This window comes from Arthrobacter sp. P1_C12_2 (assembly GCF_056406415.1).
The window spans coordinates 115344-155866 of record NZ_JBFUAF010000012.1 but is presented as its reverse complement, the minus strand read 5'-3'; the positions used below and the strand labels follow the sequence as shown (position 1 = coordinate 155866).

At 68.2% G+C, this 40523-nt stretch carries 37 protein-coding genes and 1 riboswitch (1 of these 38 only partly in view); of the genes, 13 read left to right on the top strand and 24 right to left on the bottom strand.

Features of this window, described 5'->3' with window-relative positions; all coding sequences use genetic code 11:
* From AC1DZQ_RS14335 to fabF, 6 genes are all read left to right on the top strand, one after another.
* Positions 1-1367: transketolase-like TK C-terminal-containing protein (locus AC1DZQ_RS14335; protein WP_476964153.1), on the top strand; the 1367-nt coding region annotated here is incomplete at its 5' end.
* 216 nt (positions 1368-1583) lie between these two features.
* Positions 1584-2828 carry a PucR family transcriptional regulator gene (locus AC1DZQ_RS14330; protein ID WP_476964152.1) on the top strand — a complete coding sequence of 415 codons (1245 nt, stop codon included), beginning with the start codon at positions 1584-1586 and terminating at the stop codon, positions 2826-2828.
* Positions 2829-2915: 87 nt separating this feature from the next.
* The gene (locus AC1DZQ_RS14325) at positions 2916-3845 is read left to right on the top strand and encodes an ACP S-malonyltransferase (protein ID WP_476964151.1); all 930 of its coding nucleotides are present in this window, start codon (positions 2916-2918) and stop codon (positions 3843-3845) included.
* Positions 3842-4903: a beta-ketoacyl-ACP synthase III gene (locus AC1DZQ_RS14320; protein ID WP_476964150.1), complete on the top strand. Its 1062-nt coding sequence runs from the start codon at positions 3842-3844 to the stop codon at positions 4901-4903. The genes AC1DZQ_RS14325 and AC1DZQ_RS14320 overlap by 4 nt, the downstream gene beginning before the upstream one ends.
* Before the next feature lie 201 nt (positions 4904-5104).
* Entirely contained in the window at positions 5105-5350 is a 246-nt protein-coding gene (locus tag AC1DZQ_RS14315; RefSeq protein WP_079554778.1) for an acyl carrier protein, read from the top strand.
* A gap of 168 nt (positions 5351-5518) precedes the next feature.
* The gene (gene fabF / locus AC1DZQ_RS14310) at positions 5519-6754 is read left to right on the top strand and encodes a beta-ketoacyl-ACP synthase II (RefSeq protein ID WP_476964149.1); all 1236 of its coding nucleotides are present in this window, start codon (positions 5519-5521) and stop codon (positions 6752-6754) included.
* A gap of 121 nt (positions 6755-6875) precedes the next feature.
* On the opposite strand, the gene AC1DZQ_RS14305 is transcribed toward fabF, so the two are convergent.
* The 5 genes from AC1DZQ_RS14305 to AC1DZQ_RS14285 form a co-directional block, all read right to left on the bottom strand.
* On the bottom strand, positions 6876-7379 hold the full coding sequence (locus AC1DZQ_RS14305) for a DUF3145 domain-containing protein (RefSeq protein WP_026266435.1): 504 nt from the start codon (positions 7377-7379) through the stop codon (positions 6876-6878).
* Between the two features lie 381 nt (positions 7380-7760).
* Positions 7761-8660, bottom strand: coding sequence for a tyrosine recombinase XerC (locus AC1DZQ_RS14300; protein WP_476964159.1), 900 nt, complete (start codon positions 8658-8660; stop codon positions 7761-7763).
* 129 nt (positions 8661-8789) lie between these two features.
* Complete coding sequence (gene dprA / locus AC1DZQ_RS14295; RefSeq protein ID WP_476964148.1) at positions 8790-9977, bottom strand: DNA-processing protein DprA; 1188 nt, start codon at positions 9975-9977, stop codon at positions 8790-8792.
* Positions 9978-10024: 47 nt separating this feature from the next.
* The gene (locus tag AC1DZQ_RS14290) at positions 10025-11572 is read right to left on the bottom strand and encodes a YifB family Mg chelatase-like AAA ATPase (protein WP_476964147.1); all 1548 of its coding nucleotides are present in this window, start codon (positions 11570-11572) and stop codon (positions 10025-10027) included.
* On the bottom strand, positions 11573-11929 hold the full coding sequence (locus AC1DZQ_RS14285; RefSeq protein WP_476964146.1) for a YraN family protein: 357 nt from the start codon (positions 11927-11929) through the stop codon (positions 11573-11575).
* A 343-nt stretch (positions 11930-12272) separates the two neighbouring features.
* On the opposite strand from AC1DZQ_RS14285, the gene AC1DZQ_RS14280 reads away from it, so the two are divergent.
* Entirely contained in the window at positions 12273-12695 is a 423-nt protein-coding gene (locus AC1DZQ_RS14280) for an HAD domain-containing protein (RefSeq protein WP_476964145.1), read from the top strand.
* A gap of 234 nt (positions 12696-12929) precedes the next feature.
* Positions 12930-14030, top strand: a complete 1101-nt coding sequence (locus AC1DZQ_RS14275; RefSeq protein WP_476964144.1) for a transglycosylase domain-containing protein — start codon at positions 12930-12932, stop codon at positions 14028-14030.
* Between the two features lie 10 nt (positions 14031-14040).
* Here the strand turns inward: AC1DZQ_RS14275 and AC1DZQ_RS14270 are convergent, their stop codons facing one another.
* The 13 genes from AC1DZQ_RS14270 to AC1DZQ_RS14210 form a co-directional block, all read right to left on the bottom strand.
* Entirely contained in the window at positions 14041-14367 is a 327-nt protein-coding gene (locus tag AC1DZQ_RS14270; protein WP_018773443.1) for a DUF2469 domain-containing protein, read from the bottom strand.
* A 119-nt stretch (positions 14368-14486) separates the two neighbouring features.
* Positions 14487-15152, bottom strand: a complete 666-nt coding sequence (locus AC1DZQ_RS14265; protein WP_476964143.1) for a ribonuclease HII — start codon at positions 15150-15152, stop codon at positions 14487-14489.
* 10 nt (positions 15153-15162) lie between these two features.
* Positions 15163-15960, bottom strand: coding sequence for a signal peptidase I (gene lepB, locus AC1DZQ_RS14260; RefSeq protein ID WP_476964158.1), 798 nt, complete (start codon positions 15958-15960; stop codon positions 15163-15165).
* A 282-nt stretch (positions 15961-16242) separates the two neighbouring features.
* Positions 16243-16923 (bottom strand): signal peptidase I, encoded by a 681-nt coding sequence (lepB, locus tag AC1DZQ_RS14255; protein ID WP_476964142.1) that lies wholly within the window; start codon positions 16921-16923, stop codon positions 16243-16245.
* Between the two features lie 118 nt (positions 16924-17041).
* Positions 17042-17401, bottom strand: coding sequence for a 50S ribosomal protein L19 (gene rplS, locus AC1DZQ_RS14250; protein WP_018773447.1), 360 nt, complete (start codon positions 17399-17401; stop codon positions 17042-17044).
* Positions 17402-17636: 235 nt separating this feature from the next.
* The gene (gene trmD / locus AC1DZQ_RS14245; protein ID WP_476964141.1) at positions 17637-18467 is read right to left on the bottom strand and encodes a tRNA (guanosine(37)-N1)-methyltransferase TrmD; all 831 of its coding nucleotides are present in this window, start codon (positions 18465-18467) and stop codon (positions 17637-17639) included.
* Positions 18468-19040, bottom strand: a complete 573-nt coding sequence (gene rimM / locus AC1DZQ_RS14240; RefSeq protein WP_476964140.1) for a ribosome maturation factor RimM — start codon at positions 19038-19040, stop codon at positions 18468-18470.
* 122 nt (positions 19041-19162) lie between these two features.
* Positions 19163-19405 carry an RNA-binding protein gene (locus tag AC1DZQ_RS14235; RefSeq protein WP_018773450.1) on the bottom strand — a complete coding sequence of 81 codons (243 nt, stop codon included), beginning with the start codon at positions 19403-19405 and terminating at the stop codon, positions 19163-19165.
* Position 19406: 1 nt separating this feature from the next.
* Positions 19407-19832, bottom strand: a complete 426-nt coding sequence (rpsP, locus tag AC1DZQ_RS14230; protein ID WP_026266438.1) for a 30S ribosomal protein S16 — start codon at positions 19830-19832, stop codon at positions 19407-19409.
* A 228-nt stretch (positions 19833-20060) separates the two neighbouring features.
* A complete protein-coding gene (locus AC1DZQ_RS14225) occupies positions 20061-20498 on the bottom strand; it encodes a hypothetical protein (RefSeq protein WP_476964139.1) in 438 nt (145 codons plus the stop codon).
* 468 nt (positions 20499-20966) lie between these two features.
* Positions 20967-21842, bottom strand: coding sequence for a VOC family protein (locus tag AC1DZQ_RS14220; protein WP_476964138.1), 876 nt, complete (start codon positions 21840-21842; stop codon positions 20967-20969).
* Between the two features lie 81 nt (positions 21843-21923).
* Entirely contained in the window at positions 21924-23024 is a 1101-nt protein-coding gene (locus AC1DZQ_RS14215; protein ID WP_476964137.1) for an amidohydrolase family protein, read from the bottom strand.
* Positions 23025-23027: 3 nt separating this feature from the next.
* A complete protein-coding gene (locus tag AC1DZQ_RS14210) occupies positions 23028-23528 on the bottom strand; it encodes a GNAT family N-acetyltransferase (protein ID WP_476964136.1) in 501 nt (166 codons plus the stop codon).
* Between the two features lie 76 nt (positions 23529-23604).
* Positions 23605-23712: riboswitch (TPP riboswitch) on the top strand.
* On the opposite strand from AC1DZQ_RS14210, the gene thiC reads away from it, so the two are divergent.
* Positions 23708-25543: a phosphomethylpyrimidine synthase ThiC gene (gene thiC / locus AC1DZQ_RS14205; RefSeq protein ID WP_476964135.1), complete on the top strand. Its 1836-nt coding sequence runs from the start codon at positions 23708-23710 to the stop codon at positions 25541-25543. Its footprint overlaps the riboswitch before it by 5 nt.
* Here thiC and AC1DZQ_RS14200 read toward each other — a convergent pair.
* Together AC1DZQ_RS14200 and ffh are read right to left on the bottom strand one after the other, a co-directional pair.
* Positions 25540-26274, bottom strand: a complete 735-nt coding sequence (locus AC1DZQ_RS14200) for an alpha/beta hydrolase (RefSeq protein WP_476964134.1) — start codon at positions 26272-26274, stop codon at positions 25540-25542. The two genes, thiC and AC1DZQ_RS14200, sit on opposite strands and share 4 nt — an antisense overlap.
* A 71-nt stretch (positions 26275-26345) precedes the next feature.
* Complete coding sequence (ffh, locus tag AC1DZQ_RS14195) at positions 26346-27926, bottom strand: signal recognition particle protein (protein WP_476964133.1); 1581 nt, start codon at positions 27924-27926, stop codon at positions 26346-26348.
* A 152-nt stretch (positions 27927-28078) separates the two neighbouring features.
* Between ffh and AC1DZQ_RS14190 the strand changes: the two genes are divergently transcribed.
* A complete protein-coding gene (locus tag AC1DZQ_RS14190; RefSeq protein WP_476964132.1) occupies positions 28079-29479 on the top strand; it encodes a glucose-6-phosphate dehydrogenase in 1401 nt (466 codons plus the stop codon).
* A 139-nt stretch (positions 29480-29618) separates the two neighbouring features.
* Here AC1DZQ_RS14190 and AC1DZQ_RS14185 read toward each other — a convergent pair whose 3' ends face one another.
* A complete protein-coding gene (locus tag AC1DZQ_RS14185; protein WP_028276847.1) occupies positions 29619-29957 on the bottom strand; it encodes a P-II family nitrogen regulator in 339 nt (112 codons plus the stop codon).
* The gene (locus AC1DZQ_RS14180; RefSeq protein WP_476964131.1) at positions 29954-31327 is read right to left on the bottom strand and encodes an ammonium transporter; all 1374 of its coding nucleotides are present in this window, start codon (positions 31325-31327) and stop codon (positions 29954-29956) included. Before AC1DZQ_RS14180 ends, AC1DZQ_RS14185 begins: the two co-directional genes overlap by 4 nt.
* 249 nt (positions 31328-31576) lie before the next feature.
* Between AC1DZQ_RS14180 and AC1DZQ_RS14175 the strand changes: the two genes are divergently transcribed.
* Both AC1DZQ_RS14175 and AC1DZQ_RS14170 read left to right on the top strand, forming a co-directional pair.
* Positions 31577-32827, top strand: coding sequence for an MFS transporter (locus AC1DZQ_RS14175; RefSeq protein WP_476964130.1), 1251 nt, complete (start codon positions 31577-31579; stop codon positions 32825-32827).
* 149 nt (positions 32828-32976) lie between these two features.
* Positions 32977-34686, top strand: a complete 1710-nt coding sequence (locus AC1DZQ_RS14170; RefSeq protein ID WP_476964129.1) for a hypothetical protein — start codon at positions 32977-32979, stop codon at positions 34684-34686.
* Positions 34687-34784: 98 nt separating this feature from the next.
* Here the strand turns inward: AC1DZQ_RS14170 and ftsY are convergent, their stop codons facing one another.
* On the bottom strand, positions 34785-35996 hold the full coding sequence (gene ftsY / locus AC1DZQ_RS14165) for a signal recognition particle-docking protein FtsY (protein WP_476964128.1): 1212 nt from the start codon (positions 35994-35996) through the stop codon (positions 34785-34787).
* Positions 35997-36084: 88 nt separating this feature from the next.
* A complete protein-coding gene (gene smc / locus AC1DZQ_RS14160; RefSeq protein ID WP_476964127.1) occupies positions 36085-39705 on the bottom strand; it encodes a chromosome segregation protein SMC in 3621 nt (1206 codons plus the stop codon).
* 265 nt (positions 39706-39970) lie between these two features.
* On the opposite strand from smc, the gene AC1DZQ_RS14155 reads away from it, so the two are divergent.
* On the top strand, positions 39971-40523 hold the 5' portion of the coding sequence (locus AC1DZQ_RS14155; RefSeq protein ID WP_476964126.1) for a 3-oxoacyl-ACP synthase III. 470 nt of this gene lie beyond the right edge of the window; only the first 553 of its 1023 coding nucleotides appear in the window; its start codon is at positions 39971-39973; its stop codon lies off the right edge, out of view.

Here is a 40523-nt window from a genome sequence, read left to right as displayed (position 1 = left end):
CCCCCGAGATCCAGTACCTGATGGGCCGGCGCAAGGAACTCGGCGGCTTCGTCCCCGAGCGGCGCTCCAAGCACGTCGACGTCACCCTCCCGGATGAGAAGGCCTACGAAGTCGCCAACCGCGGCTCCGGCAAGCAGCATGCCGCCACCACCATGGCCTTTGTCCGCCTGCTCAAGGACCTCATGCGGGACAAGGAGTTCGGCAAGCGGATTGTGCCGATCATTCCGGATGAGGCCCGCACGTTCGGCATGGACGCGTTCTTCCCGACCGCGAAGATCTACAACCCGAACGGCCAGAACTACCTCTCCGTGGACCGCGAGCTCGTCCTGGCGTACAAGGAGTCCATCTCCGGGCAGATCGTGCACGCCGGCATCAACGAGGCAGGGTCCGTGGCAGCCTTCACCGCCGCCGGCACGTCCTACGCCACGCACGGCGAACCGCTCATCCCGGTCTACGTCTTCTACTCGATGTTCGGCTTCCAGCGCACCGGCGACTCCTTCTGGGCCGCCGCGGACCAGATGACCCGCGGGTTCATCATCGGCGCCACCGCAGGACGCACCACCCTGACCGGCGAAGGCCTGCAGCACGCCGACGGCCACTCCCCGATCCTCGCCGCCACGAACCCGGCCGTCGTCACCTACGACCCGGCATACGGCTACGAGATCGGCGTCATCATGCGCGACGGTCTGGAGCGGATGTACGGCCCCGGCCCGGCCGACAACGATCCGTCGCGGAACGTGATGTACTACATCACGGTCTACAACGAGCCGATCCTGCAGCCGGCGGCACCGGCGGAACTCGACGTCGAGGGCATCATCAAGGGCATCTACCTGCTCGCACCGGCCAAGATTGACGGCCCGCGCACGCAGATTCTCGCCTCCGGCGTGTCCGTGCCCTGGGCCCTCGAAGCGCAGCGGGTCCTCGCCGAGGACTGGGGCGTCTCCGCCGACGTCTGGTCCGTGACGTCCTGGAGCGAACTGCGCCGCGACGCCATGGCCGCCGAGGAAGAGGCCTTCCTCAACCCCGGCCAGCCCGCCCGCGTCCCGTTCGTGACCCAGCAGCTCGCCGGCGCCACCGGGCCGATCGTTGCGGTCACCGACTACATGAAGGCCGTGCCGGACCAGATCCGGCAGTTCCTCCCGAACGAGTTTGCCTCGCTCGGCGCGGACGGCTTCGGCTTCTCCGACACCCGCGCTGCCGCACGCCGCTTCTTCAAGAACGACATCCACTCGGTTGTGGTCCGTTCCCTGGAGATGCTGGCCCGCCGCGGCGAGGTCGACGCCCAGGCGCCGGCCCAGGCGATCGAGAAGTACCGTCTGCACAACGTCAACGCCGGCACCACCGGCAACGCGGGCGGCGACTCCTAAGCAAGCCAGCGTTCGACGGCGGCTCCCACCGAAAGGTGGGGGCCGCCGTCGGGCTTTTAACCCCTTCGTCTCCCTCACGTCTCCCGCCCGCCTCCCCTCCTGTCTCCCTCCGGGGGTCCCGCTTTAGACTGCTGCGTGCCGCTGTGATGCAGGACAACGGCAGTTGTAGCCTTCGCACAAATGGAGCTTGGACGGCGCGCCCCGTATGCTCAATGCATGGCAGAGCCGATCACCACTCCCGAAAAACGCAAGCCGAGCTCAAGGGCGATGACTCCGGAGAAGGCCGAGACCCTCAAGAAGCTCCGGTCCAGCGTGGGCCAGCTGTCGACGACGACGCTGCGCCAGTTGGAGAAGTCCCTGCCGTGGTACGGCCGGCTGAACTCGGATGAGCGTTCCGCCCTGGGCATGGTGGCCCAGAACGGCATCGCGGCCTTCGTCACCTGGTACGAGCGGCCGAGCTCGCCGTCGTGGATCCTCTCCGACGTCTTCGGCACCGCACCCACCGAACTGACCCGCTCCATCAGCCTCCAGAAGGCGCTCCAGCTGATCCGGATCGTCGTGGAAGTCGTGGAGGACCAGGTCCCGGTCATCGCCCCGGAAGCGGACCAGGGCGCCCTCCGGGAAGCCGTGCTGCGCTATTCACGGGAGGTCGCGTTCGCGGCCGCCGACGTCTACGCGCGAGCCGCGGAGTCCCGCGGCTCCTGGGATACCCGGCTGGAAGCCCTCATTGTCGATGCCATCCTCCGCGGCGAAAACACGGACGCGCTGCGGTCCAGGATCGCGGCCCTGGGCTGGAAAGCGCAGGAGCGCTTCACCGTCATGGTCGGGAATTCCCCGTCCGAACCAAGCGCCAGCTACGTCAGCGAGCTGCGGCGCACCGCGGGGCGCTTCGCCGAGGACGCCCTCGTGGGGATCCAGGGCGACCGCCTCATCCTCATCCTGGGCGGGGTCCACGACCGGGAGACCGCGTACCTGAAACTCAGCGAACTCTTTGCCCCCGGCCCGGTGGTCTACGGCCCGGAGGCAGGGTCCCTCCTGGAAGCCAGCGGCTCGGCCCAGTCAGCCTTTGCCGGCCTCACCGCGGCCCGCGCATGGCCCTCCGCGCCGCGCCCGGTAGCGGCCGATGACCTGCTCCCGGAGCGGGTGATCTCCGGCGACGACGCCGCCCGTCGCTCGCTGGTCAAGAACATCTACCGCCCTCTGCTGGCCGCTTCCAACGGGCTGGTGGAGACCCTCGGCACGTACTTGGAGCTGGGCCATTCGCTTGAGGCCACGGCCCGGGAACTCTTCGTCCATGCCAACACGGTGCGCTACCGGCTCAAGCGCGTCTGTGACGTCACCGGCTGGGATCCGCTGCTGCCGCGGGAGGCGTTCGTGCTCCAGACAGCCCTTGTCGTGGGCCGGCTTTCCACCCCGCCGAAGGCCCCCACGGAGCGGCAGCCTCCCCGCAACGGCTCCTGAACCGTTGTAGACTTCCTACAAACTGACCCAGTGAGCTTGGTGCATGAAAACACGAATGTTCACGCAGTAATTTGGAAAGCTGGTTACGTGCTTGCAATCGTTTGCCCTGGACAGGGCTCCCAGACCCCTGGTTTTCTGGCCCCTTGGCTGGAACTGCCACCCGTCGCAGGCCTTCTGGCCTCCCTCAGCGAAATAGCAGGCATCGACCTCACCGCCCACGGCACCACCTCCGATGAGGAGACCATCAAGGACACTGCGGTCGCGCAGCCCCTGATCGTCGCTGCTGGCCTGGTGACCGCAAGGTCGCTGTTCGACGTCGAACTCGGCACGCTTCCGGTTATCCTTGCCGGCCACTCCGTCGGCGAAATCACCGCGGCTTCCCTCGCCGGTGTGCTGACGGAAACCGAAGCCATGACGTTCGTCCGCGAACGCGCCAACAGCATGGCAGCCGCTGCTGCCGCCACCCCGACCGGCATGAGTGCCGTCGTGGGCGGCGACCCCGCCGAGGTCCTGGCAGCCATTGGCGCCGCCGGGGCCACGGCCGCCAACGTCAACGGGGCGGGCCAGACCGTCGCTGCCGGCACCCTGGAACAGCTCAAGGCCCTGGCGGAGAACCCGCCGGCCAAGGCCCGGGTCATCCCGCTGAAGGTCGCGGGCGCGTTCCACACCTCGCACATGGCCCCCGCGGGCGCGGCACTGCAGGCCCTGCGCCCGTCGCTGCACCCGAAGGATCCGCAGGTCCCGCTGCTGTCCAACTTCGACGGCGCGGAAGTCACCGACGGCGCCGCCGCGGTCGACAGCCTGATCGCCCAGGTCTCCCGTCCGGTCCGTTGGGACCTCTGCATGGAGACCATGGTGCAGCGCGGGGTGACCGGCGTGATCGAGCTGGCTCCCGCCGGAACACTGGCCGGCCTGGCAAAGCGCGGCATGCCCGGCGTCAAGACCGTCACCGTCAAGACCCCGGACGACCTTTCCGCGGCCCTGGCCCTATTTGCAGAACTGGAGGGCGGCGCATGAGCGTTCCCACTCTGAAGCAGGCGCCCGTGCAGCCAAACACCCGCATCATGGGTGTCGGCGCGTACCGGCCCAGCGTGATCGTGACCAACGAGGACGTGTGCCAGTGGATCGACTCGTCGGATGAGTGGATCCGCCAGCGCACCGGCATCATCACCCGGCACCGTGCGCCCGCCGATGTCAGCGTGATTGACATGGCCGAGGGCGCCGCCCGTGAGGCGCTGCAAAAGGCCGGCATCGAGGCCTCCCAGCTCGGCGCCGTGATCGTTTCCACGGTCACCCACCCGTACGCGACCCCGTCCGCTGCCGCGAGCCTCGCCGACCGCCTCGGCGCGACGCCGGCCCCGGCGTTCGACATTTCCGCGGCGTGCGCCGGCTACTGCTACGGCATCGCCCAAGGCGACGCCCTGGTGCGTTCCGGCGCGGCCGCCTACGTCCTGGTGGTCGGTGCCGAGAAGCTCTCCGACGTCATCGACAACACGGAACGGACCATCTCCTTCCTGCTCGGCGACGGCGCGGGCGCCGTCGTGATCGGCCCCTCCGACACCCCGGGCATCGGCCCTTCAGTGTGGGGTTCGGACGGCAGCAAGTGGGATGCCATCGGCATGACCCACTCCATGTTGGACATCCGCGAGCTCGCACTGACCGGCAAGCACGGCGCCGCTGTCAGCGACGAGGAAGCGGCAGTGACCRATGCGTCCCTGTGGCCGACCCTGCGTCAGGACGGCCAGACCGTCTTCCGCTGGGCCGTATGGGAAATGGCCAAGGTGGCCCAGCAGGCCCTGGACGCCGCCGGTATCCGTTCCGAGGACCTCGCCGCGTTCATTCCGCACCAGGCCAACATGCGCATCATCGACGAGATGGCCAAGAAGCTGCAGCTGCCCGAGTCCGTCAAGATCGCCCGCGACATCGCCGACGCCGGAAACACGTCGGCGGCCTCCATCCCCCTGGCCACCCACCGCCTGCTTGAGGAAAACCCCGAGCTCAGCGGCGGGCTGGCGCTGCAGATCGGCTTCGGAGCCGGTCTGGTCTTCGGCGCCCAGGTGATTGTGCTTCCTTAGGCAGCCACCGCTTTTCCGAACTGAATATGTTCCGCCCGTTTCACCTTTGCACCGCATGTCCTTCACTTTCAGGGCTCGCCCCGCATGCTGTGCTCACAAGCATTCCCGCACCAAGCCGAACCCTCGGTTTGAATCATTTCCGCCCCTGGCGGCCGGCATTTCACCGGCGGCCGTGGGCAACAACCAGAAAAGGAGCCATCAATGGCTAGCAACGAAGAAATCCTGGCCGGCCTGGCTGAAATCGTCAACGAAGAGACCGGCCTGGCCACCGAAGCTGTCGAAATGGACAAGTCCTTCACCGAGGACCTGGACATCGACTCCATCTCGATGATGACCATCGTGGTCAACGCCGAAGAGAAGTTCGGCGTCCGCATCCCGGACGAAGAGGTCAAGAACCTCAAGACCGTCGGCGACGCCGTCAGCTTCATCTCCAACGCCCAGGCCTAGTCTGGCTTCCGCCGGTATCGGCGGACCCCGGTGCCCGGTCCGGGCGCTCCAGCAGTGCCCGGACCGGACCACCATCAACTGCACGACCCGAAAGTTTTCCCCTCGCAGGCCCCGGCCATCCCGTTCGCGGCTCCGGATACGGCAGGCGCACCGACAGAGAGTGATCCCATGGCACGCAAAGTAGTCATTACCGGTCTGGGTGCCACCACACCCATCGGCGGCGATGTCCCCACGATGTGGAAGAACGCGCTCAAGGGCGTCTCCGGCGCGCACACGCTTGAGGACGACTGGGTGGCCAAGTACGAGCTGCCGGTCCACTTCGCCGCACGCGCCTCCACCCCGGCCCTGGATGTCCTGACCCGGGTCGAGGCCAAGCGCATGGACCCGTCCACCCAGTTCGCCGTGGTCGCGGCCCGCGAGGCGTGGGCCGACTCCGGCATCACCGAAATCGACCACGACCGCCTGGCGGTTGCCTTCGCGACCGGCATCGGCGGCGTCTGGACCCTTCTGGATGCCTGGGACACCCTGCGCGAAAAGGGTCCCCGCCGCGTCCTGCCCATGACCGTGCCCATGCTGATGCCCAACGGCCCGGCCGCGGCGGTCAGCCTGGACCTGGGTGCCCGCGCCGGCGCCCACACCCCCGTCTCCGCCTGCGCGTCCGGCACCGAGGCCGTGCACGTGGGCCTGGACCTTATCCGCGCCGGCAAGGCCGACGTCGTCGTCTGCGGCGGCGCCGAAGCCGCCATCCACCCGATGCCGATCGCCGCCTTCGCCTCCATGCAGGCACTCTCGCGCCGCAACGACGATCCCGAGCACGCCTCACGCCCCTACGATCGTGACCGTGACGGCTTCGTCATGGGCGAAGGCGCCGGTGCCCTGGTGCTCGAGGCCGAGGAGCACGCCCTGGCCCGCGGTGCCCGGATCTACGCCGAACTGGCCGGCACCTCCGTCACCGCCGACGCCTACCACATCACCGCCCCGGACCCCCAGGGTCTCGGCGCCACCCGCGCGCTGAAGGCTGCCATGTTTGACGGCCGCATCCAGCCCGAAGACGTGGTGCACGTCAACGCGCACGCCACCTCCACCCCGGTCGGCGACAAGCCCGAGTACGCGGCGCTCAAGGCCGCCCTGGGCAAGCACGTGGACACCGTCGCGGTCTCGGCCACCAAATCCCAGATGGGGCACCTGCTCGGCGCCTCCGGCGCCGTGGAAGCCGTACTGACCGTCATGGCCATCTACGACCGCAAGGCGCCGGTGACCATCAACCTCGAGAACCAGGATCCGGAAATCCCGCTCGACGTCGTCACGACGGCCCGTGACCTGCCCGCCGGCAGCATCGCCGCGCTGAGCAACTCCTTCGGCTTCGGCGGCCACAACGCCGTGATCGCGGTACGCAGCGTGTAGCTGTACCTGCCCGCAGCTTGCTGAGATAACAGATGGCGGCAATGTTCTTTATGAACATTGCCGCCATCTGCTTTTTGGCGCCTAGCTATGGAATTGCTGCGGTGTGGCGCCCGGTGAGGCCCTAGCCGACCTGGTGGAGCCAGCGCACGGGGGCGCCTTCGGCGGCGTGCCGGAAGGGCTCGAGTTCCTCGTCCCAGGCCTCGCCCAGGGCGAGCGAGAGTTCATGGTAGACGGCCGAGGGGTCGCCGGCGCCGGATTCGTAGGCGTAGCGGATGCGGTCCTCGGACACCATGATGTTGCCGTGGACGTCGGTAGTGGCGTGGAAGATCCCCAACTCCGGGGTGTGCGACCAGCGGCCGCCGTCGACTCCCTGGCTCGGTTCCTCGGTGACTTCGTAGCGCAGGTGCGCCCAGCCTCGCAGAGCGGACGCCAATTGAGCCCCCGTGCCCGGCGTACCGGTCCACGACAGCTCGGCCCGGAACATTCCGGGCGCGGCAGGCTGAGCGGTCCACTCCAGGTCCGTCCGCTTGTCCACGACAGACCCTATGGCCCACTCAACGTGGGGGCACAAGGCAGTCGGGGCTGAGTGAACGAACAACACACCTCGGGTCAGTGCAACAGACATTCCATCCTCCATAGCTGTAGGTACGTCTTCCCCAACGACCTGTGCCTGGATGTCTGTCTGTTGCGCGGATCCGAAATTATGCCGGCGGTCCCTGCCAGACTACTAATATACAACCGGGTTCGAAGCTGGGACGTGGTGCATTCCAGCTTCAAGTTCAACTTGAAACTTCCCGGGCGTGAGTTTTATTCTGCCCTACCCCTCCTAATTACGCCAGTACGATTCGGCGAGTCTTTTCCGCCGCGCCGCGCCCGGTTCCGCGGACCGCTCGGCGGACCCTGGTCCGCTTTGCGCCGGCCGGGTATGCGGGCGGAATCCCGGGCAGGAATCCGGGCCGAATTGTGGGCCTTGTCGGCCGGCCGGACGCGCGGTGCCCAGCGATCCTCAGGCCCGGGGATGCGCCTGCTGGTAGCTCTGCCGGAGTCTTTCGACGGAAACGTGGGTGTAGATCTGGGTGGTGGCAAGGCTGCTGTGTCCGAGGATTTCCTGCACGGCGCGCAGGTCCGCCCCGCCGTCGAGCAGGTGGGTCGCTGCGGAGTGCCGCAGCGCGTGCGGTCCGGTGGCGGCGGTGTCTCCCAGCCGCTCCAGCATCTCCTTGACCACACTGCGGACCTGGCGCTGGTCCACCCTTCCGCCGCGCGCGCCCAGGAAGAGCGCGGGGCCGCTGGTCCCCGTGGCGAGGGCCGGCCGGCCGCGGCGGAGCCAGTCGTCGACGGCGAGCGCGGCCGGCAGCCCGTAGGGCACCGTGCGTTCCTTGTTGCCCTTCCCGAGCACCCGGAGGGTCCTGCGGTCCGGGTCGAGGTCGTCCACGTCCATGCCGGCCAGCTCGCCAACCCGGACACCGGTGGCGTAGAGCAGCTCCACCATGGCGCGGTTGCGCAAGGCCAGCGGCTCCCCCTCGGCCGAGGCCGATTCGGCGTCGTCGACGAGCCGCCGGACCTGTTGCTGGCGCAGGACCCCGGGCAGGGACTTCTCCCGCTTTGGCGCCTTGAGCCGCAGGGCGGGGTCGGCTTCGATCAGCTCCTCGCGGACGGCCCAGGCGGTGAAGGCCCTGGCGGTAGCGGCGCGGCGGGCCAGGGTGGCGCGGGACTTCCCGGACTCGCTCTGGGCCCCGAGCCAGCGCCGCAGGGTCCCGAGCTCCAGCCCGGCAAGGCCCTGGACTCCCTCGGTCGCGGCGTGCGCCAGCAGGCTGTCGACGTCGGAGAGGTAGGCCCGCACGGTATGGGCGGACCGGCCCCGCTCCGCCTCCAGGTAGCGGCCGAAGCGTGCGGCGGCGAGCTGCATATCGCCGGACAGCGCGGCGGGCAGGGCAGCGGGGGGATCCTGTGTAGGCACCCTCCTACTGTGGCAGTATTCCCGGGGCATTCAAGGAGCCGGTCGGCGAGCCGCTCCTTCCCTGCGCAGCCCGCCATGTCAGTCCGCCTTCCCGGAGCGTTTCCAGCCTCCGTGCCGGGATTCGGCCAGGCCCAGCAGCCCCAGCCGGCCCAGGCCCGCGCGGACCGAGTCCGGGCTCAGCCCGGCCACCGTGGCCAGCTTCTCGACCGAGGTGGTGGTCCGCAGCGGCAGGGCATCGAGCAGGATCAGGTCCTCCAGGGTCAGGCCATCGTGGGCCTCAGCCCGGCCAGCCTTGTCCGGAGGCATCGCCTCGCCGCTCGGGGACGCGAGCTCGGCGATCTCCCCGGCATCCGTGACGCACACCGCGCCGCCTTCACGGAGAAGCCGGTGGCAGCCGGCGGAGTTGGCGCTGTGGATGGATCCGGGCACGGCGCCCACGGCCCTGCCCAGGCTTTCGGCGTGGTGGGCCGTGTTCAGGGCACCGGAGCGCCACCGGGCCTCGACGACGACTGTGACGGAGGCCAACGCCGCAATGAGGCGGTTGCGTTGCAGGAACCGGTAGCGGGTGGGCGCGGACCCGGGCGGGACCTCGGCCAGGACTGCGCCCTGGTTCGCCACCGCCCGGAGCAGGTCCTCATTGCCCGCGGGGTAGAAGCGGTCCACTCCCCCGGCCATGACGGCAACGGTGGGCAAGCCGCCCCCGCTGCCGGCCAGGGCCGCCCTGTGGGCGTGGGCGTCAATCCCGTAGGCGCCGCCGGAGACGATCGTAAAGCCACGCTGGGCCAGCGAGTACGCGAGGTCGCCCGTCACCGAAGCCCCGTAGCTGGTGCTGTCCCGGGAGCCCACCAGGGCTACGGACCGGGCCGCCGGGGGCAGCTCCTGTTCCACGCCGCGCCACCACAGGCACAGGGGCTCCTGCAGTCCGAGGTCCGCCAGTTGCCGCGGCCACAACTCATCCGCGGGAATGATGAGCCGTCCGCCGAGCCGCTGCATGGTGGCCAGGTCCCGCTCCGGTGCGAGGTCGGGCACACGCGGGGCCCAACGCTTCAGCGCCTCGGTGAGTCCGGACCAGCCGCTGCCGGAGCCGTTGTCCGCCAGGATTCCGGTGATCTCCTGCTCGAGCCCGGGACCAGGGGCGAGACCGCCGCTGGCAATCCGCAGGGCGTCCTGTGCGCCCGCTGCCTGGACCAGCGCCAGCGCCGCCGCGTCCTGCGGCTCGAACAGCCGGGACAGGGCTGCCCGGGTTGCTCGTTCGTCATCGATCATGGTGGTTCCTTTCGCGTGGCTACGGGTGCGGCTTCGTGGCGGCAGGCTCAGGGTGAGGCCGCGGCGGCCTGGCGGAGACCCAGCGCCTGCCCGACGTCGTCCCCGTCCGGCACGTCCCGCGCGGAGAGGTCCGCGAGGGTCCAGGCGAGGCGCAGCACGCGGTCGTAGCCGCGTGCGGTCAGCACACCGCGCTCCAGCGCGTAGTCCAGGATGCGGGTGGTGGGGGCATCGAGCCGCAGGACCCCGCGCAGCAGCCGCCCGGGGACCTGCGCGTTGGTTTCCATCCCGAACGGCAGCAGCCGGTCCAGCTGACGGCCCCGGGCCGCCCGGACCCGTGCCGCGATGCTGGCGGTGCCTTCCTCGGGTGCAGGCTGGCCGAAGCCGGCGAGCGAGACCCGCTCGACTTCGAGCTGGATATCAACCCGGTCCAGCAGGGGCCCGGACATCCGGGCCTGGTATCGGCGCCGCATGGTGGGCGTGCAGATGCAGTCCACCCCCTTGCCGGTTGCCTTGCCGCAGGGACAGGGGTTGGCCGCAAGGACCAGCTGAAACCGGGCGGGATAGGCCGCGGACCCGGCCGAGCGGTGGATGACCAGCTCACCGCTTTCCAGCGGCTGCCGAAGGGCGTCGAGGACGCCGCGGTCGTACTCCGGGGCCTCGTCCAAGAAGAGCACTCCGCGGTGCGCACGGGACGCTGCCCCGGGCCGCGGCAGCCCGGACCCGCCACCGATGATGGCCACCGCCGTCGCGGTGTGGTGCGGGTTCTCGTAGGGCGGGCGGCGCAGCAGCTGCACGGAGCCCGAGGGCAGCGAACACAGGGAGTGGATGGCGGTGACCTCCATGGCCTCGGTGTCGCCCAGGTCCGGCAGCAGCCCGGGCAGCCGCTCGGCGAGCATCGTCTTCCCGGCGCCCGGCGGTCCGGTCAGCAGCAGGTGGTGGGCCCCGGCGGCGGCCACTTCCAGGGCACGCCGCGCCGCGGCCTGGCCGGAGACATCGCACATGTCTGGTGCCAGGGCGGGACCGGTGCCGGGCTGGGGGTGGTCGGGGTCCCCGGGCCCGGGGTCGAAGTCGAGGGCCAGGTCCTGCGGGTCCGCGCCGCAGTCGAACGCGAGCCGGGCCAGTGTGGCGTAGCCCCGGACCTGTGCGCCGGGGACGAGCTCGGCCTCCGTCACGTTGGCCCGGGCCACGACGACCTCGGGGTAGCCGGCCCGCACCGCGGCCATCACGGCCGGAAGGATGCCCCGCACGGGCCGCAGCCGGCCGTCCAGGCCGAGTTCGGCGATGAAGACCGTGCTGCCCGTGGGCCGGATGTCGTTCGCCGCCAGCAGCACGGCCATGGCGATGGCGAGATCGAAGCCCGAGCCGCGTTTGGGCAGGGACGCAGGGATGAGGTTGGCCGTGATCTTGCGGCGGCTCAGCGGGATCCCCGAGTTCTGGGCCGCGGAGCGGATCCGTTCTTTGGCCTCGTTCAATGAGGCGTCCGGCAGGCCCAGGATCACGAACGCCGGCAGGGTCTGGCCGATGTCGGCCTCGACCTCCACGATGTAGCCGTTGAGGCCCACGAGGGCGACCGAATAGGTCCGGCCCAGCGCCATCTACCCCACCCCCTTGAGGTGCTCGACGGCGGGCTCGCCGATGCCGTCGTCGATCACGGCGATCACGTCCACGCGGCACAGCGGCATGTGCAGCCCCTGGACACGGCACCACGCCGCTGCCAGCCGGTGCAGCCGGGCCAGCTTGTCCGCGCCGACAGCCTCGAAGGGATGGCCGTACGCGAGGGATTTCCGGGTTTTCACCTCGGCGATGACCAGCGCGTCGCCGTCGAGGGCGACAATGTCGATCTCCCCCTCGGGGCAGCGCCAGTTCCGCTCCACGATCCGCATGCCGTGGGCCTTAAGGTAATCCGCCGCGAGGTCCTCCCCGCGCCGGCCGAGCACATCCTTAGCTCTCATGCCTCCAGCGTGGAGGGCCGCTAGGGACGAACACAGGGCCCACTTTGGCTATGTGGGAAACTTCGCCGAATCCCCTGCCTGCCGGAGGCCTGTGGTCCGGGCGGATCCCGGGCAGGCGCCGCCAGCGATCAAGGCCCTGGCGGGCAAGGCATCCAGCAGGGTCTGCGTATCTCATCATGAACGAGTTAGGCGCGACCGATCAGTTCGGCGCCGACGAGAGCCAGCACTAAATCCAGCAGTAGCTACAAGTGCACAAGCCTGATGAAAAGGGTATTCGCAGCGTGTTCAGCACTGCTGATCGCATAATCAAGGCAGGACGAGAAGAACCGCAGGAGGAACAGGAATGAAAGTACTTTTCCTGGATATCGATGGAGTCGTCAACCGCGTGGGTACGAGACAGCGCTATCGCGGCTTCATGGGCATCGATCCTTTCCTGGCGTCCAAGATCGGCAAGATCATCCTCGACACTGACGCAGCCGTTGTTCTTACGTCCACGTGGCGGCACTTCCAAGGCGGCCGTGAAGAAGTGGACCGACACGTTTACAAGACCTTTGACGTTACTCCGACAGCAGACACAGGTTTTCGTGGCGAGGAGGTGAAGATGTGGCTGGACCAGCATCCGGAAGTTACGCGGTATGCCATTGTCGACGATGACACTGACTTCTATGCCGATCAGCCTTTGTTCAAAACGAGCTGGCAAACGGGAATCACCGACGAGGTTGCGCAGCAGGTAACTGAATTTCTAAACAGAGGAGATGACCCTTGAATGAACATCTACCAACGTTGGGAAACCTCGCCGAAGCGTCTGCCGCAGGCCCGTGATCCGGGCGGATCCCGGGCAAGGCGCCGCCAGCAATACAAGCTGTGGCGGCATTGACGGGCTCTGTTGAGGCGATTGTCAGGCAACGAAACGTAGCCAGCGCCCGCATGGTCCGCTTAGGCTTTTCCCAACCCCCGCCACTCCGCGAGGGTGCCCGTATTCTTTCCGAAGGATCGGCGTATGGAACATCGCGCGGCCCAGCCATTGGCGGACGCCCGGTCGTGGGCAGAGACCCAGCCGCTGGGAACGCAGCAGCTTACGGAACCGGATCCGCCCGGCGGGCAGGACGGACACGCTGCCACCGGCTGGCCAGCGCCTTCACCTGCGCCAGCGCCCCAACGGGAACCCGAACCCGAACCCGAACCCGAACCCGAACCCGAACGTCAGCCTGCGGCTCCGGCGGAAAAACACAAGCCCCGGGTGCGGCGGCTGATCGCCAGGGTCCTCAAGCTCACCCTCGCCATGATGGTCATCACAGAGCTGGCCGCCGTCTCTTTCATCTGGTTGACTCCCCCGCGTACTGCCTACATGCTGCAGACCGGCGGCCCGATCGCCTACCAGTACGTGTCCCTGAACCACATCAGCCGCTACGTCATTGCCGCGGCCGTCGCCCACGAAGACCAACAGCTGGGAACGCGTGTTGGCGCGTTCCCAGTTGATGATTTCCGGGACAGGGCCGTCGCCTACCTGCAGGGCAAGGATGACCCGAGCGGTTCCACGGTCCCGCAGCAGCTCGTGAAGAACATCTTCCTGTGGCCTGAACCGAATGCCCTGAGAAAGGGCCTGGAGGCAGGCCTAGCGACCGAGTTCAGCCTCACCCTTACTCCGCAACGGATTATGGAGCTATATCTGAACTACGCGCAGTTCGGTCCAAAGCTGTACGGCATCTGTGCAGCGAGCTGGTACTACTTCGGCGAACCGCCCTGGAACATGTCCGAGTATCAGGCTGCGCAATTAATGGGGGTTCTGCCACTGCCCACACTCGTCACCCGGGCGGCGGAAGGTGGCATCTATCTGGGCCCGGGTGTCCACCCCAAGGTGTGGGACTACGTCAACGGTGCGGCCAACGTGTGGGTCCCCAAGCAGATCGAGGGGCTCGGCGGATGGAAGGCGGCCGTCGCAACCATCGGCATAGGCGACACAGCGTCCGAGCACGCAGCCGAGCGAGGAGCCACAAACCCGGATGGCTGCGCTTCTTATCCGGAGGGTGTGCTGGACCTGCTGCGGCAGCAGGGCATTGCGCTGGACGGCATCGGGAAACCTGCGCCACCCAGGGGCTAAGAAATCAGGCTCAGTTGCCCAGGTCCTCGACCTTGGGCAGAGCAAGTTCCTCGCTGCGTGGCAGTTCCTCGACGTTGACGTCCTTGAACGTGATGACGCGGACGCTCTTGACGAACCGGGCGGAGCGGTAGACGTCCCACACCCAGGCGTCCTGCAGGGTCAGGTCGAAGTAGACCTCGCCGTCGGCGCTGCGGGCCTGCAGGTCAACGTGGTTGGCAAGGTAGAAACGCCGTTCGGTCTCGACCACATAGCTGAACAGCCCGACGACGTCGCGGTATTCGCGGTAGAGCTGTAGCTCCATGTCGGTCTCATAGTTTTCAAGGTCCTCGGCACTCATGGTTCCATCTTGCACCATCCGGCGCCGGCCGCGCGCCACCGGAGGGCCGGCGCCGGTCGCGCGCCACAGGACGAGCCGGCCGCGCGCCACAGGGCGCCACCGGCGGGCCGCACCCTCAGCTAGAGCAGCTGCCAGCTGACCCGGTGGTACGGCGTGGTACCGGCGGTCCGCAGCGCCTCCTTGTGCGCCGCGGTGCCGTAGCCCTTGTTCTCGTCCCAGCCGTAGGCCGGGTATTGCGTGTGCAGCTCGCACATCATCGCATCGCGCTCGACCTTCGCGATGATGCTGGCCGCGGCGACGCTGAGGCACTGCATATCCGCCTTCACCAACGTGTGCACCGGGGCGTCGCAGCCGGGTTCGGCGGGAGCATCGTCAAACAATGAGGGCTGCAGATCGGGCGAGAGCCAGTTGTGGCTGCCGTCCAGCAGGACAACCTCGGGCGTGACGCCGGCGGCGAGCACCGCGAACCAGGCCCGGTTCCCGGCAAGCCGGAGGGCGCCGATGATTCCGAGTGCGTCAATCTCGTTCGCGGACGCATGCCCGACGGCGGAGGCGACGCTCCAGTCCCGGACCAGCGGCACCAGCCGCTCGCGGTCCGCGACCTTGAGCAGCTTGCTGTCCCGGACATCGGCCAGGAGCTTCTGCTGCTGCAGGTCCACGACGGCGATCCCCACGCTGACGGGGCCGGCGAGAGCACCGCGACCGACCTCGTCGATGCCCGCGAGGAGCCGGGCGCCGGAACCGCGGAAGCGGCGTTCGTAGTCCAGGGTGGGGGCGACTGACATGACGGGCAGCTTACTTTCCGGACGGGGCGGGCACGCCGCTGAAGACGCCCGGATAGTTGTCCAGGGCCGACATCCTGTTCAGCGGCCATGCGATGACGGCGGCCTTGCCTTCTATGTCGGACTCGTTGACGAAGCCGCCGTTGGTCTCCATATGGGCGCGGGAATCCGCGGAATGGTTGCGGTTGTCGCCCATGACCCAGACCTTGCCGGCGGGCACGACGACGTCGAAGTCGCGGACCTGGGGGATCTCTGCGGAATTGATGTACTTCTCATTCAGCGGCGCGCCGTTGACGGTGAGCTGACCGCCGGCATCGCAGCAGACCACGTGGTCGCCCGGGAGCCCGATGACGCGCTTGACCAGGTGCTGCTCCGAGTTATCCGGCAGCAAACCGACGAACGTCAGCCCGTCCTGCACCCAAGTGAACGGGCCCTTCGTCTTCTCGGCTGCGGGGGCGAGCCAGCTCTGGCTGTCCCGGAACACCACGACGTCCCCGCGCTGGAGCGCCATGGGCTCGGGCACCAGGAGGTTCACGAAGATGCGGTCGTTCACATCCAGGGTGTTGACCATGGATTCGGACGGGATGTAGAAGGCCCGAAACAGGAAGGTCTTGATCAGGAAGGACAGCACGATCGCCACGATGACTACCGTGGCAACCTCCTTCAGCCACAGGAAGAGCGGGCTGCGCCCTTCACGGGCCTTGGCCTTCCTGGCCCGGCGGGAGGACGGATCGGCGTGGGCGGGACCGGCGGGCCGCTCCCTGTCGCTCCGATCAGCGCCGGTCCGATCAGCGCGCCGCGCTCCGGCAATTTCGTCCGCCGAGACCGACGCCGACGCAACAGCCGGCGCCGCGGCACCCGCGACGTCCGGATCACCAGCAGGTCCATCCGCCGCAGTACCGGCACCGTCTCCTGCAACCGCACCCGCACCATGGCCAGCGCCCGCGCCGGGGGCGTGCTCGTCCGCAACCCGTGCCTGCGGCAGCCGGGTGGTGGGGTGCTCCGCCGGCTCGTCCCCGGGGATCGCCGAGGCGGTAACCCGGGGTCGGTCCTGGCCCTGCGGCTCAGGAGTGCGCGGTTCGGTCTCGGGCATCTACTGTCCGTTCGTCGTCGTCGTTGTCGCAGCCGGTTCGGGCCGCGCTACTGCTGCAAATCTATCAAGCGGCCAGATGATCTGTACCGGCCGGCCAATGACGCGTTCCAGCGGCACCATGCCGCCGCCGGGGGCGCCCAGGAGGTTCCGGGAATCGGCCGACATGGAGCGGTGGTCCCCCATGAGCCAAAGCCGTCCGGCGGGCACCTGAACGGCGAACTTCACATCGCTCGGCGTGTCCCCCGGATACACATACGGTTCCGCAACTTGCTGGCCGTTGACTGTGAGCCGGCCGCCGGCGTCGCAACAGACCACACGGTCGCCGGGCAGCCCGATGACGCGCTTGACATACGTGGTGTCGCTGCCCGCGAGGCCGAGCCAGCGTCCGGCTTCGGCGAGGGCATCCACCACGGGGCCGTTGCCGCTGTTGAGCGGGGCGAAGGAGCCGCGGCCGTCAAAGACGACGACGTCCCCCCGGTCCAGGGGCTCAGCCTGGAAGCCGGTCCGCGCCACCAGGATCCGGTCCCCGGTGTGAAGGAGCGGTTCCATGGAGGCGGACGGGATGAAGAAAATGTCCATCCACAGGGAACGGACCACGGCGCTGATGGCCACGGCGAGCACCAGGGCCAGCAACGCAAAACGCCAGCCCGGTTTCCTGGGCTGGCGTTTTGGCTGTTCCATGTTCCGTATCCCTTGGCGCTGTTGTGAACTAATGTGCGCTGTTGCGGATAGCTCCGGCGCCGCACTAGCTGACGCACCGGGTACGGTCCGTGGACCCGCGGTGGAAGTCTGGGAAGACTTACTTGGCGGTCTGGAAGTCGCGCTTTTCCTTGATCTTCGCGGCCTTACCACGCAGGTTACGCATGTAGTAAAGCTTGGCGCGGCGCACGTCACCCTTGGAGACGAGCTCGACCTTGTCGATGATCGGGGAATGCACCGGGAAGGTACGCTCTACGCCGACACCGAAGGAGACCTTGCGGACGGTGAAGGTTTCGCGGACGCCATCGCCCTGGCGGCCAAGGACGAAGCCCTGGAAGACCTGGACGCGGGAGTTCTTGCCTTCGATGATGTTCACGTGAACCTTGATGGTGTCACCCGCGCGGAACTCGGGAACATCGGTGCGCAGCGAGGCTGCATCTACGGAATCGAGGATATGCATTGATCCACTCCTGGTGAACGCCACAGGTCACTCACGTTGGGTTACGGCGGCCAAGCCCGGTGGCATGCGCCGCCCGGAAATTCCCGCCGAAAGTTTGTCAATCCGGCCCTGTCAGGAGTAGACGGGGCCGGGGTGCCGGGCTGTTGGTAGCGCTCCCCCTGTGGCAGGTTCGCAACCCAGCAGGCACAAGGACTAATTTTGCCACATTTTGTCCGGGTTAGCCCAATCCCGGTGGTTAGGCGTCGGGACGGCGCAGCAGCCGGCCGTCGACGACGTCGTAGCCCAGGTCAGCGAACGCCGTACGGTCCGCGCGCGGAAGCTTGCCGGCGTCGAACTCCACAAGGAGGTCCGGGCGGCGTTCGGCGGTGCGCCGGTACTGCTCGTGCCGGCGCCACTGGGCAATCTTGCCGTGGTTGCCGCTCAGTAGCACCGCCGGGACGTCCCGGTCCCGCCAGCTGGAAGGCTTGGTGTAGACCGGGTACTCGAGCAGCCCGTCCGAGTGGGACTCCTCCACGAGGGACTCGGGGTTGCCGACGACGCCGGGCAGCAGCCGCCCAATGGCCTCGACCATGGCCAGCACGGCGACTTCGCCGCCGTTGAGGACGTAGTCCCCCAGGCTCATCGGGCGCACCGTGAAGTGCTCCGCGGCCCATTCCAGGACCCGCTCGTCGATGCCCTCGTAGCGTCCGCAGGCGAACACCAGCTGGTCTTCCTCCGCCAGTTCATGCGCGGTGGCCTGGGTGAAGCGCTCCCCAGCCGGCGACGGGACGATCAGTACGGGTTTGCCGGCAGATCCGGAGACGCCAGGTGCGACGGCGTCGTCGGCGTCGCCGGACCGTCCGGCGGCCACGGCGGTGAGGGCCTGCGCCCAGGGTTCGGGCTTCATGACCATGCCGGCGCCGCCGCCGTAGGGGGTGTCGTCGACCGTCCGGTGCCGGTCGGTGGTGAAGTCCCGCAGGTCATGGACCTTGAGGTCCAGCAGGCCGTCCTGGCGGGCTTTGCCGATCAGCGACAGCTCCAGCGGGGCCAGGTACTCCGGGAAGATGCTGACGACGTCGATTCTCATCTACGCGTTGCCCTGCTCTTCAGGGTTCTGCGCTTCAGGGTTCTGTTCTTCGGCGGCCTCGTCGGTGTTGACCTCGAACAGTCCGGGCGGCGGGGTGACGAGGACGTACTTTTCACCCACGTTGACCTCGGGCACAATCTGCTCGACGAACGGGATCAGGACTTCCTTGCCCTCGTCCGTGGTGACCACCAGCAGGTCCTGGACCGGCAGCGTGTGCAGTGCCGAGACCTTGCCGACCACGTTGCCGCCCACCCGGACCTCGAGGCCCACGAGCTCGTGCTCGTACCAGCCCTCGTCGTCGTCCTCGGCGCCGATTCCTTCGGTTTCGATGAACAGCTTGGCGCCCCGCAGGGTCTCGGCCTCGTTGCGGGTCTCGATCTCATCGAAGGCCAGCAACAGGATGTCCTTGTTCCAGCGGGCGCTGATTACCGTCAGCGGCCCGGCCGAGGTGGGTTCCACGATGAACTGCGTGCCGGGGACAAAACGGTCGCCGGGCGCGTCGGTGAGCACCTGGACGGTCACTTCGCCGCGGATGCCGTGGGGCTTGCCGATTCGTGCCACCTGGAGCTGCATCTGTTCCTCTGTTCGGGGTTGGTGAATCTGTACGTCTGGTGCGGAATTACGGGAAAACAGTCCGGCCCCTCCACCATTTTCTGGTGAAGGGGCCGGACTCAAGACAAGTAGTGCTGAACGCGTTACCGGCGGCGGTCGGTGTCGACGACGTCGACCCTGACCGGCTCGCCGTCCGCCAGCGCCGCAACCACAGTGCGCAATGCGCGTGCGGTCCGGCCCTGCCGGCCGATCACCCGTCCAAGGTCGTCCTGATGAACGCGCACCTCGAGGGTTTCCCCGCGGCGGTTGTTCTTCGCACTGACCTTGACGTCCTCGGGGCTGTCAACAATCCCGCGGACCAGGTGTTCGAGCGCTTCTGCCAGCAATTTACTCAGCCTCGGTGGTCTCTGCTTCGGCGGCGTCGGCGGGAGCCTCGGCAGCTTCGTCCTTCTTGGCCTTCTTGGTGATGGCTTCCGGGATGATCACGGAACCCTTTTCCGGGGTAACGAAGGCAGCCTTGGGAGCCTTGGTCTTCAAGGTTCCCTCCTGGCCCGGGAGACCCTTGAACTTCTGCCAGTCACCGGTGATCTTCAGGATCGCGGCGACCTGCTCGGACGGCTGTGCGCCGACGCCGAGCCAGTACTGGGCGCGGTCCGTGTCGACCTCGATGTACGAGGGCTCTTCGGTCGGGTGGTACTTGCCGATCTCTTCGATAGCACGGCCATCACGCTTGGAGCGTGAGTCCATGACGACGATGCGGTAGTACGGTGCGCGCATCTTACCGAAGCGCTTAAGGCGAATCTTTACGGCCACTTTTGTGGTCACTCCTGTTTCTGAAACGGGGTCGAGCCCGGCGTTCTGCACCCGTGGGGCGGGCCGTACTTGGGGGTTCTAAAGGACAAGATCCAGACGCGGAGAGAGGGGCCACGCAGATCGAGTACCTGTTCATTGTGCCAGATCACCGGCAGGATTTCGACTTGACACGGGCCCGGCGCACCAGCGTGCGGCCTGAACGCGGCGATCCGCGGCGTTCAGGGCCGGTCAGGACGTCCAGACGTAGAGGCCGGACCTGGTGGCGGGATCGACTCCGGCGGCGAGCTCGGCGATCCGGCGGACGTAGCCCCGCGCCTCGTCCGCACCGAAGGGCATGTCCTCCTCGGCGGCCCAGTTGGCTGCGACGTCCTCCAGGACGTCGCCCTCCCCTTCGGTTTCATAGCTGAGGAGTTCCGCCAGTGTGCGGACCATCGCGGCGGGGACGCCGAGCAGCGAGTCGCTCGCCACATCAACCATGGCCAGTTCATAGTCCGCGCCCGGGGCGTGCACGGCGACGCCGGCGAGGTCTCCCAGCCGCTCCACCTCGAAGTCGCTGATCTCCGGGATGCGGACGGCCCCCGGGGCGGCCGGGCCGCCGCCGTCGAGTGCGCCGGCGCGCTTGAGGGCTTCTTCGTGGGTGGACACAAAGAGTTCGGTGAATCCCATGCAGCTGGTCCTTAGGGTTCGGCGGTCCGCGGACCGCTTTTCGGCGTCGCCTCAGCCTAGCGTGCCTGGCGCAGCTTCGCCCCGGCCGCTGGACATGTCCTCCGCAAGCCCGGGGGAAACCCTGCCTGACCCGGCCTCGCCCCTGGACATGCACTCGCCCGACGCCGAGCAATGGACATATGGCCGCCATGTCCATTCCCGGCTGCGACCGGTGGACATGCCCAGCGGTCCAGTCAACGAACAACGGACATGCCCTCCGCAAGCCCGGGGAACCCTGCCCACCCGACCCCGCCCCTGAGCATGCACTCGCCCGACGCTGAGCAATGGATATATGGCCGCCACGTCCATTCCCGGCTGCCCGCGGTGGACATGTTCCGAAGCGCTGCCGGCGAACGATGGGCATGTCCAGCGGGGAGCTTTGAACGCTGGACATGCTCAGCGGAACAGCGTGCCTAGCGCACTGTGGCTTCAGCGAACGGCGACGCGGATCCGGTTGCGCCACGGGTCCTCGAAGCGCAGTTCGGCGCCGGTGTGGTGCGATTCGACGCCGGCGACCTTGAGCCGGTCGGCCAGGGCCGCGACGTCGTCACCGGACGGCACTTCGATGAGGACCTCGCCCAGGCCCAGCGTGTCGCGCCGGGGGCCCGCGCCGCGGCTGTTCCACACGTTCATGGCCATGTGGTGGTGGTAGCCGCCGGCCGAGACGAACAGCGCCTGGCCGTGCCATCCCGCGGTCTTCTCGAAGCCGAGCGTGCCGACATAGAACTCATGCGCCGACTGGACGTCGCCGACCTGCAGGTGGACGTGCCCGACGCCGGCGGCGGCCTGGCGCTGGCCGGTCACGGACTCCTCGGTCAGGTGTTGCTGCAGGTAGCGCTGCGGCGGCAGGGCGAGGCTGTCCATGACGACGTTCTTGCCCTCCCAGGACCAGGCTTCCCGCGGCCGGTCCCAGTACAGCTCAATGCCGTTGCCTTCGGGGTCGTTGAAGTAGAAGGCCTCACTGACGAGGTGGTCCGCACTGCCGGAGAAGGACTGGGGCTCGTACTGGGCCGCGCTGGCAATGGTGGCCGCCAGGGAGTGCTGGTCCTCGAAGAGGAGGGCGGTATGGAAGAGCCCGGCCTCGCCGCGGGAAGGAAGGTTCAAACCAGGGGCGGGCGCCAGGTGTACCAGCGGCTTCTGCCGGCGCCCAAGGTAGAGCCCGCCGTCCTGTTCGGCCACAGTCTCCAGCCCGAGGGCGCGCTGGTAGTAATCGGTCATGAGCTTCATGTCGCCGACCTTGAGCATCACCGTGCCCATGGCGAGGTCGGCAGGAAGGAGGTCCTGGGTGCTGGCTTCTGCGGTCATCGAAACGCTCCGTGGATTCTTTGGCCACCGGATTTCGGTGACTCTGCATAGAAGTAAATTACTTGAAGCTTCAATTTATTCCTAATGACCGGTCTGCGCCCGGTTCACCGGCAGCCCGCGCAGCACAATGTGCTGGATCCGGCGGAGCGTGGCAGGTTTGCTCCGCGGGTCCTCGGCGGTGACAAGGACATCCGCACTTGCCCCATCACAGATGGACTCCGCGCCGAGCCACGTCCGCGCGGACCAGCTCGCGGCGTCGAGGGCGGCGGCGCCGGGAAGGCCGGCGGCGTGCAGGGCCTGGATCTCGTCCACGATCCGGCCATGGCTGATCACGCTTCCGGCGTCGGTTCCGGCATAGATCGCCACCCCGGCCTCGTGGGCTTCGAGCACCCGCTCCGCCCGCCGCGCCCACAGCGAGCGCATGTGGGCGGCGTAGCGGGGGAACTTGGTCTCCGCCCGGGCCGCGATGTCCGGGAACGTGGCGATGTTGATCAGGGTGGGCACAATCGGGACGCCCTGCCCGACCAAGCGCGGCAGGTGCCGCGGCAGCAGCCCGGTGGCGTGCTCGATGCAGTCGATCCCGGCGTCGAGCATGTCATCGAGGGTGTCTTCGGCGAAGCAGTGCGCGGTGACGCGGGCCCCTTCTTCGTGGGCGGCCTGGACGGCGTCCTTGACCGTCCGGGCGGGAAAGCTGGCGGCGAGATCGCCGGCGTCGCGGTCAATCCAGTCCCCCACGAGCTTGACCCAGCCGTCGCCTGCGCGGGCCTGCTTGCGCACCGCCTCGACGAGATCCTCGGGTTCGACCTCGACGGCCAGGCCCGGCAGGTAGCGCCGGGTCCTGGCGAGGTGCCGGCCGGAGCGGATGATCCGGGGAAGGTCAGCGCGCTGCTGGAGCCAGCGGGTGTCGTGGACGGCGCCGGCGTCGCGGACCAGCAGCGTCCCGGCGTCGCGGTCCGCCAGAGCTTGGGATTCCGCGGTGTCCTCGGTAACGTCCCCGCCCGGGCCGAGGCCGACGTGGCAGTGTGCGTCCACGAGGCCGGGAATGACCCAGCCGTCAAGCACGAGCCCCGGCGCGGCCGCCGGACGGTGGAAGGTCAGCCGGCCCTCCACCGACCACAGCCCGTGGCGGACCTGGTCCGCCGCGGTGAGGATGGGGCCGCTGAACTCGATGATGCCGGTCATGACCTAAAGCCTAATCCGCATGACGATCCGCCGGCCCAGATCATCCAGCCCCAGCTGCGCTTCGTGGATCCGTAGGGCGCCCAACGCCTGCCCATGCTGGGCGAATTCCTCGAAACCGCAGCTCGCATAAAACGGCGCATTGAACGGAACGTCCGCGAACGTGCACAGCGTCATCGATAAATAGCCACGACCCCGGGCCGCATCGAGGGCCGCCTCTACCAAGGACCGTCCTATCCCCCGCCCAGCGGAGTCCGCCTGCACGGAGAGTTGTTCCAGATGGGCCTGGCCGCCGACCTCGTCAACGCGGGCAAACCCTACGGGCGGGGTTCCGGAGACAAGTATGAAGAGCGGCTCAACCGGCGTCGTCACCCCCGGGGCCGGGAGCGCCTGGTTCCCCAGCTCGGCTTCGAGGATGCGGTCTGCTGAGGCCTCGAGAACCGGCAGCGCCGGGAGGTCTTCCGGCGTCGCCATCCGGATGCGGGGCACGGCCCTGGGCAGAGTCACAATGCCACGCTAACACCGCGGCCCGACCGCGCCGCGTCACACTCGACAGCCGGCCGGAGGTGCGTGGTAGCTTCGTCTACGACCACACGGGTGCCCCTGCAGGGGCTGAGATCGGGCTGACGCAGCCTGCGACCGTTGAACCTGTCCGGGTAATGCCGGCGAAGGAAGTGAGCTTTTCCGTGAACACCCAAGTGACACAGCACAGCCCTGTCCAAATTCAGTCTGCCCACATTGAGTCAGCCGACAATCAGCCAGCAGCCACCACGCAGTCGCTGAAGTCCCACTCGCTGGCCTTCACCACGGACCCGGACCACGGCATCCGCGTCCCGGTGACCGAGATTGCCTTGGAACCCTCACCGGGCGGCGTCCCGAACCCTCCCTTCCGCGTCTACCGCACGGCCGGCCCGGGCAGCGATCCGGTCCGCGGGCTGGAACCGTTCCGCGCGCCCTGGATTGAGGCCCGGGCGGACACCGAAACCTACGCCGGCCGGCAACGTGAACTGCTCGACGACGGCAAGTCGGCGGTGCGCCGGGGTGCGGCGTCGGCCGAGTGGCGGGGCGGTCGCCCGGTGCCGCGCCGCGCGGTTGAGGGCAGGACCGTCACGCAGATGCGCTACGCCCGGGACGGGGTCATCACCCAGGAAATGCGGTTCGTCGCGCTGCGCGAGAACTGCGATGTGGAGCTGGTGCGCCGCGAGGTGGCCGCGGGCCGGGCGATCATTCCCAACAACGTCAACCACCCTGAATCCGAGCCGATGATCATCGGCAAGGCGTTCCTGGTGAAAATCAACGCCAATATCGGCAACTCCGCCGTGACCAGTTCCATCGCCGAGGAGGTCGACAAACTCCAGTGGGCCACGCAATGGGGCGCGGACACCGTCATGGACCTCTCCACCGGGGACGACATCCACACCACGCGCGAGTGGATCATCCGCAACTCCCCCGTCCCCATCGGCACGGTCCCGATCTACCAGGCGTTGGAAAAGGTCAACGGCGAGGCCAACGCCCTGACCTGGGAGATCTTCCGGGACACCGTGATCGAACAGTGCGAGCAGGGCGTGGACTACATGACCATCCACGCCGGCGTGCTGCTGCGCTATGTGCCCCTGACGGCCAACCGGGTCACCGGCATCGTGTCCCGCGGCGGTTCCATCATGGCCGGCTGGTGCCTGGCGCACCACCAGGAGAACTTCCTCTACACGCACTTCGACGAGCTGTGCGAGATTTTCGCGAAGTACGACGTCGCGTTCTCCCTGGGTGACGGGCTGCGGCCGGGAGCGACGGCGGATGCCAACGACGCGGCGCAGTTCGCCGAGCTGGACACCCTGGCCGAGCTCACGCGGCGGGCCTGGGAGTTCGATGTGCAGGTCATGGTGGAGGGTCCCGGGCACGTGCCCTTCCACCTCGTCCGGGAAAACGTGGAGCGCCAGCAGGAACTCTGCAAGGGAGCCCCGTTCTATACGCTCGGGCCGCTGGTCACCGACATCGCACCGGGCTACGACCACATCACCTCGGCAATCGGCGCCACGGAGATTGCCCGCTACGGCACCGCCATGCTCTGCTACGTCACGCCCAAGGAACACCTCGGGCTGCCGAACAAGGACGACGTGAAGACGGGCGTGATCACCTACAAGATCGCGGCCCATGCCGCCGACCTCGCCAAGGGCCACCCCGGCGCCCACGAACGCGACGATGCCCTGTCCAAGGCGCGGTTTGAGTTCCGCTGGCGGGACCAGTTCGCGCTGTCCCTGGACCCGGTGACGGCCGAGGCCTTCCACGATGAGACGCTACCCGCGGAGCCGGCCAAGACGGCCCACTTCTGCTCGATGTGCGGTCCCAAGTTCTGCTCCATGCGGATCAGCCAGGACATCAGGGACGAATACGGTTCGGCGGAAGCGCAGGCGGCCCTGGCGCAGAGGGCGGCCGGAATGCAGGCGAAGAGCAACGAGTTCCTCGCCTCGGGGGGCAAGGTCTACTTGCCGGAGCCCTCGGTGGGAGGACCCGCAGCCTCCTAGGACGCCCGGGCGTGCTGGCGGCGGCTGACCTCGGCGATGTACGAGCGGATGGCCCGGGCCCCTTCGGCTGAATCCTGGGGCCGGTGCCCTCCCGGGGCCGTGCGGTGCAGGGCGCCGGTCTCGCGCAGGTAGCCGGCGATTTCCTCATACAGCGGTTCCCAGCCGCCGGTCAGGACCAGTGTCGGCACGCCCGGCACGATCTGCAGCGGGGCTTCCCACGGCGGCGCCTGCAGGCGGAGCCGGCGCGCTGCCCGGAGGGCCTCCGGCGTCGTGGCCCCAGGGGCTTCGGCCGCGAACGCGCGGCGGATGAACTCCCGCTGGAAGTCGTCGTCGCTGAGGTTGTACCGGACATCGAAGAGCGGCTGCATGAGGGCCCGGTGCGCGGCGGTGGCCGGGAGCTCCGCGGTCAGGGACAGGCAGGCCGGTTCCACCAGGGTCAGCGACTGGACGAGGTCGGGCCGCTCGACGGCGGCCATCATCGCGGCGATCGCGCCCTGCGAATGGGCCACCACGTGGCCGCCGGCCTCGCCGCGGCCGTCGTCCGCCAGCGACGCGAGCACGATTGCGGCGTCGGCGGCGAAGTCCGATTCGAGCGGTTCCGCGACGGCGTCGAACCCGTGCCGCCGCAGGAACAGGGCGTCGTAGTCCAGCGCCATCCCGTGCTGTTTTGGCCACGCGGCGGCACCGAAGCTGCCATCCCCGTGGACGAAGACTACGCGCTGCTTGAACATTGTCTTACCCTATGGCACCGAAGTGCTGATGCCGCCGGCGACACAGTGCCGGCGGCAGTCAGCCCTTGCGGCTACTTGCTGCCGCCGAGGAACTTGTCGAAGCCCTTGGGCAGGTTCAGCTGGGACGGATCGAAGTCGCCGCCCTGCTGGCCGAACGACGCACCGGTGGGCAGGGCCTTGGGGCCGGCGGCACGCCGCGCCTCGGCGTCGCGCAGTTCCTGCGCCGCCTTGGCCGGGTTGCCGGAGCGGGCCTTCTTCTTGGGCGCCGGCTTGGCTCCCTTTCGAGCACCGCCCCCGCCGGGCATCCCCGGCATGCCAGGCATCCCGCCGCCGGCGGCCATTTTCTTCATCATCTTCTGGGCCTGGGCAAAGCGTTCCAGCAGTCCGTTGACCTCGGATACGTGTACACCGGAACCGCGGGCAATGCGGGCCCGGCGGGAGCCGTTGATGATCTTCGGAGCCACGCGCTCATGCGGGGTCATCGAGCGGACAATGGCCTCGACGCGGTCGATCTCGCGCTCGTCGAACTGCTCCAGCTGCTGGCGGATGTTCTGCGCACCCGGCATCATCATGAGCATTTTCTTCATGGAGCCCATGTTGCGGATCTGCTGCATCTGGGCGAGGAAGTCATCGAGGGTGAAGTCCTCCTGGTCGGCGAACTTCTTCGCCATCCGGGCGGCTTCATCCTTGTCCCAGGACTTCTCGGCCTGCTCGATCAGGGTGAGGACGTCACCCATGTCGAGGATGCGCGAGGCCATGCGGTCCGGGTGGAAGAGCTCGAAGTCGTCCACGCCTTCGCCCGTGGAGGCGAACATGACGGGTTTGCCTGTCACCGACGCGACAGAGAGCGCGGCACCGCCGCGGGCGTCGCCGTCGAGCTTGGAGAGCACGATGCCGGTGAAGTTGACGCCCTCGTCGAAGGCCAGGGCCGTGTTGACGGCGTCCTGGCCGATCATGGAGTCGATCACGAACAGGACTTCGTTCGGGACGATCGCGCGGCGGATCTGGCGCGCCTGCTCCATCATCTCGGCGTCGACGCCGAGACGGCCGGCGGTGTCCACGATCACGACGTCGTGCAAGGTGCGCTTGGCTTCCTCGACGCCGTCACGGGCGACGGCGACAGGGTCGCCGGCAGGGTGGTCCAACTCGGTGGACGTGGCGCCCGGGTGCGGGGCGAACACGGGTACGCCGGCGCGCTGGCCGACCACCTGCAGCTGGGTGACGGCATTGGGCCGCTGGAGGTCACAGGCCACCAGCATGGGGCTGTGGCCCTGGGACTTGAGCCACTTGGCGAGCTTGCCGGCCAGGGTGGTCTTGCCGGCGCCCTGGAGGCCGGCCAGCATGATGATGGTGGGGCCGGTCTTGGCCAGGCGGATCCGGCGGGTCTCGCCGCCGAGGATCTCGACGAGCTCCTCGTTAACGATCTTCACGATCTGCTGGCTCGGGTTCAGCGCCCCGGAGACCTCGACACCGAGGGCACGCTCGCGCACGCGGCCGGTGAACTCCCGGACCACGGGCACGGCGACATCGGCGTCCAGAAGGGCTCGCCGGATCTCGCGGACTGTGGCGTCAACGTCCGCCTCGGTCAGGCGGCCTTTGCCACGCAGATTCTTGAAGGTTGCTGTCAACCGGTCAGAGAGTGAATTGAACACGCGCCGTGCACTTCTTTCAGTGGATCTACAGGTGGCGGCCGGTGCGGCACGCCAGCGTCGCGACTGGTGTTCGCCTGAACGAACCGCCTCGACAACAGGACTCGACTATCTAGGGTACCAAGATGAGCCTTCAAGATGGCATGCTGGCGTAGGTGACCAGCCAAACAACTATTAAAACCCTGCTCATCCTGGGCGCCTCCGGCGATCTTACGGGCCGGCTCCTGTTACCAGGGCTTGCCCGCCTGGTGGCCCGGGGCCGCGCCGAAGGACTCACCCTGGCCGGAGCGGGATCGGACCCCTGGACGCCGGAGCAGTGGCTGGGCCGGATCGAGGAGTCGTTCGCGGACGAGAACTCCAAGGCCGATGCCCACGGCAAGCGGGAGCTCAAGCGGATCCGTCAGGAGAGCACCTACCACCAGCTCGACGTCACGGCCGGAGACCAGCTCGCCGGGCTGCTGGCGCAGCTGGAGGGCCCCGTGGCCGTCTACTTCGCCCTGCCGCCGCGCGTCAGCCAGCTCGCGTGCGAAGCCCTGGCGCCGGAGGACTTGCCCGCCGGCACCCGGCTGGTCATGGAGAAGCCGTTCGGCTCGGACGAGGCGTCCGCACGGCACCTGAACAAGACACTGGCCGGGCTGGTCCCGGAGGACCACATCCACCGGGTGGACCACTTCCTCGGCAAGGCAACCGTCCTTAATATCCTTGGCCTGCGCTTCGCGAACACGTTCTTGGAGCCGGTGTGGAACCGGCAGCACATCGAAAAGGTCGAGATCATTTTCGACGAGGACCTCGCCCTCGAAGGCCGCGCCCGGTACTACGACGGCGCCGGCGCACTCCGCGACATGATCCAGAGCCACCTGCTTCAGATCATGGCCCTAATGGCAATCGAGCCGCCGGCGTCCGTGGACGAACGCGACCTCCGCGATGCTGTGGCCACCGTTCTGCGGGCCAGCAGCGTCAACGCCCCGTACCGCCAAAACACCCGCCGGGCCCGGTACACCGCGGGTTCGATCAACGGCCGGAAAATTCCGGACTATGCCCGGGAGGACGGTGTGGACGCGTCCAGGGGCACTGAGACCCTCGCCGAGGTGCAGGTGGAAATCGACAACTGGCGCTGGCAGGGCGTTCCGTTCATCCTGCGCTCGGGCAAGGCGGTGGGCACAAAACGCAAGGAGGCCGTGGTGACCTTCCGGCCGGTGCCGCATCTGCCGAAGGGGTTCACCGGCGTGGACGCGCCCAACCAGCTGCGGATCGGGTTTGGCCCGGACACGCTGCAGTTCGACGTCGACGTGAACGGCCCGGGCGATGTCCTGAGCCTGGACCGGGCCACGCTGCAGGCCGAACTGAGCGCCTCCGAGCTCCTCCCGTACGGTGAAGTGCTCGAGGGCGTGCTGGCCGGCGATCCCCTGCTCTCCGTGCGGGCGGACACTGCCGAGGACTGCTGGCGGATCCTGGCGCCCGTGCTGAAGTCCTGGACCGCCGGACATGTCCCATTGGAGGAATATCCTGCCGGGACCCCGGGGCCGGAGGGCTGGCCGGGCGCAGCACAGGAGTAGCACCGGCGCAGTAGCTGGGACGACAAGGCGGGCCGGATGCCTTTGGGGCATCCGGCCCGCTGTGTCAGTACCGCTGCGTCAGTACCGCTGTGTCAGTACCGCTGTGTCTGTTCGCCGTACCGGCGTGTAGCGAGGGCAGTTAGATCGCTGCCGAACCGCGCTCTCCGGTGCGGACCCTGACAGCCTCGAACACATCCATCGTCCAGACTTTGCCGTCGCCGGCCCGGCCGGTGTTGGAACTGGCGATGATGACATCGAGGATGTCGTCCGCCTGTTCGTCGGTGGCCAGGACTTCCACCCGGATCTTTGGCAGGAGGTCCACGTTGTACTCGGCCCCGCGGTACACCTCGGTGTAGCCGCGCTGCCGGCCGTAGCCGCTGGCTGCGCTGACCGTCAGGCCCTGCACACCGTAGGCTTCCAGGCCTTCGCGAATAGCCTCAAGCTTTTCCGGTCGGACGATTGCTGTGATCAGTTTCATGCCCCCACACTTTCCTTGCCCGATGCGTTCTGCTTGCCGTTGGACGCGGCGCCCACCTCAGCGGAGACTGAGTCTTCGTCCTCGCCGCCCATCGGCTTGCCGGTGATCAGTTCGTGCAGCGGCTGGAAGCTGCCGCCGTGCCCGCCGACGCCAAACTCGTAGGCGGTCTCTGCGTGCAGGCTCAGGTCCACACCGACAACTTCCTGTTCCTGGGAGACCCGGAAGCCCATGAACTTGTGGATCGGGAAGGCGATGATGAACGTCATCACGGCGGTGAAGACGATGGCCATCAGTGCCGCGAGGCTCTGGGCGACCAGCTGCGTGGTGCCGCCGCCGTAGAACAGGCCCGCCGCGCCCTGCGTCGGGGTGGCCAGGAAGCCGATGGCCACGGTGCCGATCACGCCGGAGACGAGGTGGACGCCGACGACGTCGAGCGAGTCGTCGTAGCCGAACTTGAACTTCAGGCCGACGGCGAGCGCGGAGGCCACACCGGCAGCGACGCCGAGGGCGATCGCACCCAGCGGGGAGACGTTGGCGCAGGCCGGAGTGATGGCGACCAGGCCAGCCACGACGCCGGAAGCGGCACCAAGGGAGGTCGGGTGACCGTCGCGGAAGCGTTCCACGGCGAGCCAGCCGAGCATGGCGGCGGCCGGGGCGGCCAGGGTGTTGATCCAGATCAGGCCGGCCTGCTCCACAGTGGCAGCGGCACCGGCGTTGAAGCCGAACCAGCCGAACCACAGGATTGCGGCGCCGAGCATGACGAACGGAACGTTGTGCGGGCGGTGGTTCGGGTCCTTGCCGAATCCCTTGCGGTTACCGATGATCAGGACCAGGATCAGGCCCGCGACGCCGGCGTTGATGTGGACCACGGTGCCGCCGGCGAAGTCGATGACCGGCGCGAACGTCTGGCCAAACCAGCCATTGGCGGAGAAGAGTCCGCCGCCCCAGACCATGAAGGCCATCGGCGCGTAGACAAGGGTGGCCCAGATGGGGGTGAAGACCACCCAGGCGGAGAACTTGGCGCGGTCGGCGACCGCGCCGGAAATCAGGGCCACCGTGATGATCGCGAAGGTGGCCGCGTAGCCGACCTTGAGCAGGTCAGCCGGTTCGGTGAAGTTGTGCAGGCCGAAGTGGCTGAACGGGTTGGCGAAGATCTGGTAGAAATTGTCTTCGTTGCTGGTAGCCATCGAGGCGCCCCACAGGATCCACATGATGCTCACGGTTCCAATGGCGACGAAGCTCATCATCATCATGTTCAAAGCCGACTTGGCGCGAGTCATGCCGCCGTAGAAGAATGCCAGGCCCGGGGTCATGAACAGCACGAGTGCCGCGGCGACCAGGAGCCAAACGAGACCTGCGGTGAGTTCCATGGTCTACGTCCTCTCTTGCAATAGGTGCGGAGTAGTCCGCCGGTCCCAACGCATTTATTTGCGTTCTACATCGAGTTTCGCGGGGCTGTGTTTCGCTGGCGGAGGATTTACATTGCCGGGTTGTTACAAGAACCTCCCGGACGTAAATGGTGCATCTCACACTTGTTACGGTTATGTTTCAGCGGATTATTTCCGCACTTGTTGGACCCGCCGCCAGCAGGCCCGCATCATCCCAAGGACGAACGCACTATGAGCAACACCTCCCGCCCCGTCGGCGACGCCGCAGCCCAGGCGCCCTCCCCGGCCCCGGGGCGTTCCCGGCTGCCCCGGGACATCAAGGTGATGCTGGTTGCGGCCTTCCTGATTGCGATCGGTTTTGGCCTCGTGGCACCTGTTCTGCCGCAGTTCGCCACCACGTTCGACGTCGGCGCCACGGCGGCGGCCGTGATCGTGAGCATCTTCGCGTTCATGCGGCTTGTCTTCGCCCCGGCCGCCGGCGCCCTGATCGTGAAGCTGGGCGAAAGGCCGGTCTATGTGGCCGGGCTGCTGATCGTGGCGGCGTCGACGGCGGCCTGCGCCTTTGCCCAGGACTACTGGCAGTTGCTGGTCTTCCGCGGCCTGGGTGGGGCGGGTTCGGTGATGTTCACTGTGGCGTCCATGGCGCTCGTGGTCCGGCTCGCGCCGCCGGAAAGCCGCGGCCGGGTCTCCGGGGCCTATGCCTCCGCCTTCCTGATCGGCAACGTCTGCGGCCCGATCGTCGGCGGGCTGCTCGCCGGCTTCGGCCTGAGGGTGCCGTTCCTGGCCTACGCGGGGGCCCTGGTGCTGGCCGCCCTCGTGGTGCAGACCCAGCTCAGCCATGTCCCCGCCGTCTCGCGGCGACCCGGCGCCACTGCCCCGGCGATGGAACTGAAGGACGCGCTGCGGGACAGCGCCTACCGCGCCGGCCTGTTTTCGAGCTTTGCCAACGGCTGGGCCACCTTCGGGGTGCGGATGGCCACGGTGCCGCTGTTCGCCGTCGTGGCGCTGGGAGCCGGTCCCGAATCGGCCGGCTGGGCCCTGGCGGTGTTTGCGGGCGGTAACGCGGTGGCACTGACGTTTTCCGGCCGGCTCGCGGACAGCCTGGGCCGCAAGCCGCTCCTGCTGGCCGGGCTGGTGGTCACCGGCACCGCCACGGCGGCCATCGGGTTCACGCACCAGCTGCCCTGGTTCCTGCTCGCCTCCGCTTGCGCCGGGATCGGCTCCGGGCTGCTGGGACCGGCCCAGCAGGCCGCCATCGCCGACGTGATCGGCAATGAGCGCTCGGGCGGCCGCGTCCTGGCCGTCTTCCAGATGGCCTCGGACAGCGGCGCGATTGTCGGACCGGTGGTGGCCGGGCTGCTGGCGGACCGCCTGGGCTACGGCTGGGCTTTCGGGGTCACTGGCGGCATACTATTGGCCGCCGCCGCCGTGTGGTTGCCGGCCCGCGAAACGTTCCGCCGGCCGGCGGCGGACCGCGCCTGACCTGCGGCGTTGCCGCCACCGGTCCGCCGTGCGGGCAGTCCTGTCCGGAGCCCTGTCCGGGACCCCGTTCAGGACCTTCCGGTCGGCGCCGGCCGCCGCCCTTGGCTAAGCTGGGGGCACGTGCTACAAACTTCCGGAGGTAATCCCCCATGGCCAAATTCGACTCTTCCCCCGGGAAAGCCGAAAGCCCCGACCCCGCCCAACCCGCCAACGCAGGAAAGAACGCAGAAAAGAGCGCGGAAAAAAGAAAGCGCGCGGGACTGATCGCCGGCGCCGGAATCGTCGCCGTCGCCGCAGCAGTGCTGGTTCCCCTCGCCCTCGGAAACCCTACTCCGGCTCCGCCGGCTGCTTCTTCCCCCACCCAGTCGTCGGCACCGGCCCCCACCCCGGCCGAGGTGGGCCCCCCGGTCACCTATTACGCGCAGCCGGGTCCGCCGGCCGGGTCACCGCTGGAGAAGGTTGAGCCCCTCAAGGTCGACGTCTCCAACGACCTCGTGGGCACCTCCCTGAACAAAGGCCTGACCGGAATCTCCCTCGAGGCCACGGACCTGGCCGATCCGGACCTCAGCAGCGACAACGCGTCGATGGTCAAGCTGCTCAAAGAGATCGACCAGCCCGTCCTGCGCTTCGGCGGCAACGCCGTGGACCGCCGCTTCTTCTGGACCTCCACCGGCGAGGGTGTCCCCGCCGACTACAAGGGAGACAAGACGCACCCTGTCAAGGCCGTAGGCCCGGCAGACCTCGCCCGGCTCAAGACCCTGCTTGACGCCGGCGACGCCAAGGCCAGCCTCACGGTGGACCTGGGCCACTACAACCCGGCCCGGGCTGCGGACATGGTCAAGAACGCCTCGGCGATTTTCGGTGACCGGCTGCTCAGCATCACGGTGGGCAACGAGCCCAACGGCTTCGTGTTCAACGACGTCAAGACCGGCAGCGGCTACAGCGTGGAGCAGTACGTCCGGGAGCTGAAGGACTACGCCAACGCGATCTATGCGGTGGCCCCCAACGTGCCCATTTCCGGCCCGGGCGCCTACGACCAGAAGTGGTGGCAGCCCTTCGTCGATGCGGACATCCCGCAGAAGAAGATCCTGACGTTCCACAATTACCCGCTCTACAGCTGTGATGGCAGTGATCCCAAGGGCTCGCCCACCATTGCCAACCTGATGAGCCGGCTGATGCATGATCGTGCCGCCGATTACCAGCAGTCGGCCCTCAAAGTCGGCCAGGCAGCGGGACTTGAAACTTGGCTCCCGGAGACCGGGATCGCGGCCTGCCCAGGTTCGAACGAGACCTCCCGCACCCACGCATCGGCGCTGTGGGCGGCTGACTATGCCCTCAACGCCGCCCAGCTGGGCATCACCCGGATCGGCTTCCACAGCTCGTTGCTCACGTGCAAGGGCGGCCCACCCCTGTCCGCCATCTGCAGCGCCGGCGCCTACCCGTTCGGCAACGGCCAGATGTCCGGCCGGGCCAACTTCTTCGGCATCTCCATGGTGGCCGAGCTCGAGGCCGGCAAGTTCATGAAACTGAACAGCTCCGGCGGCGGGCTGGCGTTCAGCTACGCGCTGCAGAACGCGGACGGCAGCACCAGCGTCGTGATCGTCAATGAAAACGACCCCGAAAAGGCCGCTCAGACCGATGTCACCTTGAACCTGCCGGGTAAGCCGGTGACCGGGACCATGACCCAACTCAGCGGCCCCAGCTACTCAGCCGAGAACCAGACTGTCATCGACGGCGCCAAGACCGAGCCCAAGCCCCTCGCCAAGCGCGCCACGGTGCCCGGCTTCGTGTACAAGTCCCAGACCCAGCAGTTCAAGCTGACCGCCGGGACAGTGACGGTCCTGAACTTCAAGTACTAGTCACCTGAGGTACCGGCCGCCCCGCGGCAACAAAAGAGTGCCCCGGTCCTGTCTGAACTGTCCAGACAGGACCGGGGCACTCTTTGTTGCGGTGGGTGCTAGTTCAGCAGCGCGTCCACGAAGCCTTCGGCGTCGAACGGCGCGAGGTCGTCGGCGCCCTCGCCCAGCCCGATCAGCTTGACCGGGACTCCGAGGGATTTCTGGATGGCGACGACGATCCCGCCCTTGGCGGTGCCGTCCAGCTTGGTCAGGACGATTCCGGTGATGTTCACGACCTCGGAGAACACCCGGGCCTGGTTGAGTCCGTTCTGGCCGGTGGTGGCGTCCAGGACCAGCAGCACCTCGTCCACCTCGGCCAGCTTTTCGATGACGCGCTTGACCTTGCTGAGCTCGTCCATGAGGCCCACCTTGTTCTGCAGGCGCCCCGCGGTGTCGATCATGACGACGTCGACTTCCTGGTCGATGCCGGCCTTGACGGCCTCGTAGGCCACCGAGGCCGGGTCCGCGCCGTCGATGTCCGACTTCACGGTGGGCACGCCGACTCGCTGGCCCCACGTGGCCAACTGCTCGGCGGCGGCGGCGCGGAAGGTGTCGGCCGCGCCCAGCAGCACGTCCTTGTCCTCGGCCACGAGCACGCGGGCGAGTTTGCCCACCGTCGTGGTCTTGCCGACGCCGTTGACGCCGACCACCATCATGACCGCGGGCTTGTCACCGTGGCGCTCGACGTTCAGGCTCCGGTCCATGGTGGGGTCCACGAGCTTGATGAGTTCCTCGCGGAGCAGGGCCTTGACGTGCTCCGGGTCCCGCGTGCCCATTACCTTGACGCGTTCGCGGAGCGCGTCCACGAGCTGCATGGTCGGTTCGGTGCCGAGATCGGCCAGCAGGAGGGTTTCCTCGACCTCGTCCCAGACGTTTTCATCGATCTTGTCCGCCGAGAGCAGGGCCAGGAGCCCTTTGCCCAGGATGTTGTTGGACTTGACCAGCCGCTCGCGCAGCCGCATCAGGCGTCCGGCCACCGGGAGCGGGGTTTCCACCGGCACGGTCTCGAGCCCGGCGGCGTCGTCCGGTACCTCGACGGTGGGTTCTTCGAGTTCGACGCCGTCCGGCGAGGTCCGTTCCGGTGCCGGTGCCTGCGCGGGACGGTCCTCCACCAGGGTTCCGGCTCCCGGGGCCTGCACGGGATCGTTTGCGTCACGCGTCCCGGTGTAGGTCTTGGCGTTCTTCCGGGTCTTCATGAGCACCGGAATCAGCACACCGATGACCACCAGGACAGCGAGAATGGGCAGAATAATGGGGAGGATGTCGTTCACTCCCCTAGCTTCTCACAAACCCCAAATGGGCCGTGGCCAGCGCCTTTGTTGCGCATGGACCCCGCCCTGCCTGGACCTGGGCGATTGCCTAGATCTCCACACTTAGCCGCTGGCTGATCACGGTGGAGACGCCGTCGCCGCGCATTGTGACGCCGTAGAGGGCGTCGGCGACTTCCATGGTGCGCTTCTGGTGCGTGATGACGATCAGCTGGCTGGACTCGCGGAGCTCTTCGAAAATGGTGATGAGCCGGCCCAGGTTGGTGTCATCCAGCGCGGCCTCGACCTCGTCCATGACGTAGAAGGGCGAGGGCCGTGCCTTGAAGATGGCCACCAGCAGCGCCACGGCCGTCAGGGAGCGTTCGCCGCCGGAAAGCAGCGAGAGCCGTTTGATTTTCTTGCCGGCCGGGCGGGCTTCGACCTCGATGCCGGTGGTGAGCATGTCGGAGGGGTCGGTCAGGACCAGCCGGCCCTCACCGCCCGGGAACAGCCGGGCGAAGACGCGGACAAACTGCCGGGAGGTGTCCTCGAACGCCTCGGCGAAGACCTTCTGGACGCGGTCGTCGACTTCCTTGATGATGTCCAGCAGGTCCTTGCGGCTCGACTTCAGGTCCTCGAGCTGGGTGCTGAGGAACTGGTGGCGCTCCTCGAGCGCGGCGAACTCCTCGAGCGCCAGCGGGTTGACCTTGCCGAGGGCCGCGAGGTCGCGTTCGGCGCGTTTGAGCCGTTTTTCCTGTTCTGCCCGGACGAAGGGCTTGCCTTCGGAAATCTCGCGGCCGTCCTCGTCCACCGGGGCGCGCAGCGCGGCCCATTTGTCCGCGGAGTCGCCGGCGGGCACCGGGACGGGCCGGTCCGGGCCGTAGTCGGCAACGAGCTGCTCGGCGGTCAGCCCCAGCTCCTCCACGCTCTTCAGTTCCAGCGCCTCGATCCGCAGCCGCTGCTGCGTGCGGGCGAGCTCGTCGCGGTGCACGGAGTCGGTGAGCTCGGCCAGTTCGCGGGCCAGGGCGTCGTTGCCGGTGCGGACCCCGGCCAGTTCACGGTCCATCGCGTCCTTGCGTTCCTCCGCGCTGTCCCGCTCCCGGCGGGCCAGCTCCACGGACACGTCGATGAACCCGATGACCTGCTGCACGGCGACGGCGACGGCGGCGGCGCGCCGGGCCTGGAGCCGGCGGCGGCGGGCCCGTTCCGCGGCTTCCTCGCGGGCACGGCGTTCGGTGGCGGCGGCCCGTTCCAGCGAGGCCGCCCGGTTGCGGGTGGCCGTGAGCTGTTCCTCGGCGCTGCGCAGGGCGAGCCTGGCCTCCATCTCGGCCGTGCGGGCCAGCGAGGCGGCCAGGGCCAGGGCGTCGCGGTGTTCCGGGGAGGGTTCCTGCTCCGCGGGGGCCTCGGTGGCCGCGGCCAGACGGGCCGCCACCGCTTCCAGCGCACTTTGTTCGCTGACAATCTGGGCCTCTGCTCTGGCCAGGGACGCGGCGAGGCGCTCACTTTCGGCGACGGCGCTGCGCAGCACCGCGTTCAGGTGGCCCAGGCGTTCGGCGACGGCGGCGAGTTTCGCGTCGGAGTCGTGGAGTTTCGCGAGGGCCGCGTCCGCACGGTCTTCGGCTTCGGCGCGGCGGGCCCGGGCGGCGGAGAGCGCAAAGCGGTTGCGTTCGAGCCCTGCAGTCACGGCGGCCAGCTTCGCGGCGGCGTCGTCGACGGCGGTCTGGACTTCCAGCAGTGACGGCGCCGACGCAGACCCGCCGGTCACGGTCAGCGCCGTAAAGACGTCCCCGGCCCGGGTCACGGCGGTGAGCTCGGGGCGCGCGGCGATCAGCTGCGCCGCCGCGTCCAGGTCCTCGACGACGGCGACGCCGGCCAGCAGGGCCGCCAGCGGCAGGCCGGCGGCGTCCGGATCGGCAGCGGAAACGAGCTCCGCGGCCCAGCGCGCGCCGGCGGGAAGCGTGCTGCCGCCGCCCAAAGCATCGCCCAACGGCGTCGAGGGCCCGGCCGGGGCGCCGGCCAGCAGCAGCGCGGCACGGCCGGCGTCGTCCGCGCGCAGCAGCCGCACGGCAGCGGCGGCCGTCTCCTGGTCCCGGACCACCACGGCGTCGGACGCGCTGCCGAGGGCGGCGGCCACGGCGGCCTCGAATCCGGACTCCACGGAGATCATGGACGCCAGGGATCCCAGGACCCCGGCGGCCAGGTCCCCGGCGGCCGCACCGAGCACGTGCCCGGAGCCGTCCTTGCGGTTCAGGCCCAGCTGGAGGGCATCGCGGCGGGCCATAAGGGCGCCGCGTTCCCGCTCGCCCTCCCGCTCGGCCGCCTTCAGGGCATCCATTTCGGCGATGATCGTGTCGAGGGCCTCGCTTGCGGCCTCGTAATCGGCGTCGAGCGATTCCTCGCCGTCCTCGACCCCTGCCACCTGCGCTTCCAGGGCGGCGAACTCGCTGTGCGCCTGCCGGCGGCGCTCCTCGCCTGCCTTCTGCGATTCGCGGAGGCGGCCGAGCTCGGACTGGGCGGACTCGACGCGCGACCGTGCCGCGCCGACTTGCCCGGCAAGCTTGGCCAGGCCTTCGCGCCGGTCCGCCGCGGCCCGGAGCAGGGCCGCGAGCCGCTTGTCCTCGGCGGCGGCGGCCTGTTCGGCGTCGTGTTTGGCCGCTGTCGCGGCGTCCAGGGCCGCCGTGCGGTCCAGGATCTGCCGTTCCAGCCCGGCCTGCTCGTCGCGGACGCGGGCGGCCTGCTGCTCCAGCTGGTCCGGATCCCGGCCGGTGTCCGGCACCACGTCCGCCGCGCCGAGCAGCCGGCGGCGCTCCTCGGCGAGCGAGCCGAGCGAACGGAGCCGCTCGCGCCCGGTGGAGAGCGAATACCAGTTCTCCCGCGCGCCGTTCAGCGCGGGGGTAGCCTCGGCTGCGAGCCCTTCGAGGACCGCCTGGCGCTGCCGCCCAGCCTCGAGGTCGCGCTCGACGACGCCGCGGCGTGCCTTGAGCGCCGATTCATCCGCAACGTCCTGCGCCAACGCGGACTGCAGCTGGACGAGGTCGTCGGCCAGGAGGCGTGAGTGGGCGTCGCGGACCTCGAACTGGACGCTCTGGGCGCGACGGGCCACTTCCGCCTGTTTGCCCAGCGGGGTCAGCTGCCGCCGGATTTCGCCCGTGAGGTCGCTGAGCCGGGACAGGTTGGCCTGCATGGCCTCGAGTTTGCGGACCGTCTTTTCCTTGCGGCGGCGGTGTTTGAGGATGCCGGCGGCCTCTTCGATGAAGCCGCGCCGGTCCTCGGGGGTGGCGTGGAGTACCTTGTCCAGCTGGCCCTGGCCGACAATCACGTGCATCTCGCGGCCCAGGCCCGAGTCGGAGAGCAGCTCCTGGATGTCGAGCAGCCGGCATCCAGCGCCGTTGATGGCGTATTCCGAGCCGCCGGTCCGGAACAGCGTGCGCGAGATCGTCACTTCGCTGTATTCGATCGGGAGGGCGCCGTCGCTGTTGTCGATGGTCAGCGAGACGTGCGCCCGGCCCAGCGGCGGCCGGCCCGAGGTGCCCGCGAAGATCACGTCCTCCATCTTGCCGCCGCGGAGGGTCTTGGCGCCCTGTTCGCCCATGACCCAGGCCAGTGCATCCACCACATTGGATTTGCCCGAGCCGTTGGGGCCCACCACGGCGGTGACGCCCGGTTCGAATTCAAAGGTCGTCGCTGAGGCGAACGACTTGAATCCCCGGACGGTCAGACTCTTCAGATGCAAGGTGCTTCGGCTCTCCTGCTCGGACTGGGCCCCTCGTTCGACGAAAGCATGATTCGGACGGACGCGGGTGTTCGGGACGGCCCCGAGTACCTACAATCTACTGCGCAGCTGCGGTCATACCGCGCAGAACCCGTGCGAAGCAGCGGCTTTTGCCGCAGAATATGCAGGAACTGACGAGTACCGGGCATAGTTAAGCTCTTGGGCTTGTGCTTGAAGGTGCAGAAGGCCGTCGGAGCGCAGGACAGACACGAAACAGGGGCTTGATTTGGTAGGGAATGCAACATTCCGGCACGGCAACACCGCCTTACTTTCGGTGTGCAGCGTCGAGGCGCCGACGATCGTCAGTTCCATGGATTTCGACCTGAAGCTGGCTTTGACCCTGCGGCGGCTAAGGGTCCCCCCGAAGCTGCTCGAACGGGTCGCCGGCATCACGCACCGGCGCTGGTGGGCGCCCGGGACATCATTCGACGACGCAGCCATCGAGGCGGGCGCAAAGGCCCTGGCCGAGTCCGGCATCGAACCGTCCGAGATTGGCCTGTTGATCAACAGCTCCGTCACGCGGCGCAACCTCGAACCGTCTGTCGCGGTGAAGGTCCACCACGGACTGAGCCTGCCGTCGTCGGCCATGAACTTCGATCTGGCCAACGCCTGCCTTGGATTCGTCAACTCCATGACGCTGGCGGCCAACATGATCGACTCCGGCCAGATCAAGTACGCGTTGATCGTCAACGGCGAGGATTCCCAGGCAACGCAGGAGGCCACCCTGGCCCGGCTGCAGCGGCCCGAGACGACCCGCGAGGACTACGACCGCGAGTTCG

Excerpts from the sequence above, each read along its gene's own strand:
- AC1DZQ_RS14330 (WP_476964152.1), top strand. The coding sequence starts at position 1,584 with ATGGCAGAGCCGATCACCACTCCCGAAAAACGCAAGCCGAGCTCAAGG.
- AC1DZQ_RS14315 (WP_079554778.1), top strand. The coding sequence starts at position 5,105 with ATGGCTAGCAACGAAGAAATCCTGGCCGGCCTGGCTGAAATCGTCAAC.
- fabF (WP_476964149.1), top strand. The coding sequence starts at position 5,519 with ATGGCACGCAAAGTAGTCATTACCGGTCTGGGTGCCACCACACCCATC.
- AC1DZQ_RS14305 (WP_026266435.1), bottom strand. The coding sequence starts at position 7,379 with ATGTCTGTTGCACTGACCCGAGGTGTGTTGTTCGTTCACTCAGCCCCG.
- AC1DZQ_RS14300 (WP_476964159.1), bottom strand. The coding sequence starts at position 8,660 with ATGCAGCTCGCCGCCGCACGCTTCGGCCGCTACCTGGAGGCGGAGCGG.
- dprA (WP_476964148.1), bottom strand. The coding sequence starts at position 9,977 with ATGATCGATGACGAACGAGCAACCCGGGCAGCCCTGTCCCGGCTGTTC.
- AC1DZQ_RS14290 (WP_476964147.1), bottom strand. The coding sequence starts at position 11,572 with ATGGCGCTGGGCCGGACCTATTCGGTCGCCCTCGTGGGCCTCAACGGC.
- AC1DZQ_RS14285 (WP_476964146.1), bottom strand. The coding sequence starts at position 11,929 with ATGAGAGCTAAGGATGTGCTCGGCCGGCGCGGGGAGGACCTCGCGGCG.
- AC1DZQ_RS14280 (WP_476964145.1), top strand. The coding sequence starts at position 12,273 with ATGAAAGTACTTTTCCTGGATATCGATGGAGTCGTCAACCGCGTGGGT.
- AC1DZQ_RS14275 (WP_476964144.1), top strand. The coding sequence starts at position 12,930 with ATGGAACATCGCGCGGCCCAGCCATTGGCGGACGCCCGGTCGTGGGCA.
- AC1DZQ_RS14270 (WP_018773443.1), bottom strand. The coding sequence starts at position 14,367 with ATGAGTGCCGAGGACCTTGAAAACTATGAGACCGACATGGAGCTACAG.
- AC1DZQ_RS14265 (WP_476964143.1), bottom strand. The coding sequence starts at position 15,152 with ATGTCAGTCGCCCCCACCCTGGACTACGAACGCCGCTTCCGCGGTTCC.
- lepB (WP_476964142.1), bottom strand. The coding sequence starts at position 16,923 with ATGGAACAGCCAAAACGCCAGCCCAGGAAACCGGGCTGGCGTTTTGCG.
- rplS (WP_018773447.1), bottom strand. The coding sequence starts at position 17,401 with ATGCATATCCTCGATTCCGTAGATGCAGCCTCGCTGCGCACCGATGTT.
- trmD (WP_476964141.1), bottom strand. The coding sequence starts at position 18,467 with ATGAGAATCGACGTCGTCAGCATCTTCCCGGAGTACCTGGCCCCGCTG.
- rimM (WP_476964140.1), bottom strand. The coding sequence starts at position 19,040 with ATGCAGCTCCAGGTGGCACGAATCGGCAAGCCCCACGGCATCCGCGGC.
- AC1DZQ_RS14225 (WP_476964139.1), bottom strand. The coding sequence starts at position 20,498 with ATGGGATTCACCGAACTCTTTGTGTCCACCCACGAAGAAGCCCTCAAG.
- AC1DZQ_RS14220 (WP_476964138.1), bottom strand. The coding sequence starts at position 21,842 with ATGACCGCAGAAGCCAGCACCCAGGACCTCCTTCCTGCCGACCTCGCC.
- AC1DZQ_RS14215 (WP_476964137.1), bottom strand. The coding sequence starts at position 23,024 with ATGACCGGCATCATCGAGTTCAGCGGCCCCATCCTCACCGCGGCGGAC.
- AC1DZQ_RS14200 (WP_476964134.1), bottom strand. The coding sequence starts at position 26,274 with ATGTTCAAGCAGCGCGTAGTCTTCGTCCACGGGGATGGCAGCTTCGGT.
- AC1DZQ_RS14185 (WP_028276847.1), bottom strand. The coding sequence starts at position 29,957 with ATGAAACTGATCACAGCAATCGTCCGACCGGAAAAGCTTGAGGCTATT.
- AC1DZQ_RS14180 (WP_476964131.1), bottom strand. The coding sequence starts at position 31,327 with ATGGAACTCACCGCAGGTCTCGTTTGGCTCCTGGTCGCCGCGGCACTC.
- AC1DZQ_RS14175 (WP_476964130.1), top strand. The coding sequence starts at position 31,577 with ATGAGCAACACCTCCCGCCCCGTCGGCGACGCCGCAGCCCAGGCGCCC.
- AC1DZQ_RS14170 (WP_476964129.1), top strand. The coding sequence starts at position 32,977 with ATGGCCAAATTCGACTCTTCCCCCGGGAAAGCCGAAAGCCCCGACCCC.